The organism is Bradyrhizobium sp. Crot121, assembly GCF_059512385.1.
On sequence record NZ_JCAMOR010000019.1, the window covers coordinates 54620 to 111240 of the forward strand.

Sequence of the window (56621 nt, forward strand, 5' to 3'; positions counted from 1 at the left end):
GATCAGGCCAAGCGCAGTACGGCGTGAAATCATGTAGTTTCCTCCGATATGGCCGGGTTCACACTCCGGTCCGTTTCTATTGAATTAGTGACGCCGCGCGTTGTAACAAACTACGCATTGGACAGCCAGTGCGCGGCCTGCGCGCTGGACCGCGACGAAAGGATGAGGCCATGGCCGTCAAGGTGAACGCGCTCGACCATCTCGTGATCAACGTGTCCGACGTGGCGCGATCCACCGAATGGTACAGCAGGATCCTCGGCATGGAGGTCAAGGTGTTCGATCCCGGCGAAGGCAAGGCGCCACGGACATCGCTGGAGTTCGGCAACCAGAAGATCAATGTGCGGCCGCGCGATGCCTCCAAGATCGAGTGGTTCACGGCCGACCACGAGACGCCCGGCAGCGAGGACCTCTGCTTCCTCACCTCCAGCACGCCCGATCAGGTGGTCGCGCATCTGAAGGCCAACGGCGTCAGGATCGAGGAAGGCCCGGTGCCCAGGCATGGCGCGCGCGGCATGCTGCGCTCGGTCTATTGCCGCGATCCCGACGGCAGCCTGATCGAGATTTCGTCGTATGAGGGTGGCGGCAAGTAAGCGCGAAGTAAGCGCACCTTTCCGAGCACGCCCTCCGTCGTCATGCCCGGGCTTGACCCGGGCATCCACGTCTTGCTTGCCACGGTTTCGTGGATGGCCGGGTCAAGCCCGGCCATGACGGAAGAAATAGCGCGATTTGATCGCGCCGGAATCCAGTGGCAAAACTGTCCTCCGAACAAGCAAGACGAAAGCAGCCGGCAAGGTTGCACGGGAGGAAGCATGACCAATTCACAGGCAGCACCTGGTATCGTGGGACCGTTCGCAGGCCTTGACGTGCCGTGGCTGCTTCGGATGCGCGCCGAGGTCCGGCGCGATCACCCGTTCCTGATCTGGGCGCCGTTCGAGGCGCCGGCGCGGAAATGGACCTACGGCGAATTTCACGAGCGCGTCGGCGCGCTGGCCGCAGGACTTGCGAGACGCGGCATCAGGCCCGGCGAATATGTGCTGATCCATCTCGACAATTGCATCGAGGCGATGCTGGCCTGGTTCGCCTGCGTCGAGCTTGGCGCGATCGCGGTCACCACCAACACGCGCTCGGCCGCCGCCGAGATGGAATATTTCGCCGGGCATTGCGGCGCGGTCGCCGCCATCACCCAGCCGGCCTACGCGGAACTGATCGCGGCCAATTGCCGCGAGCTGCGCTGGATCGCCGTGATCTCGCATAACGCCGGCGCCGCGCCGGCACAGACCACCTCACGCAGCGACAGTTTTGAAGCGCTGTTCGCCGACAGCGCCGACCGGCCGCGCCGCGCCACCGATCCGCTCGCCCCCTGCAGCGTGCAATACACGTCCGGCACGACATCGCGCCCGAAGGCGGTGTTGTGGACCCATGCCAATGCGCTGTGGGGCGCCAAGGTCAATGCCGCGCACGAAGACCTGCATGCCGGCGATGTGCACCAGACCTACCTGCCACTGTTCCACACCAATGCGCTGGCCTATTCGATGCTGGCGACGCTCTGGGTCGGTGCCTCCTGTGTGATCCAGCCGCGCTTTTCCGCAAGCCGGTTCTGGGGCGTCGCGCTGGAGCATGGCTGCACCTGGACCTCGACCATCCCATTCTGCATGAAGGCGCTGGTGGAGCACGAGATCCCGAAGAATCACAAGTTCCGGCTCTGGGGCACGGCGGTGTGCGAGCCGCCGGCCTTTGCCGCGTTCGGCGTCAGGACCATCGGCTGGTGGGGCATGACGGAGACCATCACCCACGGCATCGTCGGCGAGGTCGACCAGCCGAACGCGCCGATGTCGATCGGCCGCGCGGCGAGCGAATACTCGATCCGGATCACCAATGATGACGGCTCGGCGACGGAAGTCGGCGGCACCGGCAATCTCTCGATCAAGGGCATTCCCGGATTGTCGCTGTTCAAGGAATATCTGCACAACGAAAAGGCTACCCGGGAAAGCTTCGACGAGCACGGCTATTTCCTGACCGGCGACCGCGTCATGTTGCTCGAACACGGCTTCGTCAAGTTCGGCGACCGCGCCAAGGACATGCTGAAGGTCGGCGGCGAGAACGTCGCGGCGTCCGAGATCGAACAGGTGATCGCGGTGGTCGCAGGCGTGCGCGAGGCGGCGGTGGTTGCAAAGAAGCACCCGATGCTCGAGGAGGTGCCGGTGGTCTTCATCATTCCGCAGGGCGGCGTCGCACCCGCAGGCCTGCACGACGATGTCATGGCCGCCTGTCGCAACGCGCTCGCCGACTTCAAGGTGCCGCGCGAAATCCGCTTCGTCGACGACATGCCGCGCTCGACGCTGGAGAAGGTCGCGAAGGCGGAATTGCGCAAGCTGCTGGAGTGACGCGCGGACGCGTCATTTCCGGGGCAACGCCTCTCCACGTCATTGCGAGCGAAGCGAAGCAATCCATGGTGCCGCTTGCGGAAGCATGGATTGCTTCGTCGTGGAGCCTGTCATCGGGTCCGCCAGAGGCGGGACCCGTTGGCTCCTCGCAATCACGGGCGGAGCAGTCCGAATCAATAATGCCCGAACGCGACCGGGCGGAACGCCTGCAGCAATTGCTGGTCGAGCTTGGCGCCCATATCTTCCATGATCGCGAACGCCTTGGCGTGGGTGAACTGCAGCCGGTAGGCGCGCCTCTCCACCAGCGCGGCATAGATATCGACGATGGTGGTGACCCGCACGATGTCGCTGATCTGGCCGCCGTGGAGGCCATTCGGATAGCCGGAGCCGTCCAGCATCTCGTGATGGTGCAGCACCACGTCGAGCATTTCAGGCGGAAAGCCGCCTTGGACCAAGAGCGCCTCGTAGCCGCGCCGCGGATGCTCGCGCATCTCGGCCATCTCGTCCGCGGTCAATTCGGTCGGCTTGTCCAGGATCGAGGTCGGGATGAACGCCTTGCCGACATCGTGCAAGAGCGCCGCGCGGGCGAGGCGGCGCTGGTCGTCCTCGCGCATGCCGAGGTGCTGTGCGAACGCCACCGCGAAGCCGGTCACGAACAGGCAATGACGATAGGTGTCGGTGTGATGGCAGCCGACCATGGTCAGCCATTCGCGCAAGGATGAGTGCTTGATCGCCTTCAGGATCTTGCGCTCGGCGGCGACGATGTCGCTGAATTGCAGGGGCACGCCGGCCGGCAGCTTTTCGAACATCTTGACCATGACCGCGTGCGCCGCCTCGACGCCGCGATTCAGCGCCTTGCCGCGATCGGTTTCATCGTAGCCGTCGGCGTCCGGAAACGCGGCGCGGATGCGCTGCAACAGTCCGGCAGCGTCGAACGGACGCGAGATCGTGTCGGTGGCCCCGAGCGCCCAGGCCTGCATGGTCGCGTGGTGCAATGCATCCTGCAGCACGAACAGGCGCGGCATTTCGCGATAGGCTTCCGTCCTGAGCTTGTTGCGCACGAGCTGCACGCTCTCGGGCGAGCGCAGGTTGATGTCGACCACGATGCCCGAAAGATTATCCGCGGGCTTCTCGGGAATCTCCGCGGTCGAGATGGTATCGACCTCGCCGACGGACCGCAAAATCCTCGCCAGTTCGCTGCTCTGGTCGCCTCGATCCGACGCCAGCAACAGGCGGCGTCTTAGCGAAGTCTTGTTGGCTAACGCTGTCATGAAATCCTTGGGCGTTCGCAATGACGATCGACAAGCCAGGCTAGCGGAGAATGAGTTCCCTGCGGCTTAATAGGCGTGATGAACGGGGGTCTAGCGCCAATGCTAGAATTTTAACGATCGGGCCTTCCATTTCCGCATTTCCCACCCGCGAACGGATCGCGCTAGGATGATTGCGCAGCATCGCTGCGGAAAATCTGGTCGGGGAAACGCAATGCCGAAAATCAAGCGAGATGGGGTCGAGATTTATTACGAGGTCCATGGCGATGGCCCTCCCCTGCTTTTGACCCACGGCTATTCATCGACCTCCGCGATGTGGCAGGGCCAGGTCGGGGCGCTGTCGAAGCGCCACAGGCTGGTGCTGTGGGACATGCGCGGCCACGGCCAGTCGGACTATCCGAGCGATCCCGCGGCCTATAGCGAAGCCCTGACGGTCGCCGACATGGCCGCGCTGCTGGATACGGTCGGCGCGGAAAAGGCGATCGTCGGCGGGCTCTCGCTCGGCGGCTATATGTCGCTTGCATTCTATCGCGCCTACCCTGAGCGGGTGCGCGCGCTCCTGATCATCGACACCGGACCCGGCTTCAAGAAGGACGACGCCCGCGATGCCTGGAACAAGCGCGCCTACGACACCGCAGAGAAGTTCGAGCGCGAAGGCCTGGACCTTTTAAAGTCGTTCAGCCGTGAGCGCTCGACGGTAACGCACCGCGATGCCACCGGTCTTGCGCTTGCCGCCCGCGGCATGCTGACCCAGCGCGACGCGCGCGTGATCGAGTCGCTGCCCGAGATCAAGGTGCCGTCGCTGATCGTGGTCGGCGCCGACGACACGCCGTTCCTCGCCGCCTCCGACTATATGGCGGCCAAGATCCCCGGCGCGCAGAAGGTCGTGATCCCGGCCGCCGGCCACGCCGTCAATATCGATCAGCCGCAAGCCTTCATCGAGGCGGTGTTGCCGTTCCTCGATAGCCTCGAAGTCAAGTCGGAGCAGAAGGCTGCGTCATGAGGAGGATGACCGCGACACTGCTCGTGCTCGCCGCTGCCGCGGAACCGGCCTGCGCGCAACACCTGCCGCCATTTGGCGGTCCTGCTCCTGCGCCATCTTACTTCGTTACAACGCTGTCGAACACCGCGCCGCTGGTGTTCGGGATGGACGTGGAAGAAACGTCGCGCGCGCTCGGCACGCCCCTCACCTACCTCAAAGGACGTCCCGGCAATGAGATCTATCTCACCTTCCGTGACCTCGGCGGCAGCGGCCTGTTCCCGCACAAGGACCGGCTGTTCCTGCAGTTCCGCAAAGGACGGCTCGCCGGCTGGAAAGCCGACTGGGGCCAGAACTGGATGTGGCGGTAGAGCATGATCCGGAAAAGTGGAAACCGGTTTTCCGAAAAGATCATGCTCAAACAAGAGATGAGATCATGATCCGATTCCGTAATCGGATCATGATCTACCCGCTGCTCTTTCGCGAACCGTAATTGCAACCCTCAAACGAGAAGGGATGACCCATGGGACATGATATCACGCTGACGGCTTCGGACGGCTTCAAGCTCGGTGGCTACCGTGCGGACCCGTCCGGCGCGCCAAAGGGCGCGATCGTGGTGATCCAGGAGATTTTCGGCGTCAACCACCACATCCGCGCGGTCTGCGACCGCCTCGCGCAGGAAGGCTATGTCGCGATCGCACCCTCGATCTTCGACCGCAGCGAGCCGAATTTCCAGAGCGGCTATTCCCCTGATGAAATCGCCGTCGCGCGAAAGTTCGTCGCCAATCCGGATTGGACGGCGATGCTGCGCGACACGCAGGCTGCGATTGATGCCGTGAAGAGCGTCGGCCCGGTCGGCATCATCGGCTTCTGTCTCGGCGGCAGCGTCGCCTATGTCGCGGCGACCAAGCTGACGGGCCTGAAGGCAGCCGTCGGCTATTACGGCGGCGCCATCGTCCGCTTTGCCGACGGCAAGCCGACGGTGCCGACGCAACTTCATTTCGGCGAAAAGGATAGCGGTATTCCCTTGACCGATGTGGAGACCATCAAGGCCAAGCGACCCGAGGTCGAGATCCACATCTATCCCGGCGCGCAGCACGGCTTTCACTGCGACGAACGGGCGAGCTACGACAAGGCCAGCGCCGACATCGCCTGGCCGCGCAGCCTGGCGTTTTTCGCGAAGCATTTGAAATAGCGCACTCTCTCCACGGTCATTCCGGGGCACGCGCAGCGTGAGCCCGGAATCCATCGGGCCGCAGGCGCCGGCGGCGAAATGGGTTCCGGGCTCGACGCTTCGCATCGCCCCGGAATGAAGAGTTGAGAGAGTGTCGCGTAGCCTAGAACCACCGCTCGCCGACGAACACCGTATCGCCGGGGCTCATCGGCGTGCCGAGCGGCACGGTGTAGCGCCCCGAGCCGCCAGCATCGGTATGCGTCAGCGTCACCATGTCGCGCTTGGCGCGCGGCGAGAAGCCGCCCGCAATCGCCACGGCGCTTTCGACGGTCATGTTGGGCACATAAGGATATTGTCCGGGGGCGGCGACTTCGCCGAGGATGAAGAACGGCCTGTACGCCTCGATCTCGACGGCGACCGAAGGCTCGCGGATATAGCCGCTGCGCAGCTTTGCCGCGATCTCGCCTGCGAGCCCCGACGTCGTCCTGCCGCGCGCGGGCACCTGCCCGATGAGCGGCATGGTGATCGAGCCGGCAGCATCGATCGCGTAGGTATTGGTGAGCCCTTCCTGGCCGTAGACCACGACGCGCAGCCGGTCGCCGGCATCGAGATGATAGGCCGAGTCGTAGCGGACCGCAGCAACCGGCGCCGCTGCATAGGCCGCGCGGGGTGAAGCGGCAAAGGCGGAGCGAAGCGCGCCGACGGCGCCACCGCCGCTGCTGGCGACCGCGACCGGCGCAGGGCTGGCAGGCCCGCCATAAGCCATGGAGTCGAGATCGGCCGGCGCTGGAGCGACCGCGACCGGGCCGCTCGCGTGCATGCAGCCTGACAGCACGAGTGCAGTCATAACGGCAGTGATCGGCAATCGAAACGCGCGTGCAACCCGCACCCTGGCCATCCCTGAAAAGCGAGACAGCCTAGTCTTGCACCGGTTATGGTTAACAAATGGTTTGTTAGAGAGAACTCCCTCGCCCCGCTCTTGCGGGGCGAGGGAGAACGCGATCAGGCGGTGACGCCGACCCCGATCGGGCACGACACGCCGGTGCCGCCAAGGCCGCAATAGCCCGCCGGATTCTTGGCGAGATATTGCTGATGATAGTCTTCCGCGAAATAGAACTCGGCGGCCTTTGCGATCTCGGTGGTGATCGGACCGAGGCCCTTGGCCGAAAGCGCTTTCTGATAGGCGGCCTTCGAGGCCTCCGCGGCCTTCCGCTGCGCGTCGCCAAAGGTGTAGATCGCGGAGCGATATTGCGTGCCGACATCGTTGCCCTGACGCATGCCCTGCGTCGGGTTGTGATTTTCCCAGAATGTCTTCAGGAGTTGCTCGTAGGAGATCTTCTTCGGATCGAACACGACCAGCACCACTTCGGTGTGGCCGGTACGACCGGAGCAAACCTCCTCATAGGTCGGATTCGGCGTGTAGCCGCCGGCATAGCCAACGGCGGTCGTGTAGATGCCATCGCCGAGCTCCCAGAATTTGCGCTCGGCGCCCCAGAAGCAGCCGAGCCCGAACACCGCCTGCTCCAGACCTTCAGGATAAGGCGGCTGCAGTTTGCTGCCGTTGACGAAGTGGGTGGTGGCGGTCGGGATCGGCGTGGCGCGTCCCGGCAGCGCTTCGGCTGCACTCGGCAACGCGGTGGTCTTGCGCATGAACAACATGGATTACCTCCAGGCGGGCACATCGGCCTGAAGCCGAGAGCGGCTTCGGCCGGCTAGGCCCTCAATATAGGTATTTACGCGCGATCTGGCAGCCCTGTTACGTCCCCACAACCCGAAGGAGCAAAGTTACGATCAATCGCGCGCGTAGCCGATCAGCGGCTTGCGCGGCCGGAACAGGATCATCAAGAGGATGCCGGCGACACCGAGCACGACGAAAACCGGCTGGTCGAGGATGATCTTGATCACGCTGTCCCAGAGGAAAGGCGCGGTGCGCTCGATCCAGGCACGGAAGGCCGCCTGGCTGGACTGGTGGATGTCGTTCCAGAACTGGCCGAAACGGGTGAAGCGCAGGGTCTGATCGGCGACGAAGCGGGCGCCGTCATAGACCATGAAAACAAATCCGCCGGCCAGGAGCAGCAGGCCGATTAACCGAAAAAACCCGCGGATCATGCCTCACCCTTAGTCCCTGTCCGCCCCAAGCGCGCCAAGGCCCATTAACGGCAGGAAGGGCCGAAATTCAACCTGTTCAGCACCTTGGCGGCCATTTTCTGCCGGTTTCGGCCCTCCGAACCGGGTGGAAAACGTTGACGCTGGGGGCCGGCCCCTCTATAAGACCGCGCAATGGCGGCGGGCGCAATCCTGCCGCCGCTGTTCTTTGGACGGGCGGCCGCCGGGACTTTTGCTTCTGGGCACGGCTCCCTCAAGAACACATCTCGACAACACAGCAGAGTAGATCACGCGATTTCAACGGCCGGCGCGCTCGAGCCCGACCAACAGAGCGACCAACGCCGAAGGACAATTGAGACCATGGCCAACACCACTTCCGCCAAGAAGGCGACCCGCAAGATTGCCCGCCGCACCATCATCAACAAGTCGCGCCGCACCCAGATGCGTGGTGCGGTTCGCTCGGTCGAAGAAGCGATCAAGCGCGGCGACCGCGATGCAGCGCTGAAGGCGATGGCGCATGCCGAGCCCGAACTGATGAAGGCCGCACAGCGCAACATCGTTCACCGCAATACTGCGAGCCGCAAAGTCTCGCGCCTGACGCATCAGATCGCCAAGCTGGCGAAGTGAGCTGACGGAAAAACACTTTCGTCAAGGGCCCGGCTTTACGCCGGGCCTTTTTCTTTTGCGAAGCTTCGAACGACTGTGCTCCCGAAGTGACTCGCTGTTGCAGGACAGCGCGTGTGCCATATTCCGCGCGTCCGTAGTTTTACCGAACCTGCAGTTCTTGCTGCGCCTCACACGCGACGACGCGATTAAATACGCACGCGCGCGCCGCATAAATGGAATAGCGCTAAACATTTCCTCGGCGAAAAGCCGCGAAGGGTTACCCTCCAAAAGCAATCGCGAAAAACTTCGTCTCGCTAATCACTTACCCACATAGCGAAGCCGACTTGTTTGAAAAATGGCGCCGCCGAGATGCTACGTAAATATTTTATGAACTTTTTTTTCCGTTACACCGCGCTTTGTGACACGCGCGAATCTGCGCGGTGATTCAAAAACTTGCTTTCCGGTTTCGCAATTGCAATGCCGCAACACCGGCGAAGACTCAACTCACGAGCCACAAACAACGGATTGTCAGAAATCGCGCTTGGTGTATTTGTTTATGCGTTCGCGGCGCCCACGGCTCTTAAGATCAGCGCGATCTTAGACCCACGGGCGGACGTGCAAATCGGCGGCGGTGTGCGCGTTAGCGACGCTTTCCAAGCGAAGCTGAGTTGGCAACTCATAGCAATATGAGAACGGTTGTTCTGTGTCTGGATTTCTCGATCGCAGCGTCCGCGCTGCGAGAGAGACGAACTGGGGAGACACGCAACAGCCGCGGCCTTAAGCAGCGGGGAACGCGGTGCCCGTGAATGGGTTGACAAGGACTGAACTACGCGGCGGCGCAGCACTGGACATTTCGATGTTCGGGAGCGGCACACTGAATTTGGACCACTTGCGAGTGGATTGCTCGCCGCGCGCAATCGCGGCGAGAGGGGGAGGCAGTATGATTTACGGAACCATCGCAGCATTCGAATTGCGCATTTCAGACAAGTCCCTATTCGACACCTTGGATTGCTCTTCCGCAAACAGCTCCACGCGAACTCCGGATACTCCTTCGAGTACGCGCTGACCTCGCGAACGCACGTCTGTTCCAGCACATAATCTGCCCTGCGGCGGTTTCGCCGAACGGGAGAGATGTGCCCGGAACAGAAGGCCTCGCTAGAGGTCGCGCCGTGGCAAGAAACATGCACGGCGCTTTCACAATCAACGGCACTACTCTTGAGAAAAGTCTTCAGGCAATGACAAACACGGAACAGGATCGCTGGTCGCGGGTGAAGGGACGGTTGCGGACGAGCGTAGGGGAGGATGTCTATACGAGCTGGTTTGCACGCATGGATCTTGAGGGCGTGCAGGACGAAAGCGTCCGCCTGTCGGTTCCGACCCGATTCCTGAAGAGCTGGATCCAGGCGCACTACGCCGATCGCGTGCTCTCCTGCTGGCAGGCCGAGATGCCGGAGGTGCATCGCATCGATCTGACCGTGCGCACGGCAGTGCGGCCTTCGGCCACGGTGAAGGAGACTCCCGCGCCGGCAGAAACGCGCCGCGTCGAGCGTCCGGAAGGACGGCCTTCCGTCGAACTGCGTTCGACCGCGACCGCGCCGGTATCGGCGAGCCACGATGCGCTCGGTGGTTCACCGCTCGATCCGCGGCTGACATTTGCGAGCTTCGTGGTCGGCCGCTCGAATACGCTCGCGCATGCGGCGGCGCGCCAGGTTGCGGAAGGTCGTCGCGGCGATCCCGTGATGTTCAACCCGCTCTACATCCATGCCGGCGTGGGGCTCGGTAAAACCCATCTTCTGCAGGCAGTGACCTGGGCCGGCAATTCCGGTGGCGAGCGCAAGGTGCTGTATCTCACCGCGGAAAAATTCATGTACGGGTTCGTCGCGGCGCTGAAGACGCAGACGGCGCTGGCGTTCAAGGAAGCGCTGCGCGGCATCGACGTGCTGGTGATTGACGACCTGCAATTCCTGCAAGGCAAATCGACTCAGGCCGAGTTCTGTCACACGCTGAATGCGCTGATCGATGCCGGCCGCCAGGTCGTGATCGCGGCCGATCGTCCGCCGTCCGATCTGGAAAGCCTCGACGATCGCGTGCGCTCGCGGCTTGCCGGCGGGCTCGTGGTCGAAATGGGATCGCTCGGCGAGGAGCTGCGCCTCGGCATCCTCAAATCGCGCGTGGCCGCGGCCCGCGTCCATCACGCAAGCTTCGACGTGCCGGACGAGGTGCTGGACTATCTGTCACGCACCATCACCCATAATGGCCGCGACCTCGAGGGCGCGATCAACCGCCTGCTCGCGCACAGCAAGCTGAACAACCAGCCGGTGACGCTGGAGATGGCCGAGCGCGAGGTCCGCGATCTGATCCGCCCGCAGGAGCCGAAGCGCATCAAGATCGAGGACATCCAGCGCGTGGTCGCCCGGCAGTACAATGTCAGCCGTTCCGACCTCTTGTCCTCGCGCCGCACGGCGAACGTGGTGCGTCCGCGCCAGGTCGCGATGTACCTGGCCAAGACGCTGACGCTCCGCTCGCTGCCCGAGATCGGCCGGCGCTTCGGCGGGCGCGACCACACCACGGTGCTCCATGCCGTGCGCAAGATCGAAGCACTGGTCGCCAAGGACAACTCGCTCTCCGAAGAGGTCGAATCCCTGAAGCGCCAATTGCAGGAATGAATTCTTCCCTCCCGCCCCGTTTTCCGGGGCGGGAGGGACCTTTATGCCTGAAAACGTGGGGAACGGCGTCCCGCTCCCTTGCGCTCGCGCGTTATCCGCGCCACCTTGCGGTCCCCCCGACGGTTTGGTCAAATCCCATGGATTGACCGGCTTTCGGGCCTCAAACGCCGCGGCGCGCCCATGGCCGCCCGGCCTTTCCATCTCAGAGCACGGTGGGTTACCGGTTTTCGGACAGACCATGCTCAACTCAGGGATCTGGCGGGTATTGCAATGAAGGTCACCGTCGAGCGCGCGCAACTCCTGAAGTCGCTCGGCCACGTGCATCGCGTGGTCGAACGTCGCAACACCATCCCGATCCTCGGCAATGTGCTGGTCCGCGCCGAAAATGCCAAACTCTCGCTGAAGGCGACCGACCTCGATCTCGAGGTGACGGAGACGCTGGCCGCGGAAACCGCCACCGCCGGCTCGACGACGGTGCCCGCCCACATGTTCTACGACATCGTGCGCAAGCTGCCCGACGGCTCCCAGATCGTGCTGGAGGCGGACGGCGACCGCTCGGTGCTGGCGATCCGGGCCGGCCGCTCGCGCTTCACCCTGCAAACGCTGCCGGAGAGCGATTTCCCGGATCTGGCCGCCGGCGACATGACGCATTCGTTCTCGCTTCCCGCCGCCGGCGTCAAGCGCCTGATCGACCGCACGCAGTTTGCGATTTCGACCGAAGAGACACGCTATTATCTCAACGGCATCTACCTGCATTCGGCGGGCAGCGCCCAACAGGCGACGCTCCGCGGCGTCGCGACCGACGGCCATCGCCTGGCGCAGGTCGACCTGGTGCAGCCGAAGGGTGCCGCCGGCATGCCCGGCGTGATCGTGCCGCGCAAGACCGTCGGCGAAGTGCAGCGGCTGATCGAGGATACCGAGGCGGAAATCACCATCGAGCTCTCGCCGGGCAAGATCCGCTTCACGCTCGGCAATGTGGTGCTGACCTCGAAATTGATAGACGGCACCTTCCCCGATTACGGCCGCGTGATCCCGCAGAACAACGACAAGGAACTGGTGGTCGACAAGAAGGATTTTGAAGCCGCCGTCGACCGCGTTTCGACCATCTCCAGCGAGCGCGGCCGCGCGGTCAAGCTGTCGCTGTCGGCAGGCAAGCTCGTGCTGTCGGTGACAAACCCGGATTCCGGCAGCGCCACCGAGGAACTGGAGGTCGAATACGCCTCCGACGCACTCGATATCGGCTTCAACTCGCGCTATTTGCTCGACATCGCCGCCCAGATCGAGGGCGAAGTCGCAGTCCTGAAACTCGCCGATCCCGGCTCGCCGACGCTGGTGCAGGACAAGGACAACAAGAGCGCGCTGTACGTGCTGATGCCCATGCGGGTGTGACCTCGTCCCGCGAAACGCGCTCCGACGTACCCTCTCCCCTTGTGGGAGAGGGTGGCGCCTCACGAAGTGAGGCGCCGGGTGAGGGGTTCGCGCCGCGAACACCACACCATCGACCGATCGCCAAGCGCATCCGCACCTTCGCGAAGAAGATGCGGCGGGAGCCGACCGATGCCGAAGCGAAGATGTGGCGATTGCTCCGCGATCGACGCCTTTCACACCTGAAGTTTCGTCGCCAAGTCCCGTTTCAGACCTATATTCTCGACTTCGTCTGTTTCGAGAAGCGCCTCGTCATCGAAATAGACGGCAGTCAGCACGCGTCATCGACACGAGATGCGGTGAGAGAAGCCGCCCTCATCGCGGAAGGCTTTCGTGTCGCACGTTACTGGAACAACGATGTGCTGCTGCAACCCGGCGCGATATTGGAGGACATTCTCGCAAAGCTTGCCGAGCTGTGAGATACCCCTCACCCGTCGCCTCGCTTCGCGAGGCGCCACCCTCTCCCACAAGGGGAGAGGGGAAGGACGACGAACGACATGACCCCTTCGCGCATCCATCGGCTGTCGCTGACGCATTTCCGCAATTATCGGGCGGCGAGCGTTTCGACGCGCGGTGACGTGGTGGTGCTGGTCGGGCCGAACGGTGCCGGCAAGACCAATTGCCTCGAGGCGATCTCGTTTCTGGCGCCGGGGCGGGGCCTGCGCCGCGCGACGCTGGAAGACGTCGCCGACAACCAGGGCGAAGGTTCCTGGGCGGTCTCCGCCGAGGTCGAGGGCGCGCTGGGACTGTCGACGCTCGGCACCGGGATCGAAGCGCCCGCGCAAGGCGGCGAGAGCGTCAGCCGGCGCTGCCGCATCGATCGCGAGCCGGTGGGTTCGGCCGCGGCCTTCGGCGACCATCTGCGTATGGTGTGGCTCACGCCTGCGATGGACGGCTTGTTCATGGGCGCGGCCTCCGAACGACGGCGGTTCTTCGATCGGCTGGTGCTTGCGATCGACTCCGAGCATTCCAGCCGCGTCTCGGCGCTGGAGCGCTCGCTGCGCTCGCGCAATCGCCTCCTGGAAGTGCGCAATTATGACGACCACTGGTGCGGCGCGATCGAACGCGAGACCGCAGAGCTTGCGGTCGCGGTGGCGGCGACGCGCGGCCAGACCGCCGCAAGACTGTCGGCGATGCTGCGCGAGCGCGCGCAGGGCTCGGCGTTTCCTTCCGCCGAGATCGCGCTCGACGGCTGGATGGAGAATGCGCTGCTCAGCGAGCCCGCAACGGCCGTCGAGGACCGCTACCGGGAGATCCTGCGCCTCAGCCGCGCGCGGGATGCCGCCGCCGGACGCACGCTCGACGGCCCGCATCTGACCGATCTGCAGGTCGTCTACGCGCCGAAGAACATGCCGGCACGCGACGCCTCCACCGGCGAGCAGAAGGCGCTTCTGATCGGGCTGGTGCTGGCACATGCGACATTGGTCGCCGAGATGACCGGCATCGTGCCGCTGCTGTTGCTCGACGAAGTGGTGGCGCATCTCGATCCGAACAGGCGCAAGGCGCTGTTCGACGAGTTGGCAAAGCTCGGCGCGCAGGTCTGGATGACCGGCGCCGATCCTGCCGCGTTCGTCGATATTGGGGCCAATGGCGAGATCTTCGACGTCGACGCAGGCCGCATCAGCCGCCGCGGCTGACGCTACTTTCCCGGATCGCTTGCTTTGCGCCCGTCGAGCACACGGTCAATCACCGCGTCGACGAGATAGGCCGAACCCTTCTCGGTGAGGTGAATGCCGTCGCTTGCGGTGATATCGCCGGCACTGTCGCCGATCCGGGTCAGGCAGCCCTCGCCATTGCACAGCACATCCCAGGCGGAGACGAAGTCCGCACCGGCGGGCGCAAGCTTGTCACGCATCACCGCGTCGAACCATCCGCTGGTCACGCCGCCGCTCCAGCGCGCCGGGAGCAGGTCGTGATAAAGCAGGAAATAACGCAGCACTTCATTCGGCAGCCCGCGCCGCCAGGTCGGCACCGCACCGAGCACGACCACGCGCGCGCCGGTCTCACGCTTCAGCGCGGCGGCGGTCTCGGCGATCTTGTCCGGATAGCGATCCCAGGTGCCGTGCATCAGCACGATGTCGGGCCTGATATCGCGGATCAGTGAGAACACCTTGTCATTCATCGCGCGGCAGTTGGGCGTGCCGGGCACATCGACATTCAGAACAGGAACGCAGGAGGCCGAGGTGAACTGCGCGATGCCGAAATTCTTCGTCTCCTGCACTTTCCGCAATCCGGGCAACAGCGCGCCCGCGGTCGAGTCGCCCCAGATCACGACCAGCGGGCGGCGGTCACGGTCAACGCAATCATCGGCGAACGACGTATCGCGGCCGAGATCGAGCAGGCATTGGTGGAACCGCCATTGCGCTGGCTGTGTCGACACACCGGCCATGGCGCGGATTTCCGGCGGCAGGCGGAAATCGTAGCCACGCCCCCAAACGACAGTGCCGCCGAGCGCGGCGATGAGCACGATGCTGGCACCCAGCGCAACCAATTTGCGCGGCTGCGGCCGGCCGAAACGCAGCGGCTTCTCGATGAGGCGGTAGGTCGCGCAGGCGAGCAGCACGCTGAGCAGCAGGATCAGGCCGCGCTCGAGCAGCGTCAGCGGACTGAACTTGATCAGCGCGAAGAACACCAGCAGCGGCCAGTGCCAGAGATAGAGCGGATAACTGATCAGCCCGATCCATACCATCGGCCGGCTGGCGAGCAGGCTGCGATTGAGCCAGGCAGCGGGAGCCGACAGCAGCAGCGCGGACCCAACTACCGGCAGCGCCGCGCGCCAACCCGGAAACTGGCTGTGACTGTCGTACAGGCCGACCGCGAGCGCGATCAGGGCGAACCCTGCGAACGCACGCCAATCACTCGCGACGGTCGGTTTGCCGGTTTGGCTCCAGCCCAGCGCCAGCAAGGCGCCGGCGAGCAATTCGAAGGCGCGCGTGAACGGCAGATAGAAGGTTGCGACCGGGTTTGCGCCGATCAGCACCAGATTGAGGGCGAAGGAGGCGGCGCCGAGGATTGCGGCGATCCAGAACAGTTTCAGCCGCAGCCGCGCCACCAGGATCAGCAATAGCGGCCAGAACAGGTAGAACTGCTCCTCGATGCCGAGCGACCACAGATGCAGCAGCGGCTTTTTCGCCGATTCGACGTCGAAATAGCCTGACTGCAGCAATAGCGCGATGTTGGCGAGAAACGCAGCGCTGGCAAAGACGTCGCTGCCCAGTTGCACATAGGCGGACGGCAGCATCAATAGCCAGCCCGCCACCAGCGCGACAGCGAGCACGACGATCAGCGCTGGAAAAATCCGCCGGATGCGCCTGGCATAGAAGCCGGCCAGACTGAAGCGCTGCTCGCCGAGCTCGCGCGCGATGATACCGGTGATCAGAAAGCCGGAAATCACGAAGAAGACATCGACGCCGACGAACCCGCCCGGCGCGGCTTCAGGAAAAGCGTGGAAGATCAGCACCAGCATCACGGCGATGGCGCGGAGGCCATCGATATCGGGCCGATAAAGCTGGGACGGCAGGGACAAGGGCAAATAATCCGGAAATCGCGGAACTAGGAGAAGGCATCGAAGTCAGCCTGCTTCGATGCCCTCTCTAGCAGGTCCGCGAAGCGCTGCCAGAGGGAGCTCGCCGAGCGATCCAAATCGGGATTCTCGAGCGCTCGCAATGGACCTCGAATCGCGCTTTTTCGCGGCCTTTGAAACAGCCTTAAACCGCCTTGAAAAAAGGCAGAAAAATACTATTTATTCAACAGCTTGCGGAGACAGACTTTGCGCTAGGCGCGATGCATCTTTCGTGGCACAAATAGTGTAATCAGCCCTCAGTTTTGCGCTGCTGATTCGGGACATCCTAAGGCCTCACATGACAGAACCAGCCCGGCAGACCCCTGCCGAAAGCGAGCATCCCATTCCCGTGGAATATGGTGCGGAATCGATCCGGGTCTTGAAGGGCCTGGATGCCGTGCGCAAGCGGCCGGGCATGTATATCGGCGACACCGATGACGGTTCCGGCCTGCATCACATGGTCTATGAAGTCGTCGATAACGCGATCGACGAAGCGCTTGCGGGCCACGCGACGCGCGTCGAAGTCGTGCTCAATCCCGACAATTCCGTCACCGTGCGCGACGACGGCCGCGGTATTCCCGTCGGCATCCACAAGGGCGAAGGCATCTCCGCGGCCGAGGTCATCATGACCCAGCTCCATGCCGGTGGTAAATTCGACCAGAACTCCTACAAGGTTTCGGGCGGCCTGCACGGCGTCGGCGTCTCCGTCGTCAACGCGCTGTCGAGTTCGTTGAAGCTCCGCGTCTGGCGCGACGACAAGGAACATTTTGTCGAGTTCGCCCATGGCGATTCGCTCGCCCCGTTGAAGGTGGTCGGCGACGCCAATGGCAAGCGCGGCACCGAGGTCACCTTCCTCGCCTCCATCGAGACCTTCAAGAACATCGAATATGATTTCGCGACGCTGGAGCATCGCCTGCGCGAACTCGCCTTCCTCAATTCCGGCGTCAACATCGTGCTCTCGGACATGCGCCATGCGGTCGAGAAGCGCGAGGAACTGCACTATGTCGGCGGCGTCGAGGAATTCGTCAAATATCTCGACCGCAACAAGAAGGCGGTCGTCGCCAATCCGATCATGGTCCGTTCGGAGATGAACGGCATCGGGGTCGAAGCCGCGCTGTGGTGGAACGACAGCTACCACGAGAACGTGCTGTGCTTCACCAACAATATCCCGCAGCGTGACGGCGGCACCCATCTGGCCGGCTTCCGCGGCGCGCTGACGCGTCAGGTCAACGGCTATGCCGAGGCCAACGCGAAAAAGGAAAAGATCACGCTGACCGGCGACGACTGTCGTGAGGGCCTGACCGCCGTGCTCTCGGTGAAAGTGCCGGATCCGAAGTTCTCGTCGCAGACCAAGGACAAGCTGGTGTCCTCGGAAGTGCGTCCCGTTGTCGAGAACGTCATCAACGAGGCCCTTGCCGCCTGGTTCGAGGAGCATCCGAGCGAGGCGAAAGTCATCGTCGGCAAGGTGATCCAGGCCGCGGCCGCCCGCGAGGCCGCGCGCAAGGCGCGCGAACTGACCCGCAAGAATCCGCTCGCGGTCTCCTCGCTGCCAGGCAAACTGGCCGACTGCCAGGAGAAGGATCCCGCCAAGTCGGAACTCTTCATCGTCGAGGGTGACTCGGCAGGCGGCAGCGCCAAGCAGGGCCGCAACCGCGAATTCCAAGCGGTGCTGCCGCTGCGCGGCAAGATCCTCAATGTCGAGCGCGTCCGCCCCGACAAGATGCTGTCCTCTGAGCAGATCGGTACGCTGATCACGGCGCTCGGCACCGGGATCAGCGACGACTTCTCGATCGACAAGCTGCGCTATCACAAGATCATCGTGATGACGGACGCCGACGTCGACGGCGCCCATATCCGCACGCTGCTCTTGACCTTCTTCTATCGCCAGATGCGCGAGATCATCGACGGCGGTTATCTCTATATTGCGCAGCCGCCGCTCTATAAGGTCACGCGCGGCAAGTCCGAGCAGTATCTGAAGGACGAGCGCGCGCTGGAAGATTATCTGATCGAGGCCGGGCTCGACGATTGCGTGTTCACGCTTGGCACCGGCGAGGAACGCTCGGGCCGCGATCTGCGCTCCCTGATCGACGACGCCCGCGTCATTCGCGCCGTGCTGCGCAACCTGCATAGCCGCTACAATCGGAAGGTCGTCGAGCAGGCTGCCATCGCAGGTCTGTTCGGCAAGGATATCTACAGCAATCCGGAAACCGCCGCTGCCGCGGCAGAATACATGGCGGGACGGCTGGACAATCAGGCCGAGGAAGTCGAACGCGGCTGGACCGGACAATTCGTCGAAGGCCAGGGCTTCATGTTCGAACGCACCGTACGCGGCGTCAAGGATGTCGCCGTCATCGACGACGCCTTCCTCGGTTCGGCCGACGCCCGCAAGCTCCACGAATACCGGGAGCGGCTGCAGAGCGTCTATGCCCGCTCCGGCAAGCTGCGCCGCAAGGACAGCGAGCAACTCATCTACGGCCCCGTCGACCTGTTCGAAGCCGTAACCAACACGGCCCGCAAGGGCCTGACCCTGCAACGCTACAAAGGTCTCGGCGAGATGAACCCGGAGCAGCTCTGGGAGACCACGCTGGATACCGACGCGCGCTCGCTGTTGCAGGTGAAGGTCAAGGAGGTCGATGAGGCCGACGACATCTTCACCAAGCTGATGGGCGACGTGGTCGAGCCGCGCCGCGACTTCATCCAGGAAAACTCGCTCAGCGCAAACATCGACATCTGAGGCCGCGACGCTGCCAGCCCGAGCGCATCAGGCGTCGGCGTCGGTCGCGGCCAATGGCGGCAGGTTTTCGCGCCTGCGCGTGAGGTCGATGAGCTGGCGCAGACCGGGCGGCGGTTGGCGGCGGCTCGGATAGTAGATGGTGAAGGGCGGGCCTTCCGAGGCCCATTCCGGCAGCAGGATTTCCAACGCGCCGGATACGACCTCCGCTTCGATCCGCCGTTCCAGACAATAGACGAAGCCCACGCCACGCAGCGCCATGTCGACTGCATGTTCCGTCTCGTTGGCGCATACCGGCCCGCGGACATCGAGCCGGATCATCGAATCGCCATTGCCCAATTCCCACGGGAAGTTGCGGTTATCGCCGACGCGCATCTCGACGCACGGAAGCTGCAGCAGATCGCCGGGAGTATCGGGACGGCCAGCGCGCGCGATCAGTTCGGGTGAGCCGACCACGACCCACTTCAACGGTTTGGTCAGCGCTATCCCCACCATGTCCAGCGGCACGCGATCGCCATAGCGGATGCCGGCGTCAAAGCCCTCGGCGATGATCTCGACCATGCGATCCTCGACGGTTACGTCGACATGCATGCCCGGAAATTCCTTGCAGTAACGCGGCAGCACGGGACCAAGCACAAGCCGTGCGGCATCACGGAGAACGTTGAGACGAAGCCGCCCCACCGGGACACGTCGATGGTTCTCCAGCCCGGTCAAGGCATCGCGGATGGTGCGAAATCCATTCTCCAGCTCAGCGGCAAGCGCGGCTCCTGCGTCAGTCGGCCTGACGGAACGGCTGGAGCGATGCAACAGCCTTACGCCCAGATCGGACTCCAGCTTGCGCAGGCGATGGCTCAAGGCGGACGTGCTCACGCCGAGCTCGATGCCCGCTTTGGCAAGGCTGCCGCGGCGCACGATCGTCAGGAACACGTTCAAGTCCGCCAGCATGTTTCGGTCGAACGTTTTCATGAACGGCCTCTCAAGGCGTCGTTGAGCTGCACTCAACGAACCTACCCTGGTGGCCGCGGTTTTACGACCCATACTCAAGTTTCAAGGAAGAGGCGCCGCGCATGGAGCCGCGCTTCTCGGCGCCTTCCCCGCATGACGAAGGAGACACGCGATGACGAAACGAACTGGCAGCCGCAGGGATTTCCTCACCGTCGCCGCGGCGACGGTCGGCGCCCTTGCGGCACCGTCATTGGTGATAGCCGCCACCGACAGCAAAGGAGACAATCGCATGGCACAGGCAAATCGGGCGACACAACTTTTCAAGCCGGAGTTCCGCTTCGGGCTGGGCGGTGTTCCGCTCGGCAACGAGTTCAACAAGGTCACCGACGAGGACGCCGAGGCGACGCTCGAGGCCGCATGGAGCGCCGGCGTGCGTTATTTCGACGTGGCTCCCTGGTACGGCTTCGGATTGTCGGAGCGCCGCTTCGGCCATTTCCTGCACAACAAGCCCCGCGGCGATTACGTACTGTCGTCGAAGGTCGGCAAGCTGTTCAAGGCCTCGAAGAACAATCGGCATGCGGAAATCTTTCCACTCTCGGACTCGCCGAATGACGTCACCTACGACTACACCGCTGACGGTGTTCGCCGTTCAATCGAGGACAGCCTGCAGCGGCTCGGCGTCGACAGCCTTGATGTGGCGTTCGTCCACGACATCTCGCCTGATTTTCCATACTTCCCGACATCATGGCAGGAGCAGTTCGTGATCGCCGAACGCGGCGCGTTCCCGGCACTCTCGCGCATGCGCGAGGAAGGCATCATCAAGGCCTGGGGCATCGGCGTGAATTGTCCCGAGCCGATCCTGCGCGTCATCGACGTTGCCGATCCCGACGTCTGCCTTTGCGCGTCGCAGTACTCGCTGATCGATCATGCCAACGCCGTCAATCAGGTTTTCCCGGCGGTGCGGCAGAAGAACGTGTCGCTGGTGATCGGCTCGGCGCTGAATGCAGGCTTCATCTCCGGCAGTCCGCGCTACAATTACGGGCCGAACAATTACAAGATCTCCCCGGCCCATATCGAGAAACGCGACCGGCTGCGCGCAGCAGCCGCCCGCCACGGCGTCGATCTGCGGACCGCGGCGTTGCAGTTCTCATCAGCCCCTGACGTTGTCGTCGCCTTGGTCGTGGGCGCGAGCAGCCACCGGCAGATCCTCGAGGACTACAATTCAATGCAGGCCAAGATCCCCGCGGAATTCTGGCAGGAGCTGAAGGAAAGCGGGCTGATCGAGCAGGCAGCCACAGTCCCGGCCTGATGGCCGGGGCAGTGGATGCTAAGGGCATGACTTGGACGAGCCTTGTGTGCTATGTCGCTCTGACTGCCCTTTGATTCCGTTACGGAATCTTCCACGAGCGAAGCAACCAACCCGTCGAGGACAACGTGGCGCCCATCCAATATATCGTCGAGGGCGGCCACCGGCTCTCCGGCACGATCGAGCCGTCCGGCAACAAGAATTCGGCGCTGCCGATCATTGCGGCGGCGCTATTGACCGAGCATCCGGTCACGCTGACCAATGTGCCGCGGATCCGCGACACCGAGACGCTGGTTGAGCTTTGCCGCTCCGTCGGCGCCTCGGCCGAGTGGACCGAGCGAAACACGCTGCTGATCCACGCCAAGGAGATCCGCGCCGCCGATCTCGATCCGGAACTGTGTGCGCGGATCCGCGCCTCGATCCTGCTCGCGGGGCCGCTGCTCGCCCGCTGCGGCGAGGTCGCATTGCCGCCGCCCGGCGGCGACGTGATCGGCCGCCGCCGTCTCGACACGCATTTCCTCGCTTTCGAGCAGTTAGGTGCCAGCGTCACCGCGACGCATCGGCTCGAGTTCCGCGCCTCCCGCCTGAAGGGCGCCGACGTGTTCCTCGACGAGCCCAGCGTCACCGCGACCGAGAACGCGCTGGTTGCGGCCGTGGCGGCCCGCGGCACCACCTACCTGCGCAACGCCGCGTCCGAGCCGCATGTGCAGGATCTCGCGCATTTCCTGGTCGCGCTCGGCGCCAAGATCGAGGGCATCGGCACCAATACCATCATCGTGCACGGCCCGGCCACGCTCGGCGGCACGCACTACGCGCTCCAGCCCGATCACATCGAGGTCGGCTCGCTGATCGGGCTTGCCGCGGTGACGCGCTCGCCGCTGCGCATCGCGCGTGCCGGCGTCGAGCATCTGCGCTCGATCCGGATGGGTTTTGAGCGGCTCGGCATCGTCTGCGGCGTCGAGGGCGACGACCTCGTGGTGCCCTCGGGCCAGACCATGAAGATCCATGATGATTTCGGCGGCCATGTGCCGAAGTTGGAGGACCAGCCCTGGCCGGCCTTCCCCGCAGATTTGATGTCGATCGCGATCGTCACCGCGACCCAATGCGATGGCGTCATCCTGATGTTCGAAAAAATGTTCGAATCGCGGATGTTCTTCGTCGACAAGCTCATCGCAATGGGCGGGCGCATCGTGTTGTGCGACCCGCATCGCGCCATCGTCGCCGGTCCGAGCCGCCTGCGCGGCGCGCCGATGACCTCCCCCGACATCCGCGCCGGCATGGCGATGCTGCTTGCGGCCGTCTGCGCCGAGGGCACCTCCACCATCAACAATGCCGACCAGATCGAGCGCGGCTACGAGCGGATCGAGCAGCGGCTGAACGCGCTCGGCGCCAAGATCACCCGCGTGCCCGAACGCGTGCGGTAAATTGGAACTAACGGCCGACCTGTCCGTTGCACTGCCAATCCCCCATAGGCAGGTGCGACCATGCGCGTTCGTCTGCCCAGCTTTCTCCAGATCACCGGCGGCGATGCCGCCAATCTCACCATTGCCGCGGCAGCAGTCGCGGTGCTGACGATTGCGCTCTGGCTCGCGCATAGCAACGAGAGCCCCAGCGGCGTCGCGGGCATCCCGGTCGTGATCCCGCACCATTCGGCGGCGCTCCTGACGAGCGAGCGCGCCCATGTCAGCGATCCCCGCGTCGGACAGATCGCCGACGGCGTCCTCGAGGCCCAGCAACGCGAAATCAACGCGATCAGGCAGGGCCAGCCGTAAACCGGGCCGTAGCCCGGGTGAAGCGAAGCGCAACCCGGGACAGCCGCATCGGCATTCGCGAGCGGCCCCGGGTTACGCCTGCGCTCCACCCGGGCCACCGCAGTGGCTGTTCCGCCACCTTTTAGGCGCGCGGCAGTGCTAATCTCACGCCATGACCTCAACCGAGAACATCGAACGCGCTTCGATGGCGCCGTGCGCGGCCGCGCGTGCGCCTCGTCACCATTTGCGCGACGAGCTCACTGAGACCCTGCGCCTGGCAGTGCCAATGGCGCTGACGCAGCTCGGCCAGATCGCGATGATGACGACCGACCTCGCCTTCATCGGCCGGTTCGGCGACGAGGCTGTCGCCGCCGCAGCCTTGGCGGGCACGGTCTACTTTGTCAGCTTCACCTTCGGCATGGGACTGATGTCCGCCGTCGCCCCGCTGGCGGCGCAAGCCTTTGGCGCGCGCAATCCGCGCATGGTGCGGCGCTCGCTCCGCGTCGGGCTGTGGGCCGCGCTGTTCATCACATTGCCGCTGATGGTGCTGCCGTTCCGCGGCGAGCAGATCCTGCTCGCGCTCGGCCAGTCCGCGACGGCCGCGCAGCTCGCGCAGCAGTATCTGTTCGGCCTCGCCTGGGGCATGCTGCCGGCGCTGTGGTTCATTGCGATCCGCGGCTTCATGAGTGCGGTCAACCGGCCCGAGCCGATCCTGTGGATCACGCTCGCGGCGATCCCGGCCAATGCGCTGCTGGTCTATCTCCTGCTCTATGGTGCTTCCTATGGCGCTTGGCGATTGCCGTCGCTCGGGCTGTTCGGGGTCGGCATTGCCACCTCGATCGTCAATCTCGGGACCTTCCTCGCCGGCCTGTGGTTCGCCTACCGCCGCCGGCCGTTCCGGAAATACCAGGTGCTCGGCCGCGTCTGGCGCATCGATTGGCCACTGATGCGGCAGCTCGTCATTGTCGGCGCGCCGATCTCAGTCTCGTTCCTCCTGGAATTTGGCCTGTTCGGCGCAGCGGGGCTGTTGATGGGGCTGATCTCGACGGCCGCGCTGGCCGCGCACCAGATCGCGCTGCAGATCGCAGCCATCCTGTTCATGGTGCCGTTCGGGATCGGCATGGCGGCGACGGTCCGTGTCGGCCATGCGGTCGGACGCACCGATGCGCAAGCGGTCAGGCGCGCGGGACTCGTCGCAACCGGGCTCGGCATCGCCTTCATGTCGACGATGACGCTCTTTGTCATTCTCGGACGATCCGCGATCGCCGAAATCTTCCTCGGCGAAGCAGCCGAAGCGACCGTGCAATTGACGGCCTCGCTGCTCCTGGTCGGCTCGACCTTCTTCATCGCCGACGGCGTGCAGACGGTTGCCGCCGGCGCGTTGCGCGGCATGAACGACACGCGCCTGCCGCTGCTGTTCGCCACGATCAGCTACTGGCTGATCGGGTTCACCTCTGCGTGCCTGCTCGGCTTCGCGACCACGCTCGGCGCAGTCGGCATCTGGATCGGGCTATCGGCCGGGACTGCGGCCTACGCCCTTCTGCTCATCTTGCGTTTCCGCCTGCTGACCAGCAGATTGGCCGTGTGATGAAAGCGCGCGAAGTCACGCCCGATATCGATCCCGGCCCGTTGCTCGCGGGCGCGGAGTTCATCGACGCCTTTCGCATCGCCGTCGACGGCACCGCGCTCGATGCGCGCAAGGCGGCCGAGAAGATGTTTGCGCGCCGGCAGCGCTGGATCGAAGCGCTGTTGCGATTGCGCAATCTGATTGTCGCGCCGCTTGGCCTGAAGACGTCGGGCGAAGGCGATAGGGCATCGCTTGGCATGGTCGGCATGTTTCCGGTTCTCAGCGAGACGCCGGAACGGCTGGTGGCGGGCTTCAACGACAGCCATCTCGATTTTCGTGTCGTGGTCGATGTCACCGCACATGCCGGCAGCCAGGAGGTCACCACCACCACGCTGGTGCGGACGCATAATCGGCTCGGCCGGACCTACCTCGCGATCATCCTGCCCTTTCACCGTCTGGTCGTGGCCGCGATGCTGCGGCAGGTCGCGCTTTAGAGCCAGCCTAACCGCATCGCGCGCTCGGCCGTGAACTAAACCTAGAGCGTGATGAGATAAGGTCGAATTGTGTTCCCATGGGCGCTGCCTCTTCTCACCTCTCCCATAGGGAGAGGTCGGCGCGTAGCGCCGGGTGAGGGGATCTGCTCTATCGAGGGACCGTAACCCCTCACCCGCGCCTCCGGCGCGACCTCTCCCTTCGGGAGAGGTGAACTTGCGGCCAAGCCGATTCAACCAAATGACATCGCGCTCTAGTCGCGATGGAAGAAGAAAACTTTGGTCGTGAGACAAAGCATCAAGATGACGGTGCACTCGAGAAACAGCAACGTCGCAACGAAAAGCACGGGCTCTTCGGAGGCAACAATCGTCCTGGTAAAACCGAGCTTTTTCCATCCGATTGTCAATTGTCCGAATAAGTAGGAATGCAAAGGTCCCGCAATCGCGCCGACCGCAAGCCCTGCCGTCGCGAGCAACTTCTTCCACATCGGCCAATCGGCAAATCGCCTGAGCTGCTCAGTCCTGAATGTCTGCCGTTCGGCATCGCTCATAAGCAAGAAGCGGCGGTTAAGGATGCCGAAGTAGACGAGCCATCTTTTCCATCTCGGTAATGCCGCAAAGCGCTGAGCTTTGCTTTCTTCGGATTCGGTATCATTCATCGCATGGCCGCATGATAGTGGAGATGAAGCCTGTGTCTCCGGACGATACCTCCTAAGATTTAAGAGCGGTTGAGCGCGAGGCGGTAAAGTGCAGCTTTCGAGAGTAAACGATAGCTTAAGGTGTAACTTCCGCCTTGGTCACGAGCGCTGCGGACGGCGGCGACTTCGCCGACGTCGCGCTGCAGGGCAGCATAAATAGGCGCGATCGCCGGCGTGCAAATTGCGCCCGCCGGCGTCTTGTCGCCAGAGGTGCAATCGCTTCAAGAATCAGCGGCGAGGAGGCCATCGCGGACCGGTCCGGCGGTCCAATCGTCCCCTGAGAGCGGCCTGACCGTTACGTCATTGATGACTCCGAGCTGCAGGCTTGGATCGAAATGGCGCATCGTCCGCTCATTCAGGTCAATGATGCGGCCAGGCGTCAGTGGCCCCACGTCATTTATCTTGACGATGACCTTCTTGCCTACAGCCTCAACGAGGGCATACTTCGGCTTCGCGCCATACTGCACCCCACCGAATTTCTGACGCAAACTTGTCTTGATGGCAGCCGCCCAGCCAGAGGGATCATAGCGCTCGCCGGAGGCTGTATTCGGGCCGCCCTCCCGCCATCCGGGCCGGAACGGATTGTACATGGATGCTGCGCCAACGATCGCATCCCCAGAAGCGACATCGACGACAGCGCTTGAATAAACCGCGCGGGTTTCACTGCGAGCAATGGTAACAGAAATGGCAAGTGCAACTAGGGCGCCGCAAATTGCGGCGCTCGAGCGGAAGAGCATCATAACTCCTTGATTGATTTTCTTCGATCGTTCGGTTCCCGATGCCGCAACGCATGGCCAAGCGAACGCGGAGGCGTTTACGAACTTGTGCCAATTTTTTGCGGATTCGCGCCAACCCGGGCGATGGAACCGCTGTGGGAACCGGGGCGGTTCTCACACAGTGTTTTAGTTCTCATCGACTAAGACAGAGATTGCGTCAGCAGCATGACAGCGCGTGCGCAGGAGCAAGCGTTCTGCCGAGGGCGCAAGGAACAAGCCACAAGCCCATTGGATCGCGCGGCAAATGCGGCCAAGGAGGCCGGTGTTTCCTGCGAGACGATTCAGTAGAGAACGGGCAACCCTATCAAGCCATCATCGCAGCAGCCAAGGACAGGGGCCGCGATCTCATTGTTATGTCATCCTACAGAGCGCACGCCCTATTCTTCGGCCGCCTCTTTCGCCGCTGCCGACGTCTCCGACCACTCGCCAACGACGCGATCGAGATCGAGCAGGTTCTGCCGCATCTGCTCCAGCGAGAATCCGAGTGCGAAGAAACGCTCCGCCATGTCGCCGGGAAGACCGCGGATCAGGCCCTCGCTGCGAACAGCGGCGACTTCGTTCGCATAGCGCTGCAGGGCGGCATGAACAGGCGCGATCGGCGGTGCGCCCGCGCCCATGCGCAGCGCTGCGGCGGCAGAACGCAAATAGAGCGTGATCGCCTTGCTGACGTCGGACAAGGGCGCCGCAAGTCGCGCCTGCACATTCGCCGGCAGCGGCACCACAGTGGCGCGGCCGATCATCACGACATCATGGCGCAGTCGCAAGATGGTCCGCAGCAGCGGCCCGGTGTCCGGACCGGACGATAGATGCGCGGAGCGCTCGCGCTCCGCCTCCGCGCCGGTTGCGTCCAGGCCGACCAGCGCGGTGCCGATGCCGTCCTGGATGCGGTGCAGGGCGTCATTGTCACGCCCGCGCGTCAGGCCGGCGAGCAGCTCAGTGAAGGCGGCCGCGATCAGTTCCAGCAGGCGCGCGGCGTTGACGCGGATCTGGCTCACCGCGCGCGACGGCAACACCAGAAACGACACCAGAAGCCCGGTGACCGCGCCGACCGCGACCTCGCTGACGCGGTCGATTGCGGATACCAGCGGATCGGCGTGATGCATGGTCGGGACCAGCAGCACGATCACGGCCGTCACGGCGGCCGCACTGAGGCTGGGGTTGATGGCCGCGACAAAGGCCAGTGGCGCAACCGCCAGCACCAGCAAGCCGAGCAGGCCGCTCTCTCCGGAATACGGGATCAGCACCGCGATGGCGCCGCCATAGATCGCGCCGCCGATGGTGCCGAGCATGTAGTCGCGGGTTGCCTTCAGCGATCGGCCGACGCTCATCTGGGTCACGATCAGCGACGTCAGCACCGCCCAGAGCGGCAGCAGGAGGTGCAGCGCGACGGCCACCGCATAGGCGATCGCGGCCGCCACCGTGACCCTGACTGCCAGCGCCAATTGGCCCTTTCGGCTGCGAATCCAGCCGAGCACACGTTTCGCGGCGGCTGTCATGCGACCAAATCTCTGCTGCTCACGACGATCCTATGGCTGACGTTCGGCATGGCTGATGCCCGCGGCGTGAAGGCGGCTTGAAACGTGAAACCGGCCCGCCTACCCTGCGCGACAGAACGAGGAAACACGATGGCCAACGAAACCGCAACGCTCGCCGCCTATGTCGCTAACCTGAAATTCGCGGATATTCCACCGGAAGTATTGCAGCGCGCCAAGGTGCTGACGCTGGACTTCCTGGGCAGCACGATCCGGGCGCGGCGCGAAGCCGAATCCACGCCCTCGCTGCTCAAGATGCTGGAAGCGCTGGCGCTTGATGGCAAGGGCGAAGCCACCGTGTTCGGCGACGGCAAGACCTGGACGCCGGCAGTCGCAGCGCTGCTCAACGGCGCGCTCGGCCATTCCCTCGACTTCGATGACACGCATGCCGATTCCTCGCTGCATCCGAGCGCGCCCGTGGTGCCTGCTGCGTTTGCCGTCGGCGAGATGGTCGGCGCGTCCGGCCGCGACGTGCTGACCGCTGTTGTCGCGGGTTATGAGGTCTGCTGCCGGCTCGGCAATGCGCTCGATCCGACCTCGCATTATGCGCGCGGCTTCCATCCGACCGCGACCGCCGGCACCTATGGCGCGGCGGCGGCGGCCGCGAAACTGTTCGGACTATCGAAGGAGCAGATCATCGCGGCCTTCGGCGTCTCCGGCAGCCAGGCCGCGGGCTCGCTGCAGTTCCTGATCAACGGCGCCTGGAACAAGCGCTACCAGGTCGGCGCCGCCGCGATGAACGGCGTCATCGCCGCAACGCTGGCGCGCAACGATTTCGTCGGCTCGGTCGAATCGGTGGAAGGCAAGCATGGCCTGCTCGTCGGCTACAGCGACGACGCGCACCCGGACAAGGCGATTGCAGGGCTCGGCAGCATCTTTGAGACCATGAAGATCGGCGTCAAACCCTATCCGAGCTGCCGCTACACCCATGCCGCGATCGATGCGCTGATCGCGATGCGGCGCGAGCACAATCTGACGCCGGACCAGGTGAAGCGGGTCGAGATCGGCCTGCACCGCAACGGCATCACGCTGACCGGCGATGCCGCCACCAAGCGGCATCCGACCTCGATCGTTGGCGGCCAGTTCTCGATGTTCTTCACCGGTGCTGTTGCCCTCGACCAGGGCCGCTTCGGCTGGGACGACTACAGTCGGCTTGGCGATTCCGCAATTGATGCGCTCGCCGACAAGTTCGACGTGGTGCAGGACGACCGGCTGGAGATCGGCCGCACCCATCCGTTCGGCGCGCGCGTCAGCATCACCACCGATGACGGCGTGCATGAGCGGCTCAATGCCGATCCCTCCGGCGAGCCGACCTCATTCCCCGATGCGCAGGCGATGCAGCAGAAATTCCTCACCCTGGCCCGCCCGGTCCTGAACGGCCGTGCCGACCAATTCGCCGATGCGATCCTGTCGCTGGAACGCTTCGACCGCGTGGAACAGGCGACGCAATTGGGCCGGCAGTAGGCCTCTCAAACCGTCCATCGATCGCGATCGGTCACCCAGATATCGACGGTATCGCCATTGAGCTCGGCCTGGCCGTCGATTTTCGCACCAAGTCGGCGTGCCACGCTCTGCGAGGCGGCGTTGACCGGATCGATGCAATGAATGATGCGATCGACTGCAAGATTGGCGAACACCCAGTCGATGGCCGCGCGCGCGGCCTCGACCGCATAGCCTTTGCCGCGATGGTCCTTGGCGATACCCCAGCCGACCTCAAACCCCGGCCATCCCGCCGGGTACCAGGGGCCCACACGGCCCACGTAGCGGCCGGATGATCTTTCTTCGACGGCAAACATGCCGAAACCATACAGCGCCCAGTGCCCGGCGATGACGGCCGCATTGCGCCAGCCAGTCGTTTCGTTTGTCACCGCCTTGTGGTCGGGCGTGATGAATCGCGCCGTCTCGGGATCGGCGAGCATGGCGGTATTCGGCGCGATGTCGGAAGCCTTCCACGAGCGCAGGATCAACCGCGGCGTCTCGATAGTGGGACCGTGAAATTGCGCCGGCGCTGAGCCGGACTTGAGCCAAGCGACCATTGCTCCTGCACCCTACTGACCAGAATGAGAAGATCCGCGGATATCACTTCAATCTAGCGGAAAAGCATTCATCCAGGTAGCGGCTCACCAGCACCGCCGACCGTGCGTCCAGGTGCACGCCGTCGTCCCATCGCAGTTCGCTACGGTCGACGTCGATCGGCAGCCAGCGGTTCTGATCCGGGAACGCGCGATGGACGATCTCGCGCGTGGTCCTGACATAGAGCGATGTCTCGATCGGCGCGGCGTAGGGCATTTCCATCAGCAGCACGCGGGCGCCGCGCTGTTCCAGCACCTCGATCAACCGGCCGATCATCTCGATATTGACCTTGGCGGCGGCGCTCGGGTCTTCGGACTCCATCTCTCCGATCGCCCGCTGCAGATAGACGTGGTTGTCGAAATTGCCGGGCGGCTGCGCGAGCAGGCTTTTCAGCCGGGCCGCAATCTGGGCGTGGGTGACCGGGGCATGCACCCGGTTCTCATAGGCCGCAACGGCGGTCCGGATCGGGCGCAAGAACAGCGCCTCGTGCCCTTCCTTGGTGGAGAAGCGCTTCACCAGCTCCACATCCGGCGCGCGGGACAAGATATTGGTCTCGACGACGATCAGCTTGGGAAGCTGCCGCTGGCTCGCGAGGATCTCGAGCGCAGTGACGGGCGAGCCGCCCGCGAACGCCAGATTCCCCACGCGCGGCGTTTCGAAATATTCCTCCCTCAGCCGGAAGGTCAGCGAGCTGCCGACCAGCACGACATCCGGAACGGGATTGTCGACATAGCGGTTCACGATGACGAGCGCGCCATCGCGCGCGGTCGTCACCGGCAGTTGCAGCGTGTGTCCGAACCGCGCGGTCGCGATACCGCAGGCGAGCAGCAGGAGCGCTGCCGCAACGGCGCTCTTGATCAACCAGGCGGTGGGTTTGGGCTGCTGCTCCATGCGATCAGAACTGGAAATAGATGAAGGCACTGTCCGGCCCCGCCTCCAGATAGGCAAGCGCGACCAGCGCACCATAGGCATATGGCTCCCACCGCGTCAGCGCGGTCTCGAACAGCGATGTGATGCGCATATGCTGCAGCAGGACCGGAAGCGCGTAGAGCAGCGCAAGATTGTAGAACAATTTGGGCGGATTCGGGTTGGTGGTCGGCGTGAACATGCCGGTGAGATAGGCGAGCGCATGATCGAAATTCGGCAGCTTGAAGAAGATCCAGGCCATGGTGACGCAGAAGAACACCACCCCCATCCGCAACAGGCGCAGCGGCACGGAATCGATCGCCTGCAGCAGGCGCAGGAACGGCCGCTCGATCACCAGGAACAGCCCGTGCAGTACGCCCCACGCCAGATAGCTGAAGCCTGCGCCGTGCCAGAGGCCGCCCAGCCCCATCACGATCATCAGGTTGAGATAGGTTCTGACACGCCCATGGCGGTTTCCCCCTAAGGGGATGTAGAGATAGGTGCGCAGCCAGGTTGACAGCGAGATGTGCCACCGGGTCCAGAATTCCGAGAACGACAGCGACGTATAGGGCAGGTCGAAATTGATCGGCAGGCGATAGCCGAACAGAAGCGCGAGACCGATCGCGATTGCAGAATAACCGAAGAAGTCGGCATAGATCTGATAGCCGTAGAGGAAAACGAGCAGCCAGCGGTCCTGGGTTTGCAGCGTCTCGTAGAGCGGGAAGTCCATATAGGCCGTCATCTCGTTGAGATTGTTGGCCACGTAGAGCTTGAAGAAGAAGCCCGCGATGATCCATTTCGTGGCTTCGACGAACGGCACGTCGGCAAGCTGCTTCGGCACGATCTGCGGCATGAAATTGCCGGCGCGCGTGATCGGACCGGAGACGAGCTGCGGAAAGAAGATGATGTAGAGGAAGACGTCGGTCAGAGGCGGCCGCAAGGCCTTGCTGCGCGTGAGGTCGACCAACAGGCTGATATTGTGAAAGACGAAAAAGGAGATGCCGATCGGTAGCGGCAGCTTCAAGAGGAAGTCGATCGCCGCATTGTCGACCAGTGCCGGCGCCTTCGGATCAAGAAACAGGAATTTGTATTTGAAGAAGGCGAGCAGCGCGAGGTTGAAGACGATGCCGGCCGGCAGCCAGCGCCGATCGTGCAGCGAAAGCACCAGGAACAGATAGGTCCCGCCGACCGCGACCGCGAGCAGCGGCAGCAGCTCGGGCTGGCCGTATCCATAGAAGAACAGGCTCGCAACCACCAGGAGCAGGACCTGGAACCGCCGGAGCGGCGGGAGGTAGTAGGCCACAAATACGATCGCGGCAAACAAGCCGAATTGCCACGACGTGAAAGTCATGTTCCGGGGGCCTCGCAGGAACCTTGAAGCCCATGGCATGCCCCATTGGCGATTCCGGAGTCAAGCCACGATGATGCCAAAAGCCGCCACCCGGCGTGCACGTCCGGGATGATGGCGTGCAGGCGGCGGATTCCTGCTATCATTGAAGCCACGAAATAAGGAGTCCCCCTCATGAGCTGGCTTCCCTCCAACGATCCGATCCTCGGCGATCCCAAGACCTGCGACGCGCTGGAGCTCGTCATCGTGCCGCGCACCCGCGATCTCGGCGACGGCTTTGCCGTGCGGCGCGCGCTGCCGCATGGCAAACGGCAGATGGTCGGCCCCTTCATCTTCTTCGACCATTTCGGGCCGATGCAGTTTCTCGCCGGCAAGGGCATGGATGTGCGGCCGCATCCGCATATCGGGCTTGCCACCGTCACCTATCTCTTCGACGGCAGCATCATGCACCGCGACAGCGAGGGTAACATCCAGGAGATCCAGCCCGGCGCGATGAACCTGATGACCGCAGGCCGCGGCATCGCCCATTCCGAACGCACGCCTGACGTCCAGCGCCGGGACGGCCAGAAGATGCTGGGCCTGCAGAGCTGGATCGCGCTGCCTCAGGCCAAGGAAGAGATCGCGCCCTCGTTCCAGCATTATGCCGCCGGCGACCTGCCCATGATCAGCGAACGCGGCTTCACCGCGCGCGTCATCGCGGGCTCGTCGTTCGGCATCTCTTCGCCGGTCGAGATGGTCTCGCCCTGGTTCTACACCGAGGTCGCCGCAGAAGCCGGCACCAGCGTGCCACTCGATCCCGATCATGAGGAACGCGGGATCTATCTCGTCGACGGCGAGGTCGAGATCGCGAACGAGCGTTATGAGGGACCGCGCCTCCTGATCTTCCGGCCCGGCGACCGCATCACCGTGAAAGCGCTGCAGCCGACGCGGATGATGTTCCTGGGCGGCGACGCGCTCGAAGGCCCACGCCACATCTGGTGGAATTTCGTCTCGTCCAGCAAGGAGCGGATCGAGCAGGCCAAACAGGACTGGAAAACCGGACGTTTCGAGCCGGTCCCGCAGGAACATGAGTTCATTCCGCTGCCGGAGTGAGCTATCTCCCCATCGCTCTATGTCGCCCGCAATCTCGCGGGCGGCCGCTTTGAAGGTCTGACCAGATGAATGCGATGCGCGCCAGCGACCTGCCCTTGCCGCAAATCGGCCGCGGCAAGGTCCGCGATATCTATGCCGTGGGCGAGGACCGCGTGCTGCTGTTGACCACCGATCGCATCTCGGCGTTCGACGTGGTGATGGCCGAGACCATCCCGATGAAGGGCGCGGTGCTGACCCAGATCAGCGCCTGGTGGTTTCGCCAGCTCGAGAGCACCGTGCCGCATCACATGATCAGCGCCGATGCCGATGAAATCATCCGCGAGGTGCCCGCGCTGAAAGACCATCGCGCCGATATCGTCGGGCGCGCGATGCTGTGCCGGCGCACCACCGTCTTCCCGATCGAATGCGTGATCCGCGGCTACATCTCCGGCTCGGCCTGGAAGGAATATGCCGCGCACGGCACGCTTGCCGGCGAAAAGCTGCCGGCGGGCCTCGTCGAGAGCGCCAAGCTGGAGCCTGCGATCTTCAGCCCGGCGACCAAGGCCGAGACCGGGCATGACGAGAATATCACGGTTGCCCGCGTGCGCGAGATCGTCGGCTTTGATGTTGCCGACACGCTGGAGCGGATGGCGCGCACGGTCTACGCCTACGGCGAAAAGGTCAGCCGCGAGCGCGGCATCATCATCGCCGACACCAAGTTCGAATTCGGTCGCGATAAGGATGGACGGATCATCCTGATCGACGAGGTGATGACGCCGGACTCCTCGCGCTTCTGGGCGGTCGATGTCTACAAGCCGGGCCACCCGCAGCCGAGCTTCGACAAGCAGCCCTTGCGCGACTATCTCGACACTGAGCGCCACGCCGGCCGCTGGAACGGCGACGCCCCGGCGCCGCCATTGCCAGCCAGCGTGGTGGACGCGACCAGCAAGCGCTACCTGGAGGCTTATCGGCGGGTAACGGGCAGCGAGCTCAAAATCTAAGCACCGCGTAACTCTATCCCCGTCATTGCGAGCGCAGCGAAGCAATCCATCTCGCCACTTGCGGAGGCGTGGATTGCTTCGCTGCGCTCGCAATGACGGTGCTTCCCGGTGACGTCGCAGCCCATGGTTATGGGTTCCCTCTTCGTGGAAACCACGAATGCACGCGTTGATACAAGAATCTTGTTGTCGCGGCCGGCTGCGCTCGTTTACCAGTGGCGCGGGTGTTGAGGGCAATGCAAGGCGTGGTGCATCGAAACGTCAAACCGGGTCCGCGGATTGGTCGCGCGTTCAGCGACATCCTCGGCGGCAGCGCCGCCAGCGTGCTCTCGATCACCTTTGGCCTGTCCTATGCGCTCCTGATCTTCGCAGGCCCACTATCGCCCTATCTCGCTTACGGCGTCGCCGCCACCTTCATCTCATCGGCGGTGCTGGCGCTGGTGATCGCGCTCGGCAGCTCGGTGCCATTTGCGGTCGCGGGTCCCGAGAGTTCCACCGCGGCGATGACCGCGATCCTCGCCTCCGCGCTGGTCGAGCGCGTGGCGGCCGTCAATCCGGCGGCGCCTATGCTGGCGCCGGTCCTGATCACGCTCGGGCTTGCCACCATCGTCACCGGCATCGTGCTGTGCGGCTTCGGCGTGACGCGGATGGGCCGCGCCATCCGCTATGTGCCCTATCCTGTCGTCGGCGGCTTCCTCGGCGCCACCGGCTGCCTGCTCGTGCTCGGCGCCATCAGGGTCATCACGGGCATGGAGCTGAAGTTTGCGACGCTGCCTCAGTTCGCAAACGTCGTCACCATCGCCGAGCTGTCGGCCGCCTGCGCCATGGCGCTGATCCTGTACCTGACCTGGCACCGCTCGCGCAGCCCGTTCGGGCTGCCGGTGATCCTGGTCGGCGGCGTGCTCATCGGCCATCTCGCATTCTGGATCGTCGGCCTCACGCCCGCCGAGGCGCAGGCCGCGGGCTGGACCTTTCAGCCGCCGCCTCCGACCAGATTCATGCTGCCGTGGAGCGCGGAGAATTTCGCTGACTATCCCTGGTATGCCGTGCCGGACCTGCTCGGCAATCTCGTCGCCGTCGTGTTCGTGACGGCAACCAGCACCCTCTTCAACACCACCGGCATCGAGGTCGCCGCGCATCGCGAGGCCAACCTGGAACGGGAACTCAATATCACCGGCCTTGCCAACATCCTGACCGGCGCCCTGGCCGGTTACGCCGGCTGCACCTCCACCACCCGCTCGCTGCTCAGTCTGAACAGCGGCGGCACCGGCCGCCTTTGCGGCGTGACAGTCGCGGCCTTCTCGGTGCTGATGCTCGCGGTCGCGCCCGAGCTGTTGGGCTACATGCCAAAATTCGTGCTCGGCGGCCTGTTGATCTATCTCGGCGCCGATCAGCTCCACAAATGGATCGTCGAGTCGCGACGGCGGCTGTCGAAAACCGAATATGTGTCGCTGCTCGCGATCATCCTCATCATCCTGCAATGGGGCTTCGTCGCCGGGGTCTTGATCGGCGTCGTGATCGGCTGCGCCACCTTTGCCTTCAGCGCCGCGCGGATCGAATCGATCAAGTATGGTTTCGACGGCACCGAGTATCGCAGCTCGCTGGACCGCTCGCGCGATGATCTCGACCTGCTGGCGGACCGTGGCAGCGCGATCCAGGGCCTGAACCTGCAGAGCTATCTGTTCTTCGGCTCGGCCAACCGGCTCTACCAGCACGTCAAGGCGCTGCTCGCGCGCCATCCGGAATGCCGCTATCTGGTGTTCGACTTCAAGCTCGTCACCGGCATCGATTCATCGGCAGCCTACAGCTTTGCACAGATCAAGCGCTGCGCCGACGAGCGCGGCGTCAAGCTGCTGCTGGTGCATCTGGCGCCAGCAGCCGAAAAGACGTTGCGCGCGAGCGGCTTCATTTCCGGCGAGGTCAGGATCGAGCCCGAGCTCGATCATGCGCTGGAATGGTGCGAGAACGAGATCATCGCCGAGCACCGCGGGCTGGAGCAGGAGGAAGCGAGCCTGCGCGACTGGTTCACCGAAATTCTCGGCTCCGAGCAGGAGGCGAGCGCGCTGATGCATTATTGCGAGCGCGTCGAGGTCGATGCCGGAGAGACCATCGTCCGCGCCGGCGAGCTCGCCGAATCCATGCATTTCATTCTGGACGGACGCGTCGGCGTGATGGTCGCGGCCGATGATGGCCGCCCGACCCGCGTGCGCAGTCTCGGCCGCTACACCACGGTCGGCGAGATGGGCCTGGTTTCGCAAACGCGGCGCAGCGCCACCATCCAGGCCGAGGTCGCAAGCGTGCTCTATGTCCTGAACACGCATCAGTTCGAAGCGCTCAGGGACGCCGACCCCGCGCTCAGCCACAAGCTCCTGACCTATTTCGTCTCGATCATGGCCGAGCGCCTGAGCTTCGCCAACCGCACCATCGCGGTGCTGCGGCGATAGCAACGGTCGTAGCCCGGATGGAGCCAACGGGTCGCGCGAATGCGCGCCCGATGACAGGCTCCGCGCAATCCAGGGTTCTCGCGCTTGGCTCCGGTGGAAATTAATCACTTGTTAACCATACGGTCGCCTAATGCGAATGATTTGGGGGGTATTTAGATCCACCGCCCCGGCGACGCGAACGAAGTCGATGCCTTTGTCGGCCGATCTTACGTTCCTTTGCCAGGCTGACGGTTCGCGTTACGGCTGTCCTACGCGGAGCAAAAAATGTCCGGAGAGAACGATCTAGTGGACACTCTCAGCCGCGATCTCGATCGCGCGCGCGGAAAGCGCGACGCACTTGCATCCGATGTCACGACACTGACGGCTCAGATCGCCGAGATCGAGGCCCGCCTTTCTGAGGAAAGAGTTCGGCGCGAACGCAATCACGTTTTGGGCGAAATCGAAGCGATAAAAAAGCGAATCGCGCAAACTGGCAAAGCGTTTACACCTGTCATCAGCGAGCTCTGCGAGGCGACCGAGATGGCGGCGGCAGTCGTGCCCGAAGCTCGCGAGCTCAATAATTTTCTATCATCCGTCGCGACCGAAGTCGAAGCCGTCATCGATCCCTTGTTGCGCGAACTGGACCGACGCGCGGATGCGGTGCGAGTTGGCCACGCTGCGCTGGATCTCCCGCACCTGGCCAATGAGGCGCCGACCGAGCTGCCAAAAGATAATAACGATCGCCTGCTTGGCTTACTCCGTCTTCCAGCATGGCTGTCGCGCAGCAAGGAGGTTGGAAATAAAGAAGCAGCAGAGAACCCGGGCAGCACAGCCGCGTAAAACATCGGCGCGCTGCGCACCTCAAGGAAGACCCTCGATGCTCGTGTCACGGACTTTTGCAATCCGTCTAATTCCGGCAGTTGGACGTGCTCAGGTGGCCTTCCGGCGCAGGAAGGCCGGGATATCGAGAAGGTTTTCCTCGATCAAATTCCGCCCAGGAGCGGAGCGGCCGTACGGATCGACGCCTTGCGGAGCCGCATGGCGCGCATGTTCCGAAATCGGCGCTGCCGGTTCAGGGTAGCGGGTCGTCGGGCGGAGCGGCGAACGCTCTGATTGAGGCACCGGTGCACGACGCTCGATCCCATTGGCAATGCGACGGTTGTCGTTTTGCAGCCTGCTCGCAAGTTCGGTAACTGCGCTTTCCACCCGTTGCGCCCGCTGCGCCGGGCCAAGATTATCGATGCCGGTCGCCACCACGGAGACGCGGACGATGCCTTCCAGGCTTTCGTCGAAAGTGGCGCCGATGATGATGTTGGCGTCCGGGTCGGCCTGTTCGCGAATGCGCGTAGCGGCTTCGTCGACCTCGAACAACGTCAGATCCCTGCCGCCGGAGATGGAGACGATGAGGCCGCTGGCGCGCTTGATCGAGGGGTCCTCGATCAATGGATTGGAGATCGCCGCCACGGCGGCGTTGAGCACGCGCTTCTCGCCGGAAGCCTCGCCCCTGCCCATCATGGCTTTGCCCTTCTCGCGCATGACCGAGAGAACGTCGGCAAAATCGAGATTGATCAGACCTTCCTTGACGATCAGATCGCTGATGCATGCCACGCCCGAATAAAGCACTTGATCGGCGAGGACGAAGGCATCGGCGAATGTGGTTCTCTCGCTGGCGACCCGGAACAGGTTCTGGTTCGGGATGATCAGCAGCGTGTCGACAGCCTTCAGCAGTTCGGCAATGCCTGCTTCGGCAACGCGCATGCGGCGCTGACCCTCGAAGTGGAATGGCTTGGTGACGACACCAATGGTGAGAATGCCAAGCTCGCGCGCGGTCCTGGCTATAACGGGCGCCGCCCCAGTGCCCGTACCGCCGCCCATGCCGGCCGTGACAAACACCATGTGCGCACCGGCCAAATGATCGCGGATTGCATCGGTCGCCTCTTCGGCCGCAGCGCACCCCACTTCAGGCTGCGCGCCGGCGCCAAGACCCCCGGTCACCTGGGTGCCCATCTGAACGATGCGCGTGGCCTTCGACATGCTGAGTGCCTGCGCGTCGGTATTGGCAACGATGAAGTCGACGCCTCTCAGCCCACTCGCGATCATGTTGTTGACGGCATTGCCGCCGGCGCCGCCGACCCCAAACACGACAACGCGCGCCTTCATTTCCCTGATATCGATGGTCTGGGTCATTTGTGCCTCACGTTGCTCCGCAAGTCGGGAATGAGGGGGTACGGATCAGCTATCTACAAGCCTTACGGTCTGTTTCCACTTTTGGTCCTCGATCTTCGCCGCTAATCGGGGCGATGTTGCCTGACGTCGCTTGGCAAGCGAACGAGCAGCCTCTGGCGGGACTGTCAGGCGGGCACCTGGAGCGGCATATGTCAGCGCCTCAACGGACATCGGCTGTTCTCCTAGAACGAACCGGGCGGCAATCGGCTGATGATGACCGGGCGATGACCGCAGGCTAGGCCGCGTTGGTTAACAGAGTGTTACCGGGCGTGTATGATCTCACGCAGCAAAAAGCCGCCCGGAAAGAGCGACCTCAGCGTCGTAGGGTGGGGAAAGCGCAGCGTGCCCACCATTCTGGCTCGACTGCGGATGGTGGGCACGCTGCGCTTTGCCCACCCTACGCGACTTCGCTCCGACGACGGACTACACGCCCGCCATCATCACGTATTTGATCTCGACATATTCTTCCATGCCGTGATGCGAGCCTTCGCGCCCCAGGCCGCTCTCCTTGACGCCGCCGAACGGCGCGACTTCGGTCGTGATCAGGCCGGTGTTGACGCCGACCATGCCTGATTCCAGCGCCTCCGCGACGCGCCAGACGCGGCCGAGGTCGCGTGAGTAGAAGTACGAGGCGAGGCCAAACGGCGACTTGTTGCACATCGCGATCACGTCGGCTTCATCCTTGAAGCGGATCACTGGCGCGAGCGGGCCGAATGTCTCTTCCTGCGATACCAGCGCATCCGACTTGACGTCGGAGAGCACCGTCGGCTCGAAGAAGGTGCGGCCGAGCGAAGAGCGCTTGCCGCCGGTGACGACCTTGGCGCCGCCCTTCACCGCATCGGCAATGTGCCGCTCGACCTTCTCGATCGCTTCCATGTTGATCAGCGGCCCCTGCACCACGCCCTGCTCGGTGCCGTCGCCGATCTTCATGGCGGCAACCTTCTTCGAGAGCTTCTGCACGAACTCGTCGTAGATCTTGTCCTGGGCATAAAGGCGGTTGGCGCAGACGCAGGTCTGGCCCATGTTGCGGTATTTCGAGACGATCGCGCCCTCGACCGCGGCATCGATATCGGCGTCATCGAACACCACGAAGGGCGCGTTGCCGCCGAGCTCCAGCCCGAGCTTCTTCACGCCGACCGACGCCTGCCGGTACAGGATCTTGCCGACCTCGGTCGAGCCGGTGAAGCCGACGAAGCGCACGGCAGGATGCTCGCACAGGACCTTGCCGATCGGCGGCGCATCGCCGGTGATGATGTTGAACACGCCCTTCGGCACGCCGGCCTTCTCGGCCAGCGCCGCCAGCGCCAGCGCCGACAGCGGCGTCTCGTTGGCAGGCTTCAGCACCACGGTGCAGCCGGCGGCAAGCGCCGGCGAAACCTTGCGGGTGATCATCGAGTTCGGGAAGTTCCACGGCGTGATCGCGCCGCAGACGCCGATCGGCTGCTTGATCGCGAGCAGCCGCGCATCCGGCCGCTGGGTCGGGATGGTCTCGCCATAGACGCGGCGGGCCTCCTCGGCGAAAAACTCGACATAGGCGCCACCGATATCGACCTCGCCCAGCGCCTCGGCCAGCGGCTTGCCCTGTTCCGAGGTCAGGATCAGCGCCAGGTCCTCGCGGTTGGCGATGATCAGTTCGAACCATTTGCGCAGGATGTTGGAACGCTGCTTGGCCGTCAGCTTGGCCCAGGCCGGGAAGGCGCGTTCGGCGGCTTCGACGGCCTTGGTGGCGTCATCGGCGCTGAGTTGCGGGATCTGCACCAGTTCGGCGCCGGTAGCGGGATTGTTCACGGAGAAGACGGGCGTTCCGACCCAGGCGCCATCGATGAAGCAGCGGTCGCGCAGCAGCGAGGGATCTTTCAGGCGATCGCGAAGCGAGGTTCCTGATTGCGAAGCGCGTGCGGCAACGGGCGGATTCATGGCGTCACTCCTGGCATTTTCTGGGCGTTGTCGCCCAAAGATAAGTCGAAACCGGTCGCAATGCATCGTCCGCTGAGGGCGGATGCGTCAAGCAATTTTGCGGGTGTGCGGGAGCCGCTGGAGCGTTTTCGAGCGAAGCATAGCCTCGGACTTGATCCGAGGTTGGACACCGGTTCGCTGCGTAGACTTATCCGCGCAAAAAACGCACCAAAACTAGCAAGCTTCGGTTCTGATTCAATCAGAACCGAAGCTCTAGGCCGCGCCGTTCAGATAGGTTTCGCGACGCCCGATCATACGTTCCGCCGCCGCCTTGGCATCGGCCTTCGAGGACGTCGCGCAGGTGCGATATTCGAGGTCCGGCAACTTGGCCGGGTCACGGCGGCCGAACCACGACCTGGGCGCGACCTGGAGCAGCGCCAGCGCCTGCGCGACATTGTCGACCGCTTCGAAGGAGTGCAACGCGCCGGTGCCGGCGTAGCGGACCTCGTAAAGGCCGGGGCTGATCGGGGCTTCGATGTTCTCGCCCCGGCCGGGCCGGGGATACCGTTTCCACTCACTCCACGTCGAGATCATCGCCACATCCTGCAACTTCGAAAGCAACCATTTGCTTCAAAACATTCAGACCAGAAGCATAGTTTGCCTTGGAATTAGAATGCGTTACATCACGAAACCATTGACGGGAAGCAATACCAAATCACGTTATCGTGGATGGTTCCTGGTTGTCGTCGCTGCATTTCCGCTGAAATCAAAATCCGCAAGCGGCCGGCTTGCGGGACGCGCCACACGGTAAGAAGATCAAGCTTCCACAACAACAATCAGGAGGCAGCCCCATGCAGAGCAAAGCTCAGATCGATCAGCTTCTCCGTCAGAAATGCGACGCGAAGGAAATCCCTGGCGTGATCGCGGTTGCTGCGACCGGCAACGAAATCATCTACGAGAACGCGTTCGGCAAACGCGACCTCGGCAAAGACGATGCGATGACGACGGACCGCGTGTTCTGGATCGCCTCGATGACCAAGGCGGTGACCAGCGCAGGCGCGATGCAACTGGTCGAGCAGGGCAAGCTCTCGCTGGACGAACCGATCGGCAAGGTGCTGCCTGATCTGGCTTCACCGCAAGTGCTCGAAGGCTTCGATGCCGACGGCGAGCCCAAGCTGCGGCCGGCCAGGACGCCGATCACGCTGCGCCACCTGATGACCCACACAGCGGGCTTCTGCTACCACATGTGGAACGACGACATGGGCAAGTATCTCGCAAAAACCGGGATGCCCGCCGTCACCACCTGCAAGAACGATGCGCTGAAGTTGCCGCTGACGACAGATCCCGGCACGCGCTGGGAATACGGCATCAATATCGATTTCATCGGCAAGGCCGTCGAGGCGGCGAGCGGCAAGCGGCTTGACGCCTACTTGCGGGATCACCTGTTCGCGCCGCTCGGCATGAGCGATACCGGATTCAAGATCACCGATGCGATGCGCCAGCGCCTTGTCGGCATGCATGCGAGAGCCCCCGACGGGACGCTGGCACCGATCCCGTTCGAGCTCGAGCAGGAGCCGGAATTCCATATGGGTGGCGGCGGCCTCTATTCGACTGCAGGCGACTACATCAAGTTCACGCGGATGATCCTGGGCAAAGGCCGCGGCAACGGCAACCAGGTGCTGAAGCCGGAGACGGTGGCGCTGATGGGCCAGAACCACATGGGCGACCTGAACGTCACCAAGATGGTCTCGGCCGATCTCACTTTGTCCAACCATGTCGATCTCTATCCGGACATGGACAAGAAATGGGGCCTCAGCTTCCTCATCAACACTGCGAAGACGCCGGAGGGACGCAGCGCCGGCAGCCTCGCCTGGGCGGGCCTCGCCAACACCTATTACTGGATCGATCCGGCGCGCGATGTCACCGGCGTGATCCTGATGCAGCTCTTGCCGTTCGCCGACGGCAAATGCCTGGAAGCCTTCGCCGGCTTCGAACGCGGCATCTATGCCGGCCTCGACGCCGACAGCGGCAAGAGGGCGGCGTGATGACGTAGGGTGAAATCAGCTTTTCGCCTTCGCCAAGAGCGAAGGCGAAAAGCATGATCCGCCGCGCGCTCGCCGCAGGTGGCTCAAAGCGAACATCTCGGTTTCATGTTGCCGCACGAGTTCGGCGGCCTCGCGGGCGATCTTGCTATCGGGGATCCTAACGCCAGAAATAACGTCGGCCATTGTCGAGCTCCCGTCTTCCCTATCTGCCGCTGGTTACAGGAATTTTGACTGTACCACCCCGGCGCAATCAGCCGCCCGCTCGCGGGGCCACAATCACCGCCGTCATTCCGGGCGCGCCTCTTGGCGCGAGCCTGGAATCTATCGAGCCGCGAGCGGAGGCGGAGAAATGGATTCTCTGATGTGCAATTGCACATCATAGCTCGATGCTTCGCATCGCCCCGGAATGACAGTGGGACGCATTGCGCAATCCTCTCCTCCGTCATGGCCGGGCTTGACCCGGCCATCCACGTTCTCTCCCGTGCACGGAGGCAAAGGACGTGGATGCCCGGGGCATCTGCGCGAAGACGCGCTTCGCGCTTTTGCCCGGGCATGACGGCGTCGTATCGTTGGCGGGATTTTCTTTAAGCCAATCAATATGATTTGCCCGGTCCACCCCTCGCAGGAAAAACATTCCGCTTCCGTCGTCGGGCAAATCAGTGATTTAACTCCGCGCGTCTCACGGCGGATGAGGGGCGGCTCGCGATCGTCACGAACGTTGCGGTGAGATGCGGTGGACGTGATGGGTGTGACTGACGAGCACGCACATCACGGACGGCGAAGTCGTGTGGTCCTGGCGCCCCGACGCTGGCGCTAAGTTTTTTTGCGCGAAGAAATCCGCGCGAGAGGCGATGGTGGCAAGAAAGCCCGGTCACCAAGGAGAGCACGAAGTAAGCCGTAAACCATCGCGCAGGGAAAGCCGGAATGCTTCGGTTGAACCTGTGGTCCTACCCCCGTGCTTTTTGTTGCACGGGACCCACGGGTGCAACCTGCACCCGGCTTTCCCTGCGCCCTCTGTTCGATGAGAGGGTGGAACGAGATGCAAACCTCGGACACATCATGCCGCGAGAATGCGGAAGCACGTTCTTTCCTCACACTCCACCGTCATGCCCCGCGAAGGCAGGGCATCCAGTATCCGGCGGCCTCTCGGCTCAAGCACGACCGCCTCTGGAATACTGGATCATCCGCCAGAGCCTGTCATCGGGCGGCCATTCGGCCGACCCGGTGGCGGACGACGACAGCGGAGAGCTGTTTGACAATTGAATCAGGAAGCCTCCCGCGTCATTGCGAGCATAGCGAAGCAATCCATAGCGCCGCTTGTGGAGACGTGGATTGCTTCGCTGCGCTCGCAACGACGACGGAAAGAATCGTGACGAGCAATAGGGAGCTAAACCGGCAATCTGTTCTGCTGCGCCAACTCCTTCAACGACGTCTGCGGGCGCGCGCCGATATGCTGGATCACCTCTGCGGCTGCGAGTGCGCCGAGCCGACCGGCATTCTCATAGCCGGCATCGCGGACCAGGCCGAACATGAAGCCGGCGGCGAAGAGATCGCCTGCGCCGGTCGTATCCACCAATTGCTCGATCGGGAACGCCGGCACGGCGGTGACGCCGTCCTTCGCTGCCACCACGCAGCCCTTCTCGCTGCGGGTGACGACGCCGAGTTTCGCATCGACGCGGAACTGCTTCAGCGCGCTGTCGAAATCGGCGGTCTGGTACAACGAGCGCAGCTCGGCCTCATTGGCGAACACCAGATCGACCGTGCCTTTGCGCATCAATTCGAGGAATTCGTCGCGATAGCGATCGACGCAAAAGGAATCCGACAAGGTTAGCGCGACCTGGCGGCCTGCGGCATGCGCGATCGTTGCCGCCTTGACGAAGGCTTGCTTGGCGCTCGCGGGATCCCAGAGATAGCCTTCGAGATAGACGATGCGGGACGCCGCGATCTGCGCTTCATCGATATCGGCCGGCGTCAGATCTTGCGCGGCGCCGAGATAGGTGTTCATGGTGCGCTCGCCATCCGGCGTCACCAGGATATAGGAGCAGCCGGTGGCGGGGCCATCGGTGGCGGGCCTGGTCTCGAATGCGACGCCCGCGGCGCGGATGTCATGGGCATAGAGCCGGCCGATCTGATCGTCCTTGAGCTTGCCGACATAGGCCGCACGGGCGCCGAAATTGGCGACGCCGACAATGGTATTGGCCGCCGAGCCCCCGGACATCTCGGTCGCTGGGCCCATGTCCTGGTAGATCGCGCCGGCGCGGGCCTCGTCGATCAGCGCCATGCTGCCCTTGGCCATGCCGTGACGGCTGAGGAACGCCTCGTCGGTCCTCACCAGGACGTCGAAAATTGCGTTGCCGATCCCGAGAATGTCATATTTTGCGTCGGCCATTATCCATCCTTCGAGCGATTGAGAAGGCTGCGCCGTACCAGATCAACATGGCGCCAGCAAGCCAGGTGGCTGTTATATAGAAGTCATATGATCCGCTCTTTCCTCACCGTCTCCTCGGGAACGCTGGCCTCACGGCTGCTCGGCTTTGCCCGCGATTCCATCATCGCGGCGCTGCTGGGCGCCGGCGCGGTTGCCGATGCGTTCCTGGTTGCCTTTCAAATGGTCAATGTGGTCAGGCGGCTCCTGACCGAGGGCGCGCTGAACGCCGCGCTGATACCGGCGTGGCTCCGCCTGCGCGAGACCGAAGGCGCAGCGGCCGCCGCGGCCTTCGCCGGTCGCGTGCTCGGGACCATCAGCGCCGCGCTGATCGTGGCGTCGGTCCTGATCGGCTTGCTGATGCCGCTGGTGATCGCGGCGCTGGCGCCGGGATTTGTCGGCCGCGACACGCTGGACCTTGCCGTCAACAATGCGCGGCTGATGCTGCCTTATCTTGCCTTCGCCGGACCCGTCGCGGTCATGATGGGGCTCATGAACGCGCAAGCGCGCTTTGCGCTCACCGCATTCTCGCCGCTGCTGTTCAACATCGCGCTGATCGCGGTCATGGCCGTGCTGCTGACATGGCGGGGGGATGCCGCGCATGCCGCGATGGTCGTCGCGGCGACCGTCGGCCTTGCGGGACTTCTGCAATTGTCGATCCTCGTGCTGCGCGGCGGCCGCGCGGCAACGCCGCTCCGCATCTCCTTCGACAAGGACATGCGCGGCTTCCTCGGCAAGGCCGTCCCCGGGATGATCGCAAGCAGCGCGCCGCAATGGCTGATGGTGGCGGGCGCCGTGATCGCCTCCAAATCGCCGTCGGCGGTCTCCTGGCTTTATTTTGCCAACCGCCTGATCGAACTGCCGCTCGGGATCGTCGGCGTCGCCATGGGCACGGTGCTGATCCCGGAAATGACGCGCGCGCTGCACAGCGGTGACCGAACCGCCATCGCGCGCGTGGAATCGCGCGGCCTGGAATTGGCGGTCGGACTCGCTTTACCGGCGACGCTTGGCCTCATCGTATTGAGCGCCCCGGTGGTGCGGATCCTGTTCGAGCACGGCGCGTTTGCCGCGCACGATGCCACGGCCACCGCGCATGCGCTGACCTGGCTTGCGCTCGGCCTGCCCGCGCATGTGCTGGTGAAAGCGCTGTCGCCGGCCTTCTTCGCCCGCGAGGATACCCGCACGCCACTCCTGGGCGCGCTGACCGCCATTGTGGTGGCGATCGTCGCCGCGTTCCTGCTCCGCCACTCTTTCGGCACGCGCGGCATCGCTGCCGGCATCACGCTGGGAGCCTGGAGCAACGCGCTCTATTTGATCCGGAAGGGCGGCGCGACATTCGGCTTCGCGATCGACACGGAGGCCCGCGATCGGCTCCCGCGCATCTGCCTGGCGGCGCTCGCCATGGGCGCGCTGCTGTGGCTTCTGCAGGAGTTCGCGCCGCTGGCCGCGGGATCGCGCGGGCCGGCGCAGGCCGTGCTGCTGTTCGCGGTGATTTTGGCCGCCATGGCGAGCTACGGCCTGTTCCTGAAGCTGTTCGGCGTGATCGGCTGGCGCGAGGCAGTCGCCGCGATCAGGCAAGACCGTCCCGCCTGACTTGCGCCGATAGCTCCAAAATGGCAAACGACCCCGCCGAAGCGGCATTTTCCGGGAATTGACACCATGGCGTTCGTGGAACGGGTTTTTTCAGGCGTCCAGCCGACGGGCAATCTGCACCTCGGCAATTACCTCGGCGCCATCGTCAACTTCGTCAAGCTGCAGGAGACGCACAATTGCATCTACTGCGTCGTCGACATGCACGCGATCACGCAGGGCGTTGATGTCTGGGGCGGCCCGGCGGAGCTGACGCGCAACACCCGCGAGGTGACCGCGGCGTTCATTGCGAGCGGCATCGACCCGAAGAAGCACATCGTCTTCAACCAGAGCCAGATCGCGGGCCATGCCGAGCTTGCCTGGATCTTCAACTGCGTCGCCCGCATCGGCTGGCTGAACCGGATGACCCAGTTCAAGGAGAAGGCCGGCAAGGATCGCGAGAACGCCTCCGTCGGTCTCTACGACTATCCGGTGCTGATGGCGGCCGACATCCTGCTCTATCGCGCGACCCACGTGCCTGTGGGTGAGGACCAGAAGCAGCATCTCGAGCTGTCACGCGACATCGCACAGAAGTTCAACAACGACTTCGGCGACTCGATCCGCGGCCACGGCCTTGCCGACGGCCTGTTCTTCCCGCTGCCCGAGCCGCTGATCACGGGACCGGCGACGCGGGTGATGAGCCTGCGCGACGGCACCAAGAAGATGTCGAAGTCGGAACCCTCTGATAATTCGCGCATCAACCTCACCGACGATGCCGACACCATCGCGCAGAAGATCCGCAAGGCGAAGACCGATCCGGAGCCGTTGCCATCAGAGGAAAAGGGGCTGGAGGCCCGGCCCGAAGCCGACAATCTCGTCGGCATCTACGCAGCGCTCGCCGGCATCAGCAAGCAGGCCGTGCTGAAGGATTTCGGCGGCGGCCAGTTCTCCAGCTTCAAGAACGCGCTGGTGGACGTTTGCGTTGCGAAACTGTCGCCAATCGCGGCCGAAATGAAGCGGCTGGTCGCCGACCCCGGCCATGTCGATCAGATCCTGGTCGACGGCGCCAACCGCGCCCGCGTGATCGCCGATGAAACCATGCGCGCCGCGAAGGACGTCGTCGGCTTCATCCGGCAGCGATAGGCGATCAACATCGATTGCTCTCGCACCCTCTCCCAAAAGCCGAGGGGGTGTGGCAGCATAAGTCTGCTTGGCAATAATGCACCGGGACATGCATGACCACCCAGCGACGAAGCTACGAATCTGGTCACAAGCCGAAATGCCTTGTCATCGTTGACGACAGCGCCGAATGGGACCGCGCCGTCTACTACGCCAGCCGCTGGGCGATCCGGGTCGGCGGCGGCGTCGTGATGCTGCGCGTCATCGAGACCGAGGACCAGAACCAGCAATGGCTCGGGGTGGCCGACATCATGCGTGCCGAGGCCGAGGAAGCGGCAAACGAGGCGCTCGACCGCGCCGCCGGGCGCGCCAACGGGATTGCCGCGATCACGCCCGAGCGGGTGATTCGCGAGGGGGACCCAACCGAGCAGGTCCTCGACGTCATCGACAAGGACGAGGACATCTCGATCCTGGTGCTGGCGGCCAATCCGGGGCCGGAAGGCCCGGGTCCGATCATCACCACCATGGCCAAGATCATGGGCGAGTTCCCGATTCCCGTCACCATCGTGCCCGGCGGACTGACCGACGAAGAGATCGATTCGCTATCGTAACCCCTTGATCAATCGTCGGAACCGACGGTTCCCGCCTTGATCCGTGCGTTCGCCGTCGCCATCTGCTAAGGGAACCCCACGCGCCGGCCTTGAACCGGCGACGCCGGAGAAAACAAATGTTCATCCAGACCGAAGCTACCCCCAATCCCGCCACCCTGAAGTTCATTCCGGGCCGCACCGTGCTCGCGAGCGGCACCATGGAATTTGCGACACCTGAAGCCGCCGTCCGCTCCCCGCTCGCCGAACGGCTGTTCGCCGTGCCCGGCGTCACCGGCGTGTTCTATGGCTCCGACTTCGTCACCGTGACCAAGGCCGACGGCGACTGGCAGCATCTGAAGCCCGCAATCCTCGGCGCGATCATGGAGCACTACATGTCCGGCGCGCCGCTGCTCGCCGACGGCAGTGTCGATGGCGACGATTCGCTCGATGAGGAAGACGAGTTCTTCAATGACGAAGATGCCGACACCGTCGCGCAGATCAAGGACTTGATCGAGACGCGGGTGCGGCCTGCGGTCGCCAATGACGGCGGCGACATCACCTTCCGCGGCTTCAAGGATGGCGTCGTCTATCTCAACATGAAGGGCGCCTGCTCCGGCTGCCCGTCCTCGACCGCGACGCTGCAGCACGGCATCCAGAATCTGCTGCGGCACTTCGTCCCCGATGTGGTCGAAGTCCGCCCGATGTAAGGAGAGCGAATAGTGAGTGGCGAATGGCGAATAGGGATCGCGCCTGACCATCCATTCGCCATTCGCCAATTGCCATTCGCTCCATGATTATTCTCGCCATCGATACGGCGCTCGACGCCTGCTCTGCCGCCGTGCTCGACACCACCGCGAGCAAGCCGCTCGCGCTGGAATCGCAACCGATGAAGCGCGGGCATGCCGAAGCGCTGATGCCACTGATCGCGCGGGTGATGAAGCAGAGCGGCATCGCCTTCGTCGCGCTTGATCGCATTGCCGTCACCACCGGTCCCGGCAGCTTCACCGGACTGCGCGTCGGCCTGTCGGCGGCGCGCGGCATCGCGTTGGCCGCCAGCAAACCCGTCGTCGGCGTCACCACGCTGACCGCTTATGCCGCGCCTGTCGTCGCCGAGAACGGCGAGCATCCGATCATCTCCGCGATCGATGCGCGGCATGACCATGTCTATTTTCAGGTGGTGAGCGGCGACGGCAGCCCGCTGGTCAAGCCGAAGGTGGCGCCGGTCGAGCAGGCGATCAAGGCCGCGCAGCTTGGCACACCGCATCTGGTCGGCAATGCCGCAAAAATCCTCGCCGACCGCTGGCCGGCGGAGACGGCGCCGCCGTTCAAGATCGATACCCAGGCCGCGCCCGACATCACCTGGGTCGCCTGGGTCGGCGCGGCCGTCAGCCCCGAAGCGGCGCCGGCGCGGCCGTTCTATCTGCGCGCGCCGGACGCAAAGCCGCCGGCCAATCCGCTGCTCGACATCGCGCAATCGACCGCGTCATGATGGCCTGGCTTTCCGAATGGCTCAGCCGCGGCACGCCGGCGGTCGAAGCCGCGACTGTGCGCGATGCACCGCGTTTGGCGCAGCTACATGGCGCCTCGTTTCATCGCGGCTGGGGCGAAGGCGAATTCGAGGCAATGCTCGCCGAGCGCAACACGCTGGTGCATCGGCTGCGGCTCGGGCGCAAGATCATCGGCTTTGCAGTATCGCGGATGGGAGCGGACGAAGCTGAAATCCTGTCGATCGCGATCGATTCCAGCCAGCGCGGCCGCGGCCTGTCGCGCAATTTGTTGCTGACGCATCTGGGCCATCTTGCTGGCCGCGGCGTGCGCACTGTTTTCCTCGAAGTGGAGGAAAATAACCAGCCGGCGCGACGGCTCTATGAACGGGCCGGATTTGCCGTCGTCGGTCGCCGTGAACGCTATTACAAGCAGCCCGGTGGGGAACATTTGAATGCGCTTCTGATGCGCCGTGACTTGTCGTAACATGCGGGCGGTGGCAGAACAGTCCCGCCCTGCCCTTCCAGGCTGAAGAAACATGGCTCCGCTGAAAACCTCGTCTGCGATGAAGAACACCGGCATCGAGGCGCGCTGCGCCGCGACCGGCATGCGCATGACCGAGCAGCGCCGCGTCATCGCGCGCGTGCTGGCCGAATCCGTGGATCATCCTGACGTCGAGGAGCTGTACCGGCGCTGCGTCGCGGTCGACGACAAGATCTCGATCTCGACCGTCTACCGCACCGTAAAGCTGTTCGAGGACGCTGGCATCATCGAGCGCCACGACTTTCGCGAGGGCCGCGCGCGCTATGAGCAGATGCCCGACAGCCATCACGACCACCTGATCAATTTGCGCGACGGCAAGGTGATCGAATTCACGTCCGAAGAGATCGAGAAACTGCAGGCGGAGATCGCCCGCAAGCTCGGCTACAAGCTGGTCGACCACCGACTCGAACTGTATTGCGTCCCGCTGGACGAAGATAAATCGTAGTCTGAATTGAATCCTGATCTCATCATCTTCGATTGCGATGGCGTGCTGGTCGACAGCGAAGTCATTTCGTGTCGCGCGCATGCCGAGGTCCTGACGCGTCACGGCTATCCGATCACGTCGGAACAGGTGTTCGATCGTTTCCTCGGTCGCTCGACACGACAGGCCAATCTCGAAATCGAGGCCGAACTCGGCCGCAGCCTTCCAGATGATTATCACACGCAATTGCAGGACGAGCTGTTCCGTTCCTTTGAGGCCGATCTGCAGGCGGTGCCGCACATTCATGCCGCGCTCGACCAGATCGCGCAGCCCGTTTGCGTGGCGTCCAGCGGCTCACCACAACGCATGCGCGTCAGCCTTGGTCGCACCGCCCTCTACGAACGATTTGCACCGAACATCTTTTCAGCCCTGCAGGTCAAGAACGGCAAGCCGGCGCCCGATCTCTTCCTGTTCGCGGCCGGGCAGATGAAGGTGGCGCCCGAACGCTGTCTCGTGGTCGAGGACAGCCTCCCCGGCATCACAGCCGCGCGCGCCGCCGGGATGGCGGTGCTCGGCTTCTGCGGCGGCAGCCATTGCGGGCCCGGCCATGCCGAGACGCTGCGCGCCGCCGGCGCCACAATGACCTTTGCGGACATGCGGGAACTGCCCGGGCTGATCGAAAACGGTGCAATCGTCGCCGCAACCTGAGCCATCATTCCGGGATTGTCCGAAGGACCAGACCCAGAATCTCGAGATTCCGGGCTCGATGCTGGCGCATTGCCCCGGAATGGCGGGCCCAAAAGCTGGATTTTGACGGCTTTAGGCTATATTTGAGCCCTGCGCCCCGATGCGCTGCTTTCCACCGCAAGCAGGTTCCATGACGCCGCCGCGCAAGCTGCACATCAAATCCTATGGCTGCCAGATGAATGTCTACGATGCGCAGCGCATGGTGGATACGCTGGCCGGCGAGGGTTTTGTCGAGACGGCAAACGCCGACGAAGCGGATCTGGTGATCCTCAACACATGCCATATCCGCGAGAAGGCCTCGGAAAAGGTCTATTCCGAGCTCGGGCGGCTGCGCGTGATGAAGGACGACGCCGCGCGCCAGGGGCGCGACGTGAAAATTGCGGTCGCAGGCTGCGTTGCGCAAGCCGAAGGCGAGGAGATCATTCGCCGCGCGCCGACCGTCGACGTCGTGGTCGGTCCCCAGAGCTACCACCATCTCCCGCAACTGTTGAAGCAGGCGAAAGCGGAAGGCCGCGCGCTGGAGACCGAATTCCCGGTCGAGGACAAGTTCGGATTCTTGGCCCCGCCGAAGCCCGACGCGATCCGCTCGCGCGGCATTTCAGCTTTCGTCACCGTGCAGGAAGGCTGCGACAAGTTCTGCACCTTCTGCGTCGTGCCTTACACGCGTGGCGCAGAAGTCTCGCGTCCCGTGACGAGGATCATCGAGGATGTGGCGCGGCTTGCCGATAACGGCGTGCGCGAGATCACCCTGATCGGGCAGAACGTCAACGCCTATCACGGCGAAGGGCCGGATGGACGAAGCTGGCCGCTCGGCAAATTGCTTGAGCGGCTCGCCGCCATCCCCGGCGTGCTGCGCCTGCGCTATTCGACCAGCCATCCGCGCGATGTCGAGGACAGTCTGATCGAGGCGCATCGTGACCTGCCGGCGCTGATGCCGTTCGTGCACCTGCCGGTACAGTCCGGTTCGGACCGAATCTTGGCAGCCATGAACCGCAAACATACCGCCGATGATTACCGCCGCGTCATCGACCGATTTCGTGCGGTACGCCAAGACATTGCTTTTTCTTCGGATTTCATTGTCGGCTTCCCCGGCGAAAGTAGGGAAGATTTTTCTGCGACCCTCGCGCTTGTCATGCAAATAGGGTACGCTGCGGCTTATTCGTTCAAATATTCGCCGCGGCCCGGCACGCCGGCGGCGGACATGCAGGAGATGGTGCCAGCGGCGGAAATGGACGAGCGATTGGAGCGCCTCCAGAACTTGATCGACAGCCAGCAATCGGCCTTCAACAAGGCTGCGATCGGCACCACGGTCGATGTGCTGTTCGAACGCGCCGGGCGCAATCCCGGCCAGATCGTCGGCCGTACTGCCTATCTGCAGCCCGCGCACGTGATGGCATCATCGGACATCGTCGGGAAAGTCCTGCCGGTCAGGATCGACAGCCTTGAGCGCTACAGCCTGCTCGGCGAGCTGGCCCCGCGTCATGCGCGGCCTCAGTCATCCGCTCTTTCGCAGACGACCATTGGAGCCTGAACCCTTGCCAAAAAGCGCATCGGATTCACCATCGCTTGCTCCCAGCCGCAAACCTGACCGCGACATGCCGATCCCTCCAGAGACCCAGGTCGTCATCGACTTCGACGACAACCGCGCCGCGTCCGCGCTGGTCGGCCCTTATGGACAGAATCTGGCGCAGGTCGAACGCCGGCTCGGCGTCGTCGTTGACTCCCGCGGCAACCAGATCACCATCGCGGGTTCCCGCGACGGCTGCGACGCCGCACGACGCGTGCTGGAGACGCTTTATGGCCAGGCAACGCAAGGGCATGATCTTTCGCAAGGCGACGTCGAAGGCGCGATCCGCGCCGTGATCGCGCAGGGCTCGCTGTTCGAGTTCGACGCCAAGACCGCAAAGCCCTCGTTCGAGACCATCAACTTACGCAAGCGCCCGGTGCGGGCACGCACCGCCGCGCAGGATTCCTACATCCGCGCGCTGAAGCGGCACGAGCTGGTGTTCGGCGTCGGGCCTGCCGGTACCGGCAAGACCTGGCTTGCGGTCGCCTATGCCGCGCAATTGTTCGAGCGAAAGGAAGTCGATCGCATCATCCTGTCGCGGCCCGCGGTGGAGGCCGGCGAACGGCTCGGCTTTCTGCCTGGCGATCTTCGCGAGAAGGTCGACCCCTATCTGCGGCCGATCTATGACGCGCTCTATGACCTGATGGATGCGCGCGTCGTCGAGCGCGCACTGCAGGGCGGCGAGATCGAGATCGCGCCGCTTGCCTTCATGCGCGGCCGCACGCTGACCAATGCCGTCATCATCCTGGATGAAGCGCAAAACACCACCTCGATGCAGATGAAGATGTTCCTGACGCGGCTCGGCGAGAACAGCCGCATGATCGTCACCGGCGACCCCTCGCAGGTCGACTTGCCACACGGCCAGGCCTCCGGGCTGGCAGAGGCAGTGAGCCTGCTGGAAGGCGTCGAGGGCATCGCGCAGGTGCGCTTCACCGCGGAGGACGTGATCCGTCACGAATTGGTGGCACGGATCGTCGCCGCCTATGAGGGATTGCCACAACGGCAAGTCGCCGCCAAATCTTGATGTCATGAGCCGGCCTCACGGACCTGCCGCAAGCGGGTTCCGGCCGCAACCACAACGCCTAGAAACAACAACTTTTTGGAACGACAGTGTCTTCCGCCTTCCCCGCTACCGAGGTTCTGGTCACAGCCGATTGCTGGCAGACCGAGCCTGATACTGAAGCGGTGATCCATCGCGCCATCGAGGCCGCCGCCGAAATCACCGAGGCCGATGTCGGCGAGGCCGAACTGGCAGTGATGCTGACGGATGATTCCGGAATTCGGACGCTGAACAACAATTGGCGCGGCATCGACAAGCCGACCAACGTGCTGTCGTTCCCGGCGTTGCAGCCAAAGGGCGCTCAGGGGCTGGACGATGCCCCGCGCATGCTCGGCGATATTGCGATCGCCTATGAGACGACGCGCAGGGAGGCGGACGAGGAGCAGAAGCCGTTCGACCATCATTTAAGCCACCTCGCGGTGCACGGTTTCCTGCATCTGATCGGCTACGACCACGAAAACGACGACGACGCCGAGCAAATGGAAAATCTCGAGCGCGAAATCCTCGCGCAGCTCGGCATTCCCGATCCGTATGCGGACCGGGAGCGGATGGACTGAAATGGCGGACTCCGAACCTACCCACGACAATCCGCGCGATGTGCGCAACCTGCCGGCCGTGGTGCCGGAGGAGGCACAACGTCCCGCAGCGGAGAGCTGGCTGCTGCGCGCGATCCGCACCTTGTTCGGCTGGAAGGCAGGATCGGTTCGCGACGACCTGCAGGTGGTCCTCGACGCGTCAACGCCCGATGACGTGAACTTTTCCGCCGTCGAGCGCACCATGCTGCGCAACATCCTCAATCTGCATGAGCGGCGTATCGCCGACGTGATGGTGCATCGCGCCGACATCGTCGCCGTGAAGCGCGACATCCCGCTCGGCGAATTGATGAGCCTGTTCGAAAGCGCCGCGCATTCGCGCCTCGTGGTCTACAACGAAACCCTCGATGATCCCGAGGGCATGGTGCACATCCGAGACCTGCTTGCGTTCATGACCGCAAGAGCGCGCGTCAGCGACGCCGGCAAGACGCGGCGCAAGAAGCCGCTGCCCGCCGGCCTCGACCTGCGCGCGGTCGATCTCGCGCTGCCGCTTCACGAAGCCAGCATCATCCGAAAACTTCTTTATGTGCCGCCGTCGATGCGCGCGATCGACCTCTTGGTGCAGATGCAGGCCACGCGTATTCACCTGGCGCTGGTGGTCGACGAATATGGCGGCACCGACGGATTGGTGACGATCGAGGACCTCGTTGAGGAAATCGTCGGCGAGATCGACGACGAGCACGATAGCGATGAGCCGCCGTCGATCGTTCGCCAGCCGGATAACTCGTTCATCGCCGACGCGCGGGCGAGCCTCGATGATGTCCGCTCGGTGATCGGCGAAGACTTCGTCACGGGCGAAGCCGGCGAGGAAGTCGAGACGCTCGGCGGCTATCTGGTGTCGTTTGTCGGCCGCGTGCCGGTGCGCGGCGAATTGATTTCCGGGCCCGGCAATTTCGAGGTCGAAGTGCTCGACGCCGATCCGCGACGGGTGAAGCGCGTGCGGATCGCAACCCGCAAGGAACGCAACGTCCCGCGCAAGGAGCGCGAGAGCCGTCGCCGCAGCGAGGCCGCGCCCGATGCCAGCCCTCAGGCCGATGCCAGCCCGCAGGCCAACGACACCGCGCCTCCGCCCTCCGGCGACGGAGCCGCCCCGCAGTGAGGGTTTCCGATCAACTCCGCGCGGCCGGGCTTTCGATCATCCTGACCTGGGGATGGAAGCGCGCCGTCATCGCACTCGTCGCCGGCGCCCTATCCTCGCTCGCGATGGCGCCGTTCAACGCCTGGCCGATCCTGTTCTTGACCTTCCCGGTCGCGGTCTGGCTGATTGACGGCGCAGGCGCCGGAAAGTGGCGCGGCATCCCGGCGGCGGCAATCTCCGGCTATTGGTTCGGGCTCGGCTACTTCGTGCCGGGGCTTTACTGGATCGGCTATGCCTTCCTGGTCGATGCGCAGACTTTCGCCTGGCTGTTGCCGTTTGCGATACTGGGCCTGCCCGCCTATCTGGCACTGTTTCCCGCGCTCGGCTTTGCGCTGGCGCGCCTGCTCTGGACTCCCGACGGGTTCCGCGTGCTGGCGCTCGCAGCGAGCTTGACCATCGCCGAATGGCTGC

The 56621-nt window shown here is 63.7% G+C and carries 52 protein-coding genes (2 of these 52 running past the window's edge); 35 read left to right on the forward strand and 17 right to left on the reverse strand.

Annotation, left to right across the window (positions count from 1 at the left end; genetic code table 11):
• Positions 1–33, reverse strand: the start of a protein-coding gene (locus tag AC5ZGW_RS18545) for a Bug family tripartite tricarboxylate transporter substrate binding protein (protein WP_130225783.1). The gene continues 942 nt to the left of window position 1, outside the view; the window shows 33 of its 975 coding nt (coding positions 1–33); the start codon lies at positions 31–33; the stop codon falls past the left edge of the window.
• Positions 34–170: 137 nt separating this feature from the next.
• Between AC5ZGW_RS18545 and AC5ZGW_RS18550 the strand changes: the two genes are divergently transcribed.
• Together AC5ZGW_RS18550 and AC5ZGW_RS18555 are read left to right on the forward strand one after the other, a co-directional pair.
• Entirely contained in the window at positions 171–590 is a 420-nt protein-coding gene (locus tag AC5ZGW_RS18550) for a VOC family protein (protein ID WP_130225782.1), read from the forward strand.
• A gap of 219 nt (positions 591–809) precedes the next feature.
• Positions 810–2384 (forward strand): AMP-binding protein, encoded by a 1575-nt coding sequence (locus AC5ZGW_RS18555; protein WP_130225781.1) that lies wholly within the window; start codon positions 810–812, stop codon positions 2382–2384.
• 173 nt (positions 2385–2557) lie between these two features.
• Here the strand turns inward: AC5ZGW_RS18555 and AC5ZGW_RS18560 are convergent, their stop codons facing one another.
• Entirely contained in the window at positions 2558–3655 is a 1098-nt protein-coding gene (locus tag AC5ZGW_RS18560) for an HD-GYP domain-containing protein (RefSeq protein ID WP_130225780.1), read from the reverse strand.
• 211 nt (positions 3656–3866) lie between these two features.
• Here AC5ZGW_RS18560 and AC5ZGW_RS18565 point away from each other — a divergent pair, with 211 nt between their 5' ends.
• From AC5ZGW_RS18565 to AC5ZGW_RS18575, 3 genes are all read left to right on the forward strand, one after another.
• A complete protein-coding gene (locus AC5ZGW_RS18565) occupies positions 3867–4655 on the forward strand; it encodes an alpha/beta fold hydrolase (protein WP_130225779.1) in 789 nt (262 codons plus the stop codon).
• A complete protein-coding gene (locus AC5ZGW_RS18570; protein WP_130225778.1) occupies positions 4652–5002 on the forward strand; it encodes a hypothetical protein in 351 nt (116 codons plus the stop codon). The genes AC5ZGW_RS18565 and AC5ZGW_RS18570 overlap by 4 nt, the downstream gene beginning before the upstream one ends.
• A gap of 152 nt (positions 5003–5154) precedes the next feature.
• Positions 5155–5826 (forward strand): dienelactone hydrolase family protein, encoded by a 672-nt coding sequence (locus AC5ZGW_RS18575; protein WP_130225777.1) that lies wholly within the window; start codon positions 5155–5157, stop codon positions 5824–5826.
• 142 nt (positions 5827–5968) lie between these two features.
• Here AC5ZGW_RS18575 and AC5ZGW_RS18580 read toward each other — a convergent pair whose 3' ends face one another.
• The 3 genes from AC5ZGW_RS18580 to AC5ZGW_RS18590 all read right to left on the reverse strand — a co-directional run bounded on the left by AC5ZGW_RS18580 (position 5969) and on the right by AC5ZGW_RS18590 (position 7914).
• On the reverse strand, positions 5969–6652 hold the full coding sequence (locus tag AC5ZGW_RS18580) for a polysaccharide biosynthesis/export family protein (protein WP_245474700.1): 684 nt from the start codon (positions 6650–6652) through the stop codon (positions 5969–5971).
• Between the two features lie 155 nt (positions 6653–6807).
• A complete protein-coding gene (msrA, locus tag AC5ZGW_RS18585; RefSeq protein ID WP_130229515.1) occupies positions 6808–7464 on the reverse strand; it encodes a peptide-methionine (S)-S-oxide reductase MsrA in 657 nt (218 codons plus the stop codon).
• Between the two features lie 132 nt (positions 7465–7596).
• A complete protein-coding gene (locus tag AC5ZGW_RS18590) occupies positions 7597–7914 on the reverse strand; it encodes a hypothetical protein (protein WP_028162523.1) in 318 nt (105 codons plus the stop codon).
• A gap of 357 nt (positions 7915–8271) precedes the next feature.
• On the opposite strand from AC5ZGW_RS18590, the gene rpsT reads away from it, so the two are divergent.
• The 5 genes from rpsT (at position 8272) to recF (ending at position 14245) form a co-directional block, all read left to right on the forward strand.
• Positions 8272–8538, forward strand: a complete 267-nt coding sequence (rpsT, locus tag AC5ZGW_RS18595; RefSeq protein ID WP_028162524.1) for a 30S ribosomal protein S20 — start codon at positions 8272–8274, stop codon at positions 8536–8538.
• A gap of 1214 nt (positions 8539–9752) precedes the next feature.
• Entirely contained in the window at positions 9753–11183 is a 1431-nt protein-coding gene (dnaA, locus tag AC5ZGW_RS18600; protein ID WP_028162525.1) for a chromosomal replication initiator protein DnaA, read from the forward strand.
• Between the two features lie 270 nt (positions 11184–11453).
• A complete protein-coding gene (gene dnaN, locus AC5ZGW_RS18605) occupies positions 11454–12572 on the forward strand; it encodes a DNA polymerase III subunit beta (RefSeq protein WP_130229516.1) in 1119 nt (372 codons plus the stop codon).
• A 149-nt stretch (positions 12573–12721) separates the two neighbouring features.
• Positions 12722–13027 carry an endonuclease domain-containing protein gene (locus tag AC5ZGW_RS18610; RefSeq protein ID WP_130229517.1) on the forward strand — a complete coding sequence of 102 codons (306 nt, stop codon included), beginning with the start codon at positions 12722–12724 and terminating at the stop codon, positions 13025–13027.
• Positions 13028–13105: 78 nt separating this feature from the next.
• Complete coding sequence (gene recF / locus AC5ZGW_RS18615; RefSeq protein WP_130229518.1) at positions 13106–14245, forward strand: DNA replication/repair protein RecF; 1140 nt, start codon at positions 13106–13108, stop codon at positions 14243–14245.
• Between the two features lie 2 nt (positions 14246–14247).
• Here the strand turns inward: recF and AC5ZGW_RS18620 are convergent, their stop codons facing one another.
• Positions 14248–16134 carry an acyltransferase family protein gene (locus tag AC5ZGW_RS18620; protein WP_130229519.1) on the reverse strand — a complete coding sequence of 629 codons (1887 nt, stop codon included), beginning with the start codon at positions 16132–16134 and terminating at the stop codon, positions 14248–14250.
• A gap of 334 nt (positions 16135–16468) precedes the next feature.
• On the opposite strand from AC5ZGW_RS18620, the gene gyrB reads away from it, so the two are divergent.
• Positions 16469–18904 (forward strand): DNA topoisomerase (ATP-hydrolyzing) subunit B, encoded by a 2436-nt coding sequence (gene gyrB / locus AC5ZGW_RS18625; RefSeq protein WP_130229520.1) that lies wholly within the window; start codon positions 16469–16471, stop codon positions 18902–18904.
• A 27-nt stretch (positions 18905–18931) separates the two neighbouring features.
• Here gyrB and AC5ZGW_RS18630 read toward each other — a convergent pair whose 3' ends face one another.
• Entirely contained in the window at positions 18932–19867 is a 936-nt protein-coding gene (locus tag AC5ZGW_RS18630; protein ID WP_130229521.1) for a LysR family transcriptional regulator, read from the reverse strand.
• A gap of 151 nt (positions 19868–20018) precedes the next feature.
• Between AC5ZGW_RS18630 and AC5ZGW_RS18635 the strand changes: the two genes are divergently transcribed.
• The 5 genes from AC5ZGW_RS18635 to AC5ZGW_RS18655 all read left to right on the forward strand — a co-directional run bounded on the left by AC5ZGW_RS18635 (position 20019) and on the right by AC5ZGW_RS18655 (position 24964).
• Positions 20019–21155, forward strand: coding sequence for an aldo/keto reductase (locus AC5ZGW_RS18635; protein WP_130229522.1), 1137 nt, complete (start codon positions 20019–20021; stop codon positions 21153–21155).
• Positions 21156–21280: 125 nt separating this feature from the next.
• Positions 21281–22576, forward strand: a complete 1296-nt coding sequence (murA, locus tag AC5ZGW_RS18640) for a UDP-N-acetylglucosamine 1-carboxyvinyltransferase (RefSeq protein WP_130229523.1) — start codon at positions 21281–21283, stop codon at positions 22574–22576.
• Positions 22577–22636: 60 nt separating this feature from the next.
• On the forward strand, positions 22637–22924 hold the full coding sequence (locus AC5ZGW_RS18645) for a hypothetical protein (protein ID WP_130229524.1): 288 nt from the start codon (positions 22637–22639) through the stop codon (positions 22922–22924).
• 151 nt (positions 22925–23075) lie between these two features.
• Positions 23076–24491 carry an MATE family efflux transporter gene (locus AC5ZGW_RS18650; protein WP_130229525.1) on the forward strand — a complete coding sequence of 472 codons (1416 nt, stop codon included), beginning with the start codon at positions 23076–23078 and terminating at the stop codon, positions 24489–24491.
• A complete protein-coding gene (locus AC5ZGW_RS18655; RefSeq protein ID WP_130229526.1) occupies positions 24491–24964 on the forward strand; it encodes a DUF2867 domain-containing protein in 474 nt (157 codons plus the stop codon). The genes AC5ZGW_RS18650 and AC5ZGW_RS18655 overlap by 1 nt, the downstream gene beginning before the upstream one ends.
• Before the next feature lie 251 nt (positions 24965–25215).
• Here AC5ZGW_RS18655 and AC5ZGW_RS18660 read toward each other — a convergent pair whose 3' ends face one another.
• The 3 genes from AC5ZGW_RS18660 to AC5ZGW_RS18670 form a co-directional block, all read right to left on the reverse strand.
• Complete coding sequence (locus AC5ZGW_RS18660) at positions 25216–25620, reverse strand: hypothetical protein (RefSeq protein ID WP_028162536.1); 405 nt, start codon at positions 25618–25620, stop codon at positions 25216–25218.
• 260 nt (positions 25621–25880) lie between these two features.
• Positions 25881–26399 carry an RlpA-like double-psi beta-barrel domain-containing protein gene (locus AC5ZGW_RS18665; RefSeq protein ID WP_207231125.1) on the reverse strand — a complete coding sequence of 173 codons (519 nt, stop codon included), beginning with the start codon at positions 26397–26399 and terminating at the stop codon, positions 25881–25883.
• A 413-nt stretch (positions 26400–26812) separates the two neighbouring features.
• Positions 26813–27931: an FUSC family protein gene (locus AC5ZGW_RS18670; RefSeq protein WP_130229480.1), complete on the reverse strand. Its 1119-nt coding sequence runs from the start codon at positions 27929–27931 to the stop codon at positions 26813–26815.
• Between the two features lie 129 nt (positions 27932–28060).
• Between AC5ZGW_RS18670 and AC5ZGW_RS18675 the strand changes: the two genes are divergently transcribed.
• Positions 28061–29431 (forward strand): MmgE/PrpD family protein, encoded by a 1371-nt coding sequence (locus AC5ZGW_RS18675; protein WP_130229481.1) that lies wholly within the window; start codon positions 28061–28063, stop codon positions 29429–29431.
• Positions 29432–29436: 5 nt separating this feature from the next.
• On the opposite strand, the gene AC5ZGW_RS18680 is transcribed toward AC5ZGW_RS18675, so the two are convergent.
• The 3 genes from AC5ZGW_RS18680 to AC5ZGW_RS18690 are packed head-to-tail and all read right to left on the reverse strand — an operon-like array spanning position 29437 to position 32297.
• Positions 29437–30003, reverse strand: coding sequence for a GNAT family N-acetyltransferase (locus AC5ZGW_RS18680; RefSeq protein WP_130229482.1), 567 nt, complete (start codon positions 30001–30003; stop codon positions 29437–29439).
• Between the two features lie 43 nt (positions 30004–30046).
• Positions 30047–30931, reverse strand: a complete 885-nt coding sequence (locus AC5ZGW_RS18685; RefSeq protein WP_130229483.1) for a hypothetical protein — start codon at positions 30929–30931, stop codon at positions 30047–30049.
• Between the two features lie 4 nt (positions 30932–30935).
• Positions 30936–32297 carry an MBOAT family O-acyltransferase gene (locus tag AC5ZGW_RS18690; RefSeq protein WP_165435531.1) on the reverse strand — a complete coding sequence of 454 codons (1362 nt, stop codon included), beginning with the start codon at positions 32295–32297 and terminating at the stop codon, positions 30936–30938.
• 171 nt (positions 32298–32468) lie between these two features.
• On the opposite strand from AC5ZGW_RS18690, the gene AC5ZGW_RS18695 reads away from it, so the two are divergent.
• From AC5ZGW_RS18695 to AC5ZGW_RS18710, 4 genes are all read left to right on the forward strand, one after another.
• Positions 32469–33386: a pirin family protein gene (locus AC5ZGW_RS18695; protein ID WP_130229485.1), complete on the forward strand. Its 918-nt coding sequence runs from the start codon at positions 32469–32471 to the stop codon at positions 33384–33386.
• Positions 33387–33451: 65 nt separating this feature from the next.
• Entirely contained in the window at positions 33452–34366 is a 915-nt protein-coding gene (locus AC5ZGW_RS18700) for a phosphoribosylaminoimidazolesuccinocarboxamide synthase (RefSeq protein ID WP_130229486.1), read from the forward strand.
• Positions 34367–34599: 233 nt separating this feature from the next.
• Positions 34600–36807, forward strand: coding sequence for an SLC26A/SulP transporter family protein (locus AC5ZGW_RS18705; RefSeq protein ID WP_130229489.1), 2208 nt, complete (start codon positions 34600–34602; stop codon positions 36805–36807).
• A gap of 264 nt (positions 36808–37071) precedes the next feature.
• A complete protein-coding gene (locus tag AC5ZGW_RS18710; RefSeq protein WP_245475039.1) occupies positions 37072–37626 on the forward strand; it encodes a hypothetical protein in 555 nt (184 codons plus the stop codon).
• Positions 37627–37716: 90 nt separating this feature from the next.
• Here the strand turns inward: AC5ZGW_RS18710 and ftsZ are convergent, their stop codons facing one another.
• From ftsZ to AC5ZGW_RS18725, 3 genes are all read right to left on the reverse strand, one after another.
• A complete protein-coding gene (gene ftsZ, locus AC5ZGW_RS18715; RefSeq protein ID WP_130229487.1) occupies positions 37717–38973 on the reverse strand; it encodes a cell division protein FtsZ in 1257 nt (418 codons plus the stop codon).
• Between the two features lie 462 nt (positions 38974–39435).
• The gene (locus AC5ZGW_RS18720; RefSeq protein WP_028162549.1) at positions 39436–40929 is read right to left on the reverse strand and encodes an NAD-dependent succinate-semialdehyde dehydrogenase; all 1494 of its coding nucleotides are present in this window, start codon (positions 40927–40929) and stop codon (positions 39436–39438) included.
• Positions 40930–41181: 252 nt separating this feature from the next.
• Positions 41182–41502, reverse strand: coding sequence for a hypothetical protein (locus AC5ZGW_RS18725; protein ID WP_028162550.1), 321 nt, complete (start codon positions 41500–41502; stop codon positions 41182–41184).
• Between the two features lie 257 nt (positions 41503–41759).
• On the opposite strand from AC5ZGW_RS18725, the gene AC5ZGW_RS18730 reads away from it, so the two are divergent.
• The gene (locus AC5ZGW_RS18730; protein ID WP_130229488.1) at positions 41760–42953 is read left to right on the forward strand and encodes a serine hydrolase domain-containing protein; all 1194 of its coding nucleotides are present in this window, start codon (positions 41760–41762) and stop codon (positions 42951–42953) included.
• A gap of 1387 nt (positions 42954–44340) precedes the next feature.
• Here AC5ZGW_RS18730 and AC5ZGW_RS18735 read toward each other — a convergent pair.
• On the reverse strand, positions 44341–45342 hold the full coding sequence (locus AC5ZGW_RS18735) for an adenosine kinase (RefSeq protein ID WP_130227486.1): 1002 nt from the start codon (positions 45340–45342) through the stop codon (positions 44341–44343).
• Between the two features lie 87 nt (positions 45343–45429).
• On the opposite strand from AC5ZGW_RS18735, the gene murJ reads away from it, so the two are divergent.
• From murJ to lnt, 13 genes are all read left to right on the forward strand, one after another.
• Positions 45430–46971, forward strand: a complete 1542-nt coding sequence (gene murJ, locus AC5ZGW_RS18740) for a murein biosynthesis integral membrane protein MurJ (protein WP_130227487.1) — start codon at positions 45430–45432, stop codon at positions 46969–46971.
• A gap of 66 nt (positions 46972–47037) precedes the next feature.
• Complete coding sequence (trpS, locus tag AC5ZGW_RS18745; protein ID WP_028168416.1) at positions 47038–48090, forward strand: tryptophan--tRNA ligase; 1053 nt, start codon at positions 47038–47040, stop codon at positions 48088–48090.
• A 92-nt stretch (positions 48091–48182) separates the two neighbouring features.
• Positions 48183–48677 carry a universal stress protein gene (locus tag AC5ZGW_RS18750; protein ID WP_028168417.1) on the forward strand — a complete coding sequence of 165 codons (495 nt, stop codon included), beginning with the start codon at positions 48183–48185 and terminating at the stop codon, positions 48675–48677.
• Between the two features lie 116 nt (positions 48678–48793).
• Positions 48794–49363, forward strand: coding sequence for a NifU family protein (locus AC5ZGW_RS18755; RefSeq protein WP_028168418.1), 570 nt, complete (start codon positions 48794–48796; stop codon positions 49361–49363).
• An 83-nt stretch (positions 49364–49446) separates the two neighbouring features.
• Positions 49447–50145 (forward strand): tRNA (adenosine(37)-N6)-threonylcarbamoyltransferase complex dimerization subunit type 1 TsaB, encoded by a 699-nt coding sequence (gene tsaB, locus AC5ZGW_RS18760; RefSeq protein WP_130227488.1) that lies wholly within the window; start codon positions 49447–49449, stop codon positions 50143–50145.
• Positions 50142–50627, forward strand: a complete 486-nt coding sequence (gene rimI, locus AC5ZGW_RS18765) for a ribosomal protein S18-alanine N-acetyltransferase (RefSeq protein WP_028168420.1) — start codon at positions 50142–50144, stop codon at positions 50625–50627. Before tsaB ends, rimI begins: the two co-directional genes overlap by 4 nt.
• 52 nt (positions 50628–50679) lie before the next feature.
• A complete protein-coding gene (locus AC5ZGW_RS18770) occupies positions 50680–51129 on the forward strand; it encodes a Fur family transcriptional regulator (RefSeq protein ID WP_028168421.1) in 450 nt (149 codons plus the stop codon).
• 6 nt (positions 51130–51135) lie between these two features.
• Entirely contained in the window at positions 51136–51813 is a 678-nt protein-coding gene (locus tag AC5ZGW_RS18775) for an HAD family hydrolase (RefSeq protein ID WP_130227489.1), read from the forward strand.
• A gap of 169 nt (positions 51814–51982) precedes the next feature.
• A complete protein-coding gene (gene miaB, locus AC5ZGW_RS18780; protein ID WP_130227490.1) occupies positions 51983–53383 on the forward strand; it encodes a tRNA (N6-isopentenyl adenosine(37)-C2)-methylthiotransferase MiaB in 1401 nt (466 codons plus the stop codon).
• Between the two features lie 4 nt (positions 53384–53387).
• Entirely contained in the window at positions 53388–54443 is a 1056-nt protein-coding gene (locus tag AC5ZGW_RS18785) for a PhoH family protein (protein ID WP_035692414.1), read from the forward strand.
• 86 nt (positions 54444–54529) lie between these two features.
• A complete protein-coding gene (gene ybeY / locus AC5ZGW_RS18790) occupies positions 54530–55036 on the forward strand; it encodes an rRNA maturation RNase YbeY (protein WP_130227491.1) in 507 nt (168 codons plus the stop codon).
• A 1-nt stretch (position 55037) separates the two neighbouring features.
• Positions 55038–56171, forward strand: coding sequence for a hemolysin family protein (locus AC5ZGW_RS18795; RefSeq protein ID WP_165435334.1), 1134 nt, complete (start codon positions 55038–55040; stop codon positions 56169–56171).
• Positions 56168–56621 carry the start of an apolipoprotein N-acyltransferase gene (gene lnt / locus AC5ZGW_RS18800; protein WP_130227493.1) on the forward strand. 1160 nt of this gene lie beyond the right edge of the window, so only the first 454 of its 1614 coding nucleotides appear in the window; the start codon lies at positions 56168–56170; the stop codon falls past the right edge of the window. The genes AC5ZGW_RS18795 and lnt overlap by 4 nt, the downstream gene beginning before the upstream one ends.

What these genes read in the sequence shown, in the direction of transcription:
- AC5ZGW_RS18560 (WP_130225780.1), bottom strand. Translation starts at nt 3,655, where the DNA reads ATGACAGCGTTAGCCAACAAGACTTCGCTAAGACGCCGCCTGTTGCTG.
- AC5ZGW_RS18685 (WP_130229483.1), bottom strand. Translation starts at nt 30,931, where the DNA reads ATGGAGCAGCAGCCCAAACCCACCGCCTGGTTGATCAAGAGCGCCGTT.
- msrA (WP_130229515.1), bottom strand. Translation starts at nt 7,464, where the DNA reads ATGTTGTTCATGCGCAAGACCACCGCGTTGCCGAGTGCAGCCGAAGCG.
- AC5ZGW_RS18720 (WP_028162549.1), bottom strand. Translation starts at nt 40,929, where the DNA reads ATGAATCCGCCCGTTGCCGCACGCGCTTCGCAATCAGGAACCTCGCTT.
- rimI (WP_028168420.1), top strand. Translation starts at nt 50,142, where the DNA reads ATGATGGCCTGGCTTTCCGAATGGCTCAGCCGCGGCACGCCGGCGGTC.
- AC5ZGW_RS18630 (WP_130229521.1), bottom strand. Translation starts at nt 19,867, where the DNA reads ATGAAAACGTTCGACCGAAACATGCTGGCGGACTTGAACGTGTTCCTG.
- tsaB (WP_130227488.1), top strand. Translation starts at nt 49,447, where the DNA reads ATGATTATTCTCGCCATCGATACGGCGCTCGACGCCTGCTCTGCCGCC.
- AC5ZGW_RS18590 (WP_028162523.1), bottom strand. Translation starts at nt 7,914, where the DNA reads ATGATCCGCGGGTTTTTTCGGTTAATCGGCCTGCTGCTCCTGGCCGGC.
- AC5ZGW_RS18645 (WP_130229524.1), top strand. Translation starts at nt 22,637, where the DNA reads ATGCGCGTTCGTCTGCCCAGCTTTCTCCAGATCACCGGCGGCGATGCC.
- AC5ZGW_RS18565 (WP_130225779.1), top strand. Translation starts at nt 3,867, where the DNA reads ATGCCGAAAATCAAGCGAGATGGGGTCGAGATTTATTACGAGGTCCAT.
- AC5ZGW_RS18580 (WP_245474700.1), bottom strand. Translation starts at nt 6,652, where the DNA reads ATGACTGCACTCGTGCTGTCAGGCTGCATGCACGCGAGCGGCCCGGTC.
- AC5ZGW_RS18650 (WP_130229525.1), top strand. Translation starts at nt 23,076, where the DNA reads ATGACCTCAACCGAGAACATCGAACGCGCTTCGATGGCGCCGTGCGCG.
- AC5ZGW_RS18795 (WP_165435334.1), top strand. Translation starts at nt 55,038, where the DNA reads ATGGCGGACTCCGAACCTACCCACGACAATCCGCGCGATGTGCGCAAC.
- AC5ZGW_RS18725 (WP_028162550.1), bottom strand. Translation starts at nt 41,502, where the DNA reads ATGATCTCGACGTGGAGTGAGTGGAAACGGTATCCCCGGCCCGGCCGG.
- AC5ZGW_RS18655 (WP_130229526.1), top strand. Translation starts at nt 24,491, where the DNA reads ATGAAAGCGCGCGAAGTCACGCCCGATATCGATCCCGGCCCGTTGCTC.
- AC5ZGW_RS18670 (WP_130229480.1), bottom strand. Translation starts at nt 27,931, where the DNA reads ATGACAGCCGCCGCGAAACGTGTGCTCGGCTGGATTCGCAGCCGAAAG.
- AC5ZGW_RS18735 (WP_130227486.1), bottom strand. Translation starts at nt 45,342, where the DNA reads ATGGCCGACGCAAAATATGACATTCTCGGGATCGGCAACGCAATTTTC.
- gyrB (WP_130229520.1), top strand. Translation starts at nt 16,469, where the DNA reads ATGACAGAACCAGCCCGGCAGACCCCTGCCGAAAGCGAGCATCCCATT.
- AC5ZGW_RS18710 (WP_245475039.1), top strand. Translation starts at nt 37,072, where the DNA reads ATGTCCGGAGAGAACGATCTAGTGGACACTCTCAGCCGCGATCTCGAT.
- AC5ZGW_RS18675 (WP_130229481.1), top strand. Translation starts at nt 28,061, where the DNA reads ATGGCCAACGAAACCGCAACGCTCGCCGCCTATGTCGCTAACCTGAAA.
- AC5ZGW_RS18680 (WP_130229482.1), bottom strand. Translation starts at nt 30,003, where the DNA reads ATGGTCGCTTGGCTCAAGTCCGGCTCAGCGCCGGCGCAATTTCACGGT.
- ftsZ (WP_130229487.1), bottom strand. Translation starts at nt 38,973, where the DNA reads ATGACCCAGACCATCGATATCAGGGAAATGAAGGCGCGCGTTGTCGTG.
- AC5ZGW_RS18755 (WP_028168418.1), top strand. Translation starts at nt 48,794, where the DNA reads ATGTTCATCCAGACCGAAGCTACCCCCAATCCCGCCACCCTGAAGTTC.
- murJ (WP_130227487.1), top strand. Translation starts at nt 45,430, where the DNA reads ATGATCCGCTCTTTCCTCACCGTCTCCTCGGGAACGCTGGCCTCACGG.
- dnaA (WP_028162525.1), top strand. Translation starts at nt 9,753, where the DNA reads ATGACAAACACGGAACAGGATCGCTGGTCGCGGGTGAAGGGACGGTTG.
- AC5ZGW_RS18730 (WP_130229488.1), top strand. Translation starts at nt 41,760, where the DNA reads ATGCAGAGCAAAGCTCAGATCGATCAGCTTCTCCGTCAGAAATGCGAC.
- AC5ZGW_RS18550 (WP_130225782.1), top strand. Translation starts at nt 171, where the DNA reads ATGGCCGTCAAGGTGAACGCGCTCGACCATCTCGTGATCAACGTGTCC.
- AC5ZGW_RS18700 (WP_130229486.1), top strand. Translation starts at nt 33,452, where the DNA reads ATGAATGCGATGCGCGCCAGCGACCTGCCCTTGCCGCAAATCGGCCGC.
- AC5ZGW_RS18705 (WP_130229489.1), top strand. Translation starts at nt 34,600, where the DNA reads ATGCAAGGCGTGGTGCATCGAAACGTCAAACCGGGTCCGCGGATTGGT.
- recF (WP_130229518.1), top strand. Translation starts at nt 13,106, where the DNA reads ATGACCCCTTCGCGCATCCATCGGCTGTCGCTGACGCATTTCCGCAAT.
- AC5ZGW_RS18570 (WP_130225778.1), top strand. Translation starts at nt 4,652, where the DNA reads ATGAGGAGGATGACCGCGACACTGCTCGTGCTCGCCGCTGCCGCGGAA.
- AC5ZGW_RS18635 (WP_130229522.1), top strand. Translation starts at nt 20,019, where the DNA reads ATGACGAAACGAACTGGCAGCCGCAGGGATTTCCTCACCGTCGCCGCG.
- AC5ZGW_RS18660 (WP_028162536.1), bottom strand. Translation starts at nt 25,620, where the DNA reads ATGAATGATACCGAATCCGAAGAAAGCAAAGCTCAGCGCTTTGCGGCA.
- AC5ZGW_RS18695 (WP_130229485.1), top strand. Translation starts at nt 32,469, where the DNA reads ATGAGCTGGCTTCCCTCCAACGATCCGATCCTCGGCGATCCCAAGACC.
- AC5ZGW_RS18770 (WP_028168421.1), top strand. Translation starts at nt 50,680, where the DNA reads ATGGCTCCGCTGAAAACCTCGTCTGCGATGAAGAACACCGGCATCGAG.
- AC5ZGW_RS18665 (WP_207231125.1), bottom strand. Translation starts at nt 26,399, where the DNA reads ATGATGCTCTTCCGCTCGAGCGCCGCAATTTGCGGCGCCCTAGTTGCA.
- dnaN (WP_130229516.1), top strand. Translation starts at nt 11,454, where the DNA reads ATGAAGGTCACCGTCGAGCGCGCGCAACTCCTGAAGTCGCTCGGCCAC.
- miaB (WP_130227490.1), top strand. Translation starts at nt 51,983, where the DNA reads ATGACGCCGCCGCGCAAGCTGCACATCAAATCCTATGGCTGCCAGATG.
- AC5ZGW_RS18575 (WP_130225777.1), top strand. Translation starts at nt 5,155, where the DNA reads ATGGGACATGATATCACGCTGACGGCTTCGGACGGCTTCAAGCTCGGT.
- AC5ZGW_RS18610 (WP_130229517.1), top strand. Translation starts at nt 12,722, where the DNA reads ATGCGGCGGGAGCCGACCGATGCCGAAGCGAAGATGTGGCGATTGCTC.
- AC5ZGW_RS18555 (WP_130225781.1), top strand. Translation starts at nt 810, where the DNA reads ATGACCAATTCACAGGCAGCACCTGGTATCGTGGGACCGTTCGCAGGC.
- trpS (WP_028168416.1), top strand. Translation starts at nt 47,038, where the DNA reads ATGGCGTTCGTGGAACGGGTTTTTTCAGGCGTCCAGCCGACGGGCAAT.
- rpsT (WP_028162524.1), top strand. Translation starts at nt 8,272, where the DNA reads ATGGCCAACACCACTTCCGCCAAGAAGGCGACCCGCAAGATTGCCCGC.
- AC5ZGW_RS18750 (WP_028168417.1), top strand. Translation starts at nt 48,183, where the DNA reads ATGACCACCCAGCGACGAAGCTACGAATCTGGTCACAAGCCGAAATGC.
- AC5ZGW_RS18690 (WP_165435531.1), bottom strand. Translation starts at nt 32,297, where the DNA reads ATGACTTTCACGTCGTGGCAATTCGGCTTGTTTGCCGCGATCGTATTT.